The 55030-nt window shown below is 62.4% G+C and carries 57 protein-coding genes and 1 pseudogene (1 of these 58 cut by a window edge); 26 read left to right on the forward strand and 32 right to left on the reverse strand.

Features of this window, described 5'->3' with window-relative positions; all coding sequences use genetic code 11:
* The 3 genes from NDI72_RS17070 to NDI72_RS17080 form a co-directional block, all read left to right on the forward strand.
* Positions 1–206: tryptophan synthase subunit alpha (locus NDI72_RS17070; protein WP_283801113.1), on the forward strand; the 206-nt coding region annotated here is incomplete at its 5' end.
* Positions 207–248: 42 nt separating this feature from the next.
* Entirely contained in the window at positions 249–1199 is a 951-nt protein-coding gene (gene accD, locus NDI72_RS17075; RefSeq protein ID WP_206546516.1) for an acetyl-CoA carboxylase, carboxyltransferase subunit beta, read from the forward strand.
* Between the two features lie 53 nt (positions 1200–1252).
* Entirely contained in the window at positions 1253–2596 is a 1344-nt protein-coding gene (locus tag NDI72_RS17080) for a bifunctional folylpolyglutamate synthase/dihydrofolate synthase (RefSeq protein WP_206549103.1), read from the forward strand.
* Between the two features lie 819 nt (positions 2597–3415).
* On the opposite strand, the gene NDI72_RS17085 is transcribed toward NDI72_RS17080, so the two are convergent.
* Complete coding sequence (locus NDI72_RS17085; protein ID WP_113153697.1) at positions 3416–4183, reverse strand: sulfite exporter TauE/SafE family protein; 768 nt, start codon at positions 4181–4183, stop codon at positions 3416–3418.
* 84 nt (positions 4184–4267) lie between these two features.
* Complete coding sequence (locus tag NDI72_RS17090) at positions 4268–5242, reverse strand: complex I NDUFA9 subunit family protein (RefSeq protein ID WP_113153698.1); 975 nt, start codon at positions 5240–5242, stop codon at positions 4268–4270.
* Positions 5243–5486: 244 nt separating this feature from the next.
* Here NDI72_RS17090 and gyrB point away from each other — a divergent pair, with 244 nt between their 5' ends.
* The 3 genes from gyrB (at position 5487) to NDI72_RS17105 (ending at position 9165) form a co-directional block, all read left to right on the forward strand.
* A complete protein-coding gene (gene gyrB / locus NDI72_RS17095) occupies positions 5487–7934 on the forward strand; it encodes a DNA topoisomerase (ATP-hydrolyzing) subunit B (RefSeq protein WP_113153699.1) in 2448 nt (815 codons plus the stop codon).
* Between the two features lie 159 nt (positions 7935–8093).
* A complete protein-coding gene (locus NDI72_RS17100) occupies positions 8094–8588 on the forward strand; it encodes a hypothetical protein (RefSeq protein ID WP_283801116.1) in 495 nt (164 codons plus the stop codon).
* Positions 8589–8805: 217 nt separating this feature from the next.
* Positions 8806–9165 carry a hypothetical protein gene (locus NDI72_RS17105; RefSeq protein WP_206995728.1) on the forward strand — a complete coding sequence of 120 codons (360 nt, stop codon included), beginning with the start codon at positions 8806–8808 and terminating at the stop codon, positions 9163–9165.
* 188 nt (positions 9166–9353) lie between these two features.
* On the opposite strand, the gene lepA is transcribed toward NDI72_RS17105, so the two are convergent.
* A complete protein-coding gene (gene lepA / locus NDI72_RS17110) occupies positions 9354–11162 on the reverse strand; it encodes a translation elongation factor 4 (RefSeq protein ID WP_113153702.1) in 1809 nt (602 codons plus the stop codon).
* 140 nt (positions 11163–11302) lie between these two features.
* On the opposite strand from lepA, the gene NDI72_RS17115 reads away from it, so the two are divergent.
* Positions 11303–11767, forward strand: coding sequence for a MarR family winged helix-turn-helix transcriptional regulator (locus tag NDI72_RS17115; RefSeq protein ID WP_206546522.1), 465 nt, complete (start codon positions 11303–11305; stop codon positions 11765–11767).
* A gap of 9 nt (positions 11768–11776) precedes the next feature.
* On the opposite strand, the gene NDI72_RS17120 is transcribed toward NDI72_RS17115, so the two are convergent.
* The 3 genes from NDI72_RS17120 to NDI72_RS17130 all read right to left on the reverse strand — a co-directional run bounded on the left by NDI72_RS17120 (position 11777) and on the right by NDI72_RS17130 (position 14723).
* Positions 11777–12571, reverse strand: a complete 795-nt coding sequence (locus NDI72_RS17120; protein WP_206546523.1) for a DUF2189 domain-containing protein — start codon at positions 12569–12571, stop codon at positions 11777–11779.
* A gap of 131 nt (positions 12572–12702) precedes the next feature.
* Complete coding sequence (locus NDI72_RS17125; RefSeq protein ID WP_283801118.1) at positions 12703–13911, reverse strand: cation:proton antiporter; 1209 nt, start codon at positions 13909–13911, stop codon at positions 12703–12705.
* The gene (locus NDI72_RS17130; RefSeq protein ID WP_206546525.1) at positions 13911–14723 is read right to left on the reverse strand and encodes a YiiX/YebB-like N1pC/P60 family cysteine hydrolase; all 813 of its coding nucleotides are present in this window, start codon (positions 14721–14723) and stop codon (positions 13911–13913) included. Before NDI72_RS17130 ends, NDI72_RS17125 begins: the two co-directional genes overlap by 1 nt.
* 268 nt (positions 14724–14991) lie before the next feature.
* On the opposite strand from NDI72_RS17130, the gene NDI72_RS17135 reads away from it, so the two are divergent.
* From NDI72_RS17135 to mbfA, 5 genes are all read left to right on the forward strand, one after another.
* Positions 14992–15696 carry a CerR family C-terminal domain-containing protein gene (locus tag NDI72_RS17135; protein WP_283801120.1) on the forward strand — a complete coding sequence of 235 codons (705 nt, stop codon included), beginning with the start codon at positions 14992–14994 and terminating at the stop codon, positions 15694–15696.
* Positions 15693–16646: an HlyD family secretion protein gene (locus tag NDI72_RS17140; RefSeq protein ID WP_283801121.1), complete on the forward strand. Its 954-nt coding sequence runs from the start codon at positions 15693–15695 to the stop codon at positions 16644–16646. The genes NDI72_RS17135 and NDI72_RS17140 overlap by 4 nt, the downstream gene beginning before the upstream one ends.
* Positions 16643–17560: an ABC transporter ATP-binding protein gene (locus NDI72_RS17145; RefSeq protein ID WP_283801122.1), complete on the forward strand. Its 918-nt coding sequence runs from the start codon at positions 16643–16645 to the stop codon at positions 17558–17560. The genes NDI72_RS17140 and NDI72_RS17145 overlap by 4 nt, the downstream gene beginning before the upstream one ends.
* Positions 17557–18690 carry an ABC transporter permease gene (locus NDI72_RS17150; RefSeq protein ID WP_206546528.1) on the forward strand — a complete coding sequence of 378 codons (1134 nt, stop codon included), beginning with the start codon at positions 17557–17559 and terminating at the stop codon, positions 18688–18690. The genes NDI72_RS17145 and NDI72_RS17150 overlap by 4 nt, the downstream gene beginning before the upstream one ends.
* A gap of 575 nt (positions 18691–19265) precedes the next feature.
* Positions 19266–20249 carry an iron exporter MbfA gene (gene mbfA / locus NDI72_RS17155; protein WP_113153711.1) on the forward strand — a complete coding sequence of 328 codons (984 nt, stop codon included), beginning with the start codon at positions 19266–19268 and terminating at the stop codon, positions 20247–20249.
* Positions 20250–20254: 5 nt separating this feature from the next.
* Here mbfA and NDI72_RS17160 read toward each other — a convergent pair whose 3' ends face one another.
* The 3 genes from NDI72_RS17160 to NDI72_RS17170 form a co-directional block, all read right to left on the reverse strand.
* Positions 20255–20617, reverse strand: a complete 363-nt coding sequence (locus NDI72_RS17160; protein WP_206546529.1) for an antibiotic biosynthesis monooxygenase family protein — start codon at positions 20615–20617, stop codon at positions 20255–20257.
* On the reverse strand, positions 20614–20946 hold the full coding sequence (locus tag NDI72_RS17165; protein ID WP_113153712.1) for an NIPSNAP family protein: 333 nt from the start codon (positions 20944–20946) through the stop codon (positions 20614–20616). The genes NDI72_RS17160 and NDI72_RS17165 overlap by 4 nt, the downstream gene beginning before the upstream one ends.
* A gap of 63 nt (positions 20947–21009) precedes the next feature.
* Positions 21010–21216: a DUF1127 domain-containing protein gene (locus NDI72_RS17170; RefSeq protein ID WP_224924922.1), complete on the reverse strand. Its 207-nt coding sequence runs from the start codon at positions 21214–21216 to the stop codon at positions 21010–21012.
* A gap of 92 nt (positions 21217–21308) precedes the next feature.
* On the opposite strand from NDI72_RS17170, the gene NDI72_RS17175 reads away from it, so the two are divergent.
* The 3 genes from NDI72_RS17175 to NDI72_RS17185 all read left to right on the forward strand — a co-directional run bounded on the left by NDI72_RS17175 (position 21309) and on the right by NDI72_RS17185 (position 23482).
* Positions 21309–21992, forward strand: coding sequence for an ArsR/SmtB family transcription factor (locus tag NDI72_RS17175; RefSeq protein ID WP_283801123.1), 684 nt, complete (start codon positions 21309–21311; stop codon positions 21990–21992).
* A 99-nt stretch (positions 21993–22091) separates the two neighbouring features.
* The gene (locus tag NDI72_RS17180) at positions 22092–23138 is read left to right on the forward strand and encodes a M42 family metallopeptidase (RefSeq protein ID WP_283801125.1); all 1047 of its coding nucleotides are present in this window, start codon (positions 22092–22094) and stop codon (positions 23136–23138) included.
* A gap of 209 nt (positions 23139–23347) precedes the next feature.
* Positions 23348–23482, forward strand: a complete 135-nt coding sequence (locus NDI72_RS17185) for a hypothetical protein (protein ID WP_256370533.1) — start codon at positions 23348–23350, stop codon at positions 23480–23482.
* A 9-nt stretch (positions 23483–23491) separates the two neighbouring features.
* Here the strand turns inward: NDI72_RS17185 and NDI72_RS17190 are convergent, their stop codons facing one another.
* From NDI72_RS17190 to dut, 4 genes are all read right to left on the reverse strand, one after another.
* Positions 23492–23851 carry a DUF1850 domain-containing protein gene (locus NDI72_RS17190; protein WP_283801127.1) on the reverse strand — a complete coding sequence of 120 codons (360 nt, stop codon included), beginning with the start codon at positions 23849–23851 and terminating at the stop codon, positions 23492–23494.
* Complete coding sequence (locus tag NDI72_RS17195; protein WP_206549113.1) at positions 23848–25965, reverse strand: TRAP transporter permease; 2118 nt, start codon at positions 25963–25965, stop codon at positions 23848–23850. The genes NDI72_RS17190 and NDI72_RS17195 overlap by 4 nt, the downstream gene beginning before the upstream one ends.
* A gap of 194 nt (positions 25966–26159) precedes the next feature.
* Positions 26160–27116 (reverse strand): TAXI family TRAP transporter solute-binding subunit, encoded by a 957-nt coding sequence (locus NDI72_RS17200; protein WP_113156109.1) that lies wholly within the window; start codon positions 27114–27116, stop codon positions 26160–26162.
* Between the two features lie 235 nt (positions 27117–27351).
* On the reverse strand, positions 27352–27837 hold the full coding sequence (gene dut, locus NDI72_RS17205; protein WP_113153716.1) for a dUTP diphosphatase: 486 nt from the start codon (positions 27835–27837) through the stop codon (positions 27352–27354).
* A gap of 203 nt (positions 27838–28040) precedes the next feature.
* Here dut and NDI72_RS17210 point away from each other — a divergent pair, with 203 nt between their 5' ends.
* From NDI72_RS17210 to NDI72_RS22100, 7 genes are all read left to right on the forward strand, one after another.
* On the forward strand, positions 28041–29630 hold the full coding sequence (locus tag NDI72_RS17210; protein ID WP_283801129.1) for a peptide chain release factor 3: 1590 nt from the start codon (positions 28041–28043) through the stop codon (positions 29628–29630).
* A 187-nt stretch (positions 29631–29817) separates the two neighbouring features.
* Positions 29818–30477 (forward strand): peroxiredoxin, encoded by a 660-nt coding sequence (locus NDI72_RS17215; protein ID WP_283801131.1) that lies wholly within the window; start codon positions 29818–29820, stop codon positions 30475–30477.
* Between the two features lie 46 nt (positions 30478–30523).
* Positions 30524–31504 carry a hypothetical protein gene (locus tag NDI72_RS17220; RefSeq protein ID WP_283801132.1) on the forward strand — a complete coding sequence of 327 codons (981 nt, stop codon included), beginning with the start codon at positions 30524–30526 and terminating at the stop codon, positions 31502–31504.
* 163 nt (positions 31505–31667) lie between these two features.
* A complete protein-coding gene (locus NDI72_RS17225; protein ID WP_206546536.1) occupies positions 31668–32018 on the forward strand; it encodes an MliC family protein in 351 nt (116 codons plus the stop codon).
* A gap of 69 nt (positions 32019–32087) precedes the next feature.
* Positions 32088–32444 carry an ArsR/SmtB family transcription factor gene (locus tag NDI72_RS17230; protein WP_206553349.1) on the forward strand — a complete coding sequence of 119 codons (357 nt, stop codon included), beginning with the start codon at positions 32088–32090 and terminating at the stop codon, positions 32442–32444.
* A gap of 38 nt (positions 32445–32482) precedes the next feature.
* On the forward strand, positions 32483–33031 hold the full coding sequence (locus NDI72_RS17235; protein ID WP_206546537.1) for an SRPBCC family protein: 549 nt from the start codon (positions 32483–32485) through the stop codon (positions 33029–33031).
* Positions 33032–33070: 39 nt separating this feature from the next.
* Positions 33071–33916 carry an SRPBCC domain-containing protein gene (locus NDI72_RS22100; protein ID WP_502888424.1) on the forward strand — a complete coding sequence of 282 codons (846 nt, stop codon included), beginning with the start codon at positions 33071–33073 and terminating at the stop codon, positions 33914–33916.
* Between the two features lie 36 nt (positions 33917–33952).
* Here the strand turns inward: NDI72_RS22100 and NDI72_RS17250 are convergent, their stop codons facing one another.
* From NDI72_RS17250 to ubiE, 8 genes and pseudogenes are all read right to left on the reverse strand, one after another.
* Positions 33953–34870, reverse strand: coding sequence for a pirin family protein (locus NDI72_RS17250; protein ID WP_283801134.1), 918 nt, complete (start codon positions 34868–34870; stop codon positions 33953–33955).
* Positions 34871–35115: 245 nt separating this feature from the next.
* A complete protein-coding gene (locus NDI72_RS17255; protein ID WP_206553352.1) occupies positions 35116–35640 on the reverse strand; it encodes a GNAT family N-acetyltransferase in 525 nt (174 codons plus the stop codon).
* Positions 35637–36881, reverse strand: a complete 1245-nt coding sequence (gene coaBC / locus NDI72_RS17260; RefSeq protein ID WP_283801135.1) for a bifunctional phosphopantothenoylcysteine decarboxylase/phosphopantothenate--cysteine ligase CoaBC — start codon at positions 36879–36881, stop codon at positions 35637–35639. Before coaBC ends, NDI72_RS17255 begins: the two co-directional genes overlap by 4 nt.
* 14 nt (positions 36882–36895) lie before the next feature.
* On the reverse strand, positions 36896–37321 hold the full coding sequence (locus NDI72_RS17265) for a type II toxin-antitoxin system VapC family toxin (protein WP_113153728.1): 426 nt from the start codon (positions 37319–37321) through the stop codon (positions 36896–36898).
* Complete coding sequence (locus tag NDI72_RS17270) at positions 37305–37481, reverse strand: hypothetical protein (RefSeq protein ID WP_222474305.1); 177 nt, start codon at positions 37479–37481, stop codon at positions 37305–37307. Before NDI72_RS17270 ends, NDI72_RS17265 begins: the two co-directional genes overlap by 17 nt.
* A 15-nt stretch (positions 37482–37496) precedes the next feature.
* Positions 37497–37562: pseudogene (locus NDI72_RS22105) on the reverse strand (FitA-like ribbon-helix-helix domain-containing protein); the annotation flags it as partial.
* Positions 37563–37985: 423 nt separating this feature from the next.
* The gene (gene ubiB, locus NDI72_RS17275; RefSeq protein WP_283801136.1) at positions 37986–39560 is read right to left on the reverse strand and encodes a 2-polyprenylphenol 6-hydroxylase; all 1575 of its coding nucleotides are present in this window, start codon (positions 39558–39560) and stop codon (positions 37986–37988) included.
* A 10-nt stretch (positions 39561–39570) separates the two neighbouring features.
* Positions 39571–40347 (reverse strand): bifunctional demethylmenaquinone methyltransferase/2-methoxy-6-polyprenyl-1,4-benzoquinol methylase UbiE, encoded by a 777-nt coding sequence (ubiE, locus tag NDI72_RS17280; RefSeq protein WP_113156110.1) that lies wholly within the window; start codon positions 40345–40347, stop codon positions 39571–39573.
* 108 nt (positions 40348–40455) lie between these two features.
* On the opposite strand from ubiE, the gene NDI72_RS17285 reads away from it, so the two are divergent.
* From NDI72_RS17285 to NDI72_RS17295, 3 genes are all read left to right on the forward strand, one after another.
* Positions 40456–41436, forward strand: a complete 981-nt coding sequence (locus NDI72_RS17285) for an adenosine deaminase (RefSeq protein WP_283801137.1) — start codon at positions 40456–40458, stop codon at positions 41434–41436.
* A gap of 70 nt (positions 41437–41506) precedes the next feature.
* Positions 41507–42136, forward strand: coding sequence for a uracil phosphoribosyltransferase (gene upp / locus NDI72_RS17290; protein WP_113153732.1), 630 nt, complete (start codon positions 41507–41509; stop codon positions 42134–42136).
* Positions 42137–42233: 97 nt separating this feature from the next.
* Positions 42234–42800, forward strand: a complete 567-nt coding sequence (locus NDI72_RS17295) for a TIGR02281 family clan AA aspartic protease (RefSeq protein WP_206546542.1) — start codon at positions 42234–42236, stop codon at positions 42798–42800.
* A gap of 8 nt (positions 42801–42808) precedes the next feature.
* Here the strand turns inward: NDI72_RS17295 and deoA are convergent, their stop codons facing one another.
* Genes deoA through NDI72_RS17325 form a run of 6 tightly spaced genes read right to left on the reverse strand, consistent with a single transcriptional unit; the run spans position 42809 to position 48976 of the window.
* A complete protein-coding gene (deoA, locus tag NDI72_RS17300; RefSeq protein ID WP_283801139.1) occupies positions 42809–44128 on the reverse strand; it encodes a thymidine phosphorylase in 1320 nt (439 codons plus the stop codon).
* Positions 44129–44136: 8 nt separating this feature from the next.
* Positions 44137–44943: a purine-nucleoside phosphorylase gene (locus NDI72_RS17305; protein ID WP_206546544.1), complete on the reverse strand. Its 807-nt coding sequence runs from the start codon at positions 44941–44943 to the stop codon at positions 44137–44139.
* Positions 44940–45335 (reverse strand): cytidine deaminase, encoded by a 396-nt coding sequence (locus tag NDI72_RS17310; RefSeq protein WP_206546545.1) that lies wholly within the window; start codon positions 45333–45335, stop codon positions 44940–44942. The genes NDI72_RS17305 and NDI72_RS17310 overlap by 4 nt, the downstream gene beginning before the upstream one ends.
* A complete protein-coding gene (locus NDI72_RS17315) occupies positions 45335–46306 on the reverse strand; it encodes an ABC transporter permease (protein ID WP_113153737.1) in 972 nt (323 codons plus the stop codon). Before NDI72_RS17315 ends, NDI72_RS17310 begins: the two co-directional genes overlap by 1 nt.
* Before the next feature lies 1 nt (position 46307).
* Positions 46308–47447, reverse strand: coding sequence for an ABC transporter permease (locus NDI72_RS17320; RefSeq protein WP_206546546.1), 1140 nt, complete (start codon positions 47445–47447; stop codon positions 46308–46310).
* Positions 47444–48976, reverse strand: a complete 1533-nt coding sequence (locus NDI72_RS17325; protein ID WP_206546547.1) for an ABC transporter ATP-binding protein — start codon at positions 48974–48976, stop codon at positions 47444–47446. The genes NDI72_RS17320 and NDI72_RS17325 overlap by 4 nt, the downstream gene beginning before the upstream one ends.
* Positions 48977–49158: 182 nt before the next feature.
* Between NDI72_RS17325 and NDI72_RS17330 the strand changes: the two genes are divergently transcribed.
* Positions 49159–49362: a SlyX family protein gene (locus tag NDI72_RS17330; protein WP_113153740.1), complete on the forward strand. Its 204-nt coding sequence runs from the start codon at positions 49159–49161 to the stop codon at positions 49360–49362.
* 31 nt (positions 49363–49393) lie between these two features.
* Here the strand turns inward: NDI72_RS17330 and NDI72_RS17335 are convergent, their stop codons facing one another.
* The 5 genes from NDI72_RS17335 to NDI72_RS17355 form a co-directional block, all read right to left on the reverse strand.
* Entirely contained in the window at positions 49394–50005 is a 612-nt protein-coding gene (locus tag NDI72_RS17335) for a TetR/AcrR family transcriptional regulator (protein ID WP_283801143.1), read from the reverse strand.
* Positions 50006–50076: 71 nt separating this feature from the next.
* A complete protein-coding gene (locus NDI72_RS17340) occupies positions 50077–50625 on the reverse strand; it encodes a carboxymuconolactone decarboxylase family protein (RefSeq protein WP_162742217.1) in 549 nt (182 codons plus the stop codon).
* 1324 nt (positions 50626–51949) lie between these two features.
* A complete protein-coding gene (gene rpsA, locus NDI72_RS17345; RefSeq protein WP_283801144.1) occupies positions 51950–53653 on the reverse strand; it encodes a 30S ribosomal protein S1 in 1704 nt (567 codons plus the stop codon).
* A 148-nt stretch (positions 53654–53801) separates the two neighbouring features.
* On the reverse strand, positions 53802–54452 hold the full coding sequence (gene cmk / locus NDI72_RS17350) for a (d)CMP kinase (protein ID WP_283801146.1): 651 nt from the start codon (positions 54450–54452) through the stop codon (positions 53802–53804).
* Positions 54453–54457: 5 nt separating this feature from the next.
* A protein-coding gene (locus NDI72_RS17355) for an SDR family oxidoreductase (protein WP_206995759.1) crosses the window boundary here: on the reverse strand, positions 54458–55030 show its 3' portion. Its footprint extends 132 nt past the window's final position; the window shows 573 of its 705 coding nt (coding positions 133–705); its start codon lies off the right edge, out of view — the gene reads right to left on this strand; its stop codon occupies positions 54458–54460.

The following is a 55030-nucleotide window of genomic DNA, read 5'->3' on the forward strand; positions in this document are numbered from 1 at the left end:
GGTTCGGGGTGAAGACGGCGCGCCAGGCGCGGGCGATTGGCGAGGTCGCGGACGGTGTTGTCGTCGGCAGCGCCATCGTTGCGACCATCGCACAGTGTTACGACGCCGATGGCAACAGGATCGAAGACCCCGCCGAGGCCGTTGCGACCCTCGTCAAGGGGCTTGCGGACGGCGTGCGGGAAGCGCGCCTTGCTGTTGCCCGATAGACGGCGCATTCTCAGTATCCAGAAGAAAAGAAGGCAAATGGAATGAACTGGATCACCAGCTATGTGAGGCCGAAGATCAACTCGATGCTCGGTCGTCGGGAAATGCCGGAGAACCTCTGGATCAAGGATCCCGAGAGTGGCGAAATGGTCTTCCACAAGGATCTGGAAGACAATCTCTGGGTCATTCCCTCCTCCGGTCATCACATGAAGATTTCCGCTCGCGAGCGGTTGAAGTCCTTCTTTGACGATGGCGAATACGCGGTTCTGGAAAATCCGAAGGTCGTGATCGACCCGCTGAAATTCCGCGATGAGCGCCGCTACACCGACCGCCTGCGTGACGCCAAGGCCAAGACCAGCATGGAAGACGCCGTGCTGAGCGGTGTTGGCCGCGTGGAAGGTCTGGAGCTGGTGGCAACCGTTCAGGACTTCGCCTTCATGGGCGGCTCGCTCGGCATGGCTGCCGGTGAAGCGATCGTCCGCGCCTTCGAGACGGCTGTGGAGCGCAAGCTGCCGCTGGTGCTTTACGCTGCTTCGGGCGGCGCGCGCATGCAGGAAGGCATTCTCTCGCTGATGCAGCTTCCGCGCACCACGGTTGCGCTGGACCGGCTGAAGGAAGCGGGCCTGCCTTACATCGTCGTGCTGACCAACCCGACCACCGGCGGCGTGACGGCGTCCTACGCCATGCTGGGCGATGTCCATATCGCAGAGCCGGGTGCGCTGATCGGCTTCGCCGGCCCCCGCGTGATCGAGCAGACCATTCGCGAGAAGCTGCCGGAAGGCTTCCAGCGGGCTGAATATCTGCGCGACCACGGCATGGTCGACATGGTGGTTTCGCGTCTGGAAATGCGCGAGACCATTGCGCGGCTCCTTAAAATTCTCCTGAAGGAGAAGGTCGAGGCCAAGCCGGAAATCGTCGAAGAGGTTGTGGTTGAAGAGGCCGAGGCCGTTTCGGACGCTGCGCCCGAGGCAGAAGCCGAGCAGCCCAAGGCCTGAGCCAGACTGGCTGTCGCCGGCCGAGACCCCATCCTTCTTCGGACAGGACTGCAATGACCACTCTTTCTGCCGAGCGGGAAATCGAGCGTCTGCTTTCGCTCCATCCCAAGGGCTTCGACCTGTCGCTCGAGCGCGTCACGCGCCTGCTCGAGCGGCTGGGCAACCCGCACCTCAACATGCCGCCCGTCATTCATGTGGCGGGCACCAATGGCAAGGGCTCGGCAACGGCCTTTTCGCGCGCCGTGCTGGAGGCGTCGGGGCGGGTGGTTCACGTCCACACCTCGCCGCATCTGGTGAACTGGCACGAGCGTTACCGGATCGGGGCAGAGGGCGGCGGCAGGCTTGTCGAAGACGCGGTTCTGGCCGATGCCGTGGCGCGGGTCGCCGAGGCCAATGGCGGCGAGGCGATCACCGTCTTTGAAATCCTTACGGCGGTGATGTTCGTGCTCTTTTCCGAGCATCCGGCGGATGTGGCCATTGTCGAAGTCGGTCTGGGCGGGCGTTTCGACGCCACCAATGTCATTCCCCGCCCTGCGGCCAGCCTCATCATGCCGATCTCGCTCGATCACGAGGCTTATCTGGGCGACCGGGTGGAGTTGATCGCGGCCGAGAAGGCCGGGATCATCAAACGCGGCTGTCCTGTCGTGGTCGGACAGCAGCCCTTCGACGCCGCGCGCGAAGTGCTCGTCGATACGGCTGAGCGGCTTACCTGTCCGCTGACCGTCTATGGCGAGGACTTCCTCGCTTTCGAAGAGAATGGCCGCATGATCTATCAGGACAATGACGGTCTGTTTGACATGTCATTGCCCCGGCTCACCGGACGGCATCAGATCGCCAACGCCGCCGCCGCCATCGCGGCGGTCAAGGCAGCGGGTTTCCCCGTCGATCTGCGCGCGGCGGAAACGGCCATGGAACGCGTTGTGTGGCCTGGCCGTTTGCAGCGGCTCGAGGCCGGCCCGCTGGCAGATCTGGCCCCCGAGGGCTCAGAAATCTGGATTGATGGCGGTCACAATCCCGGCGCGGGTGAGGCGATTGCCGAAGCGCTCGCGTCTGAAGAGGATCGCTCGCCGCGCCCGCTTTTCCTGATTGCCGGCATGATCAACACCAAGGATCAGACGGCATATTTCCGCGCTTTCGAGGGCATGGCCCGCCATGTCTACACGGTTCCGGTGGCGGCAAGTGATGCCGGCGTGCCGAATGCCGAACTGGCTGCCCGGGCGATGGAGGCGGGGCTTTCCGCCGAGCCGGTGCACTCGGTGGCCAATGCGCTGAAGCTCCTGCATGACACGCTTGATGCCGGTCGCGACGGCACCGAGCCGCCGCCACGCATTCTCATCTGCGGCTCGCTCTACCTGATCGGTGAGGTTCTGGCCGAGAACGGCACGCCACCGCGTTAGTCCGGTTGGGGGAAGCCCGACATCCACGCCCGGCTCCCCCTCCCCTCCGCTGTTCCTTCCCTCCGCTCCTTCGTCATCCTCGGACTTGATCCGAGGATCCATGCCGGAACGTCTGGGACGAACCGCAGCCTCTGAAGATTGCGGATCGTTTTCCGCGCCGGTGCCGGGGGCGTCGCAACGGCATGGATCCTATGGTCAAGCCATAGGATGACGAAGTGGGGATGGGTATCTGCCCGATCTGCTTAAGGTGGCCCGAGTGGGGTTTGAGCATGTCCCCTATGACTGCCAGCAGGTGAAACCTGTAACGGCAAAGACGGATGCCCCCTTCCGCTCCTTCGTCATCCTCGGACTTGATCCGAGGATCCATGCCGGAACGTTTGGGGTGAACCGCAGCCTCTGAAGATTGCGCATCGTTTTCCGCGCCGGTGCCGGGGCGTCGCAATGGCATGGATCCTATGGTCAAGCCATAGGATGACGAGGTGGGGATGGGTATCTGCCCGATCTGCTTAAGGTGGCCCGAGTGGGGTTTGAGCATGTCCCCTATGACTGCCAGCAGGTGAAACCTGTAACGGCAAAGACGGATGCCCCCTTCCGCTCCTTCGTCATCCTCGGACTTGATCCGAGGATCCATGCCGGAACGTTTGGGGTGAACCGCAGCCTCTGAAGATTGCGCATCGTTTTCCGCGCCGGTGCCGGGGCGTCGCAATGGCATGGATCCTATGGTCAAGCCATAGGATGACGAGGTGGGGAGGTGTATGGCGCAAGCCTCACCGGAGAAAGGCACCGGGGCGCCACCCGGCCAGCCAAATGGAAAACCCCTTACACCATCCCCATCAGGCCGCGTCGGATGAGGTCCAGTGCGAGCAGGGTCAGGCCGATCCTGAACCAGCGCCGGAACGTCTCTTCCGGCATTTTCTCCAGAAGACGGCTGCCATAGAGGGTTCCAAGATAGCCCGAGGCGATCATCAGGGCGATGAAGGGCAGCCAGTGCCAGAAGGCGAACCCCGCAACGGCAAACACGACGACCTTCAGTGCGTGCTGCACGGTCATGCCGGCGGCGTGGGTGGCGACCAGCGCCTTGCGGTCATCGGGAATGATCTGCGCGAAGAAGGCGGACAGGAGTGGTCCCGTCGCGCCGACAAACATGGTTGCGAGCGCCAGAACGGCGCTGCCGAAGGCAAGGCCGGCATGGCCGAGGCGGGCCGCACCGGGGATCTTTGTCCAGGTAACCGCGATGACGAACACGCCCAGAACGAGCTTCAGCAGCGCGTCGGGCAGCTGCACGACGAAATACGCCCCGACGGCGGCGCCGATCAGGCTGCCGAGAATGAATGGTGCGGCGATGGAAAAGCGGATATGCGCGCGCTGGCGCCAGGCGCGCCCGGTGTTGGAGCCGAGCTGGACGGCTCCATGCACGGGGATGAGTGCTGCGACCGGAATGAAGAGGCCGAGCAGCGCCAGCATGGCCACCCCGCCGCCGACGCCGAAAGCGGCTGTCAGCGCCGAAGTGAAGAAGCTGGCGATGATAAGGAGAAGCGCCGGGAGCGCTCCCAGCGTGTCAGGCAGAAATGTCTCCCAGCCGCCCAACAACAGGTCCTAGATCACCGTGCGCCCATTCGGGCGCACAAAGGACAATCCATTTCCCTGATGTAGCATCGGAATGACCGAGCTCTAGAGGAACTGCTTGCGGGTGAACTGGCCTGCCGGGCGATAACGCCACAGATAGGTGGGCAGGATGGCTGCAAGCGAATGCTTCTGGATGCCGAGCCCGTCGAGCGTGCGGCCGGCGGCTTTCGCCTCCTCGGAAACGACATTGTCGGACTTCAGAAGCTTCACCTGATCGAGCGTCAGCATCGGCTTGGGCAGAAGGCCGAGAATGCGGGCCTGAATGCGCGCCACGAACCAGGGCAGGGAAACGAACCAGCGTTTGCGGTAGGTGGCTTCCAGCATCTCTTCGAGGCATTCGCGGAACGAAAGCACTTCCGGGCCGCCCAGCTCATAGATCTGGCCGCCTTCCAGATCGCCGTCCACGGAGCGGGCATAGGCTTCGGCCACATCGCCCACATAGACAGGCTGGAACTTCGTCTCGCCACCGCCGATGAGCGGCAGGAAGGGCGAGAAACGCGCCAGATTGGCGAAGCGGTTGAAGAAGTCGTCTTCCGGACCGAACACGATGGAGGGGCGAATGATCACCGCATCCTTCACGGTCTCCAGAACCGCCTGCTCGCCCAGCGCCTTGGTGCGGGCGTAGTCGGAGTCGGAATTCAGGTCGGCGCCGATGGCGGAGCCATGCGTCAGCTTCGCGCCGGCTGCACGGGCGGCCTCCGCGACGGCGCGCGCGCCGAAATTCTGCACGGCGTCGAAGGACTGACGGCCGGATTCATAGAGGATGCCGACCAGGTTGATCACATGGTCTGCCCCTTCAACGGCCCGGTCGATGGAGGCGCGGTTGCGCAGGTTTGCCTGCACGGCCTGCACCTGTCCCACATTGCCAAGCGGCTGCAGGTGGATCGCCGAATTGGGGTTGCGGCAGGCAACGCGCACACGATGCCCGCGCTTGGTGAGCGCCTGCACCAGATGACGGCCGACAAAGCCTGAGCCGCCAAAAATGGTGATGAGCTTAGGGTTCTGGCTGATCGTTGCCATTTGCCTCGGTCTCCGATTTCTCAGGGGCTACATAGTCGGTTTCGCGCCAAAGGCAAAGGGCGATGGGGCAACAAGATGAACATGTCGCGGCGCAAGCCGTCATCCCCAGCCCGAAATGGCCCGAAAACTTGGAAAAAAGCCATGAAACGCCTATATCTTTGTCAGTAAGCGCTGACTGATTCGCAGCGCGTTTTTCCCATGCCCTACAGGGGGGTCCCTCCGGGCTCCTGAGTGAAAGAATTTGATGAGCGACACGCCCGAAACTCTCCCAGGCGAACAGGCCGAATACGGCGCGGAATCCATCAAGGTATTGAAGGGGCTGGACGCTGTTCGCAAGCGCCCCGGCATGTATATTGGCGACACGGATGACGGCTCCGGCCTGCATCACATGGTCTATGAGGTGGTCGATAACGCCATCGATGAGGCGCTTGCCGGTCACGCCACGCTGGTGACCGTGACGCTCACCGCTGACGGCTTCGTCACCGTCACGGACAATGGCCGCGGCATTCCCACCGACATGCATGCGGAAGAGGGGGTCTCGGCGGCCGAGGTCATTATGACGCAGCTGCACGCGGGCGGTAAGTTCGACCAGAACTCCTACAAGGTGTCTGGCGGTCTGCACGGCGTGGGCGTGTCCGTGGTGAACGCGCTTTCCACCAAGCTGAAGCTCAAGATCCGCCGCAAGGGCCAGATCCACGAGATGAGCTTCTCGCATGGCGTTGCCGATGCGCCGCTGGCCGTTACGGGCGATGCGGGCAGTGAGACGGGCACGGAAGTGAGCTTCATGCCTTCGCCCGAGACTTTCACCATGACGGAGTTCAACTACGACACGCTGGAGCACCGCCTGCGCGAGCTCGCGTTCCTGAACTCCGGTGTGCGCATCCTGCTGACGGACAAGCGCCATGCCGACGAGAAGAGCCAGGAATTCCTGTTCGACGGCGGCATCGTGGAGTTCGTGAAATATCTCGACCGCGCCAAGAAGCCGTTGATCGAAGCCCCCATCGCCATTGGCGGTGAGAAGGACGGGATCACGGTGGAAGTGGCGATGTGGTGGAACGATTCCTACCACGAGAACGTGCTGTGCTTCACCAACAACATCCCGCAGCGCGATGGCGGCACGCATATGGCCGGCTTCCGTGGCGCGCTGACGCGCCAGGTGACCGGCTATGCGGACAGTTCCGGCCTGACCAAGAAGGAAAAGGTCTCGCTCACGGGCGATGACTGCCGTGAAGGCCTGACGGCCGTTCTCTCGGTCAAGGTGCCGGACCCGAAGTTCTCGTCACAGACCAAGGACAAGCTCGTGTCCTCGGAAGTGCGCCCCGTGGTGGAAAGCCTCGTCAACGAGGCGCTTGGCACATGGTTCGAAGAGCATCCGACGGAAGCCAAGACGCTGATCGGCAAGGTGGTGGAAGCGGCCTCTGCGCGTGAGGCAGCCCGCAAGGCGCGCGAGCTGACGCGCCGCAAGGGCGTGCTCGACATCACCTCGCTGCCGGGCAAACTGGCCGATTGCCAGGAACGCGATCCGGCGAAGTCCGAAATCTTCATCGTCGAGGGTGACTCCGCTGGCGGTTCGGCCAAATCCGGCCGGTCGCGCAAGAACCAGGCGATCCTGCCGCTGCGCGGCAAGATCCTCAATGTGGAGCGCGCCCGCTTCGACCGCATGCTGTCGTCCGACATGATCGGCACGCTGATCACGGCGCTCGGCACCGGCATCGGCAAGGACGAGTTCAACGCTGACAAGCTGCGCTATCACAAGATCATCATCATGACGGACGCCGACGTCGACGGCGCCCACATTCGCACGCTGCTCCTGACCTTCTTCTTCCGGCAGATGCCGGAGCTGATCGAGCGTGGAAACCTCTATATCGCCCAGCCGCCGCTCTACAAGGTGACGCGTGGCAAGTCCGTCCAGTACATCAAGGACGAAGCGGCGTTCGAGGAGTTCCTGATCAATTCCGGTCTTGAGGAAGCAACGCTCGAACTGTCCAATGGCGAAGTGCGTGGCGGGCAGGACCTCAAGCAGGTCATCGACGATGCACGCGGCGTGCGCCAGCTCATCAATGGCCTGCACACACGCTACAGCCGTTCCGTTGTCGAGCAGGCGGCCATTGCCGGTGCGCTCAATGCGGCGGTGCTGGCCGATCCGGGCAGGGCAGCCGAGGCCGCACAGAAGGTGGCCGAACGTCTGGACATGATCTCCGAAGACATCGAACGCGGCTGGGAAGGCCGGGTGAATCCCTCCAATGAGGGCGCTGGCGGATATCTTTTCGAGCGCACCGTGCGCGGCGTGCGCGAAGTGGTGGTGCTGGATTCAGCGCTTGTTGCGTCGGCTGATGCGCGCGCCATTGATCGCTACACCGAGCGCCTGCAGGAGATTTACACCAAGTCTCCGATGCTGCGCCGCAAGGACAAGTCCGAGGTCATCAGCGGGCCGATGGCGTTGCTCGACGCCGTGTTCGCCACGGGGCGCAAGGGCCTCACCATGCAGCGCTACAAAGGGCTGGGCGAGATGAATGCCGAGCAGCTCTGGGAGACGACGCTCGACCCGGATGCGCGTTCGCTGCTTCAGGTGAAGGTGACGGACGCCACCGACGCGGATTCGCTCTTCTCGCGCCTGATGGGCGACGAGGTGGAGCCCCGCCGCGAGTTCATTCAGGACAATGCGCTTTCGGTGGCCAATCTCGACATCTGACCGCATTGCGAGAAGAACGCTTTTGAAACGGCGCGGAGAGATCCGCGCCGTTTTTCTTTTGTGCTGCGAGGAAGCAGTCGCCGGCCCGGATCGCACTTGTCGACACGCGCGCTGTTTCGCGGGATGATCGGCCAGTCGGGGCCAGAACGGAGGCTGGCGATGCGAGCCTTTTCCTTCAGGAACATCATCATCGCGGCGCTGGCGCTGTGTGCGGTGCTGTTCGCGGTGGGCTGGTTCACGCGTGAGGACCCTGCCGACGCGCCCTACCTTAAAATCCTCGGCGGCGGGTTCATGTTCAACTATCGCGAGGCCGAAATCTTCTACGGTTTCACGGCACAGGTGGTGCGCCCGCTCGCCAGCGGGTCGATCATCGAAGCGACGTTCGAGGATCCGGCGGGTGGTGCGCCGCTGGTGGTTTCCGAGCGCGTAAGCACGATGACGGATCGCTACGCATTGCGGACCCCGCCCGTTCGCGGGGTTGAAGCGAAGAAGCCCTATCGCGTCGAGATCCGGGTCTATGATCGTACGAAGACCACCCTGCTCTGGCAGGAAGAGCACAGCTATGCGAGCCAGATTACCGATACGGTTGTTCCGGAAAAGCCGCTCACGATCGGTCCGGGCTATCACAGGAACCCGGAGCTTGAACGGCGATAGCGAAGTGGCCTTGGGTGCAGCCTGATTTTTTTTATGAACCTTTCTCCAGCGTGCAGCGACTGACGAATGCTGGAGCATCGCACCGAAAAGTGGAAACCGGTTTTCGGATAATTCCGATGCTCCATCAAGAGCTTAGGTCGTCCTTGTGCGTCCGTATGGACGCACGGCGATCCGGGGCGCGAATGCTCCTTCTGAAAAACGCTACTGGAGAAACAAAATGTCCTATTCGTTCAACGCACGTCGCTTCACCATGGTCGCCGCATCGCTTGCCATGATCACTGCAACCGGTCTGCCGACGGCAGGCGTCGCCGGCCAGTTTGCACTGGCCCCGCAGATGGCTGGTCCCGCCATGAACTGCTCCATTCCCAATCATGTGGTCTGTACGATCAGCAGCGCCAAGGGGCTGAAGCTGGTGAAGATCACCGCCAACACGCCGCAGGGCAGCGTGAACCTGGTCAACAAGTCCTACAATGGCTGCCCGAAACAGGTGCAGGTTTCCTGGGACTCGGCCTACCAGATGGCCGGCAAGCAGATCGTGGAATGCAATGGCGGGGGCTTCCGGCTCAAGGCGCGTTGAAGCGCCACCCTCTGATCACCAACACCCGGACGATGCCGCCGGGTACGGGTGGCGGGGCAGCCCGCACAGGTGGCATCAAGCGTGAGACCCGCAGGCTTTCGCCAGCGGGTCTCATCGCATTTCTGGTGTCAGGCGTTCCCGCCTGACCGTAGATCGTCCTTCGAGCGTCCTGATGGACGCACGGCGATCTAGTCGCTCATCTTCAGCGCCTGGATGAAGGCTTCCTGCGGAATCTCCACCTTGCCGAACTGGCGCATGCGCTTCTTGCCCTCTTTCTGCTTCTCGAGCAGCTTGCGCTTGCGGGTCACGTCGCCGCCGTAACACTTCGCCGTCACGTCCTTGCGCATGGCCGAAATGGTTTCGCGCGCGACCACCTTGCCGCCAATGGCAGCCTGGATCGGGATCTTGAACATGTGGCGGGGGATCAGCTCCTTGAGCTTCTCACACATGGCGCGGCCGCGCTTTTCGGCAGCCTGCCGGTGCACCAGCATGGAGAGCGCGTCGACCGGCTCTTCATTGACGAGAACCGACATCTTCACCAGATCGCCTTCGCGATATCCGATGATCTGGTAGTCGAAGCTGGCATAGCCCTTGGTGATGGATTTGAGCCGGTCATAGAAGTCGAACACGACTTCGTTGAGCGGCAGCTCGTAGGTCACCATGGCGCGCTTGCCGACATAGGAGAGGTCGGTCTGGATGCCGCGACGATCCTGGCAGAGTTTGAGGATCGGGCCGAGATAATCGTCCGGCGTCAGGATCGTCGCCTTGATCCACGGCTCCTCGATCGTGTCGATGCGCACAATGTCCGGCATGTCGGCGGGGTTGTGCAGCTCCACCTGGTCACCGGAGGTGAGGTTCATGCGGTAGACCACGGAAGGCGCGGTGGCGATCAGGTCGAGATTGAACTCGCGCTCAAGCCGCTCCTGAATGATCTCCAGATGCAGAAGGCCGAGGAAGCCGCAGCGGAAGCCGAAGCCGAGCGCCGCAGAGGTTTCCATCTCGAACGAGAACGAAGCGTCGTTGAGGCGCAGCTTGCCCATGGCGGCGCGCAGGTCTTCGAAGTCTGCGGCATCGACCGGGAACAGGCCACAGAACACCACCGGCTGCGCCGGCTTGAAGCCCGGCAGGGGCGATGTGGTCTGGCGCTTGTCTTCGGTGATCGTATCGCCGACGCGGGTGTCGGCCACTTCCTTGATCGAAGCCGTGATAAAGCCGATCTCGCCGGGGCCAAGTTCGTCCACCATCACCATCTTCGGGGTCATCACGCCAACCCGGTCCACCGGATATTTGGCGTCGGTGCCCATCATGCGGATGGTCTGGCCCTTCTTGAGCTTGCCGTCGATCACGCGCACCAGCACGATCACGCCGAGATAGGCGTCGTACCAGCTGTCGACCAGCAGCGCCTTGAGCGGGGCTTCCCGGTCGCCGCCTTCGGGTGCGGGGAGGCGGGTGACGATGGCTTCCAGAACATCGTCGATGCCCACGCCGGTCTTCGCCGAAATCGGGATCGCGTCGGAGGCGTCGAGGCCGATCACCTCTTCGATCTGCTCTTTCACGCGCTCGGTGTCGGCTGCGGGCAGATCCACCTTGTTGAGAACGGTGACGATCTCATGATCGTTGTCGATGGCCTGATAGACATTGGCCAGCGTCTGCGCTTCGACGCCCTGGCTGGCGTCGACCACGAGAAGCGAACCCTCGCACGCCGAAAGCGAACGCGAGACTTCATAGGCGAAGTCCACGTGGCCGGGCGTGTCGATCAGGTTCAGCACATAGTGCTCGCCGTTTCGCGCATCATATTCGAGGCGCACGGTCTGGGCCTTGATGGTGATGCCGCGTTCACGCTCGATGTCCATCGAGTCGAGGATCTGATCCTTCATCTCGCGATCGGCCAGCGAACCCGTCATCTGGATCAGCCGGTCGGCAAGGGTCGACTTGCCATGGTCGATATGCGCGACGATGGAAAAGTTGCGGATATGGGAAAGTGGCGTGTTCGTCATGTCGCAGGCTCTAGCAGGCGGCCTCATTTTCGACAAGCATATTGCGATGGCAGATTGCAGCGTATGCAGCGGCAGAGTGCGCTTTTCGGAAAATGAGGCCTCTTATTGTACCGACGGCGCGCCCACCATATATGCTCGGGATGAGCGATCCAGACAGACACAAACTCGGCCTCCTGATCCATGACGTCGCGCGATTGATGCGCCGGCGCTTTCAGGAGAAGGGCAACGAGTACGGACTTTCATCCGCTCAGTGGGGACTTCTGTTCCGGTTGATGAAAGAAGACGGCGTGCCGCAGGCGCGGCTGGCCGAGTTTCTGGAAGTGGAGCCGATCAGCGTTTCGCGCATGGTCGACCGCATGGCCGAGAATGGCTGGGTGGTGCGGCGAGCGGGCAGAATGGACCGGCGCGTGCGCATGATCCACATCACCCAGAAAGCGCGTGAAGCCTGCGACAGCATTCGGCAGATCAGCACGTCTGTCTATGACGAAGCGCTTCTTGATATGGCCGAGGACGAGCGCAGGGTTCTGGTTGGCGCGCTCAACAAGATGGCCGCCAATCTCTGCGCCACGGTGTCCGGCGGCAACGGGCAGACCGCCTGCCCGTAAGCGCGTCTCTCACTCCGCAACCAGTTTGCGATAGAGATGCCATGTCGCGTGGCCGAGGATCGGCATGACCACGGCGAGGCCCGCGAAGAGCGGCAGCGATCCCACAAGCAGTGCGCCTGCAACGAGCAGGCCCCAGAGTGCGATGGGCACCGGATTGGTGCTCGCCGCCCGCACGGATGTGATGATGGCGGCCACGGCGCCGCAATCGCGATCAAGCAGCATCGGAAACGCAATGGACGTGGTGATCAGCACCACAAGGGCGAAGATGAAGCCGATGGCATTGCCAAGCAGCAGAAGCATGAAGCCCGCATCTGTCGTGAACAGGGTTTCGAGGAAATGCGTCATCGATGTCGGCGGTTCGGGACCGAGCAGGCGCGTGTAAAGCCCCTGCGCGACGAGAAGCCACGCTATGAACATCGCAAAGAGCATCGCGCCGACCGCCACAATGGACGGGATGGCCGGTGATCTGCGCACGTCGAATGCATGCCGCCAGGATGTATCGAGCCCGGCTTCGCGCCGCCGGCTGATCTCATAGAGGCCGAGTGCCGCGAACGGGCCAAGCAGGGCAAAGCCCGAGACGAGCGGGAACAGGAGCGGCAGCGCATTTGCGCCCGACGCCCAGTAGATGAGAACCACACCGACCAGCGGATAGATGAGGCAGAGAAACGCATAGTGCGATGGCTTCTGCCAGAAGTCGTCGAGCCCGCGTCCAAGCGCGTCGATCACATCCGACGTGGTGATCTTTCGAACGGCCGGCAATGTGAGTGTCTTGTCGGTTCCGGCCATGACGTGAAAACCAGTCATTTTCTGACCTCCCGGATTGGCCGGGTTGCAGGCCGCAGCCCGGCGACAGCATGGCGGGGAGTATAGGCCCCGTGCTGCCTTACGGCGAGGCGCGGGCCGGTCACATCTTGCGGAGCGCGGGTTGAACGCGGTCAGTCGGTTTTCGGGAAGAACACCCGTTTGGCGAAGGGCGCGCTCGCGCCATGCAGCACGACCGACAGAAGGATGGCGAAAACCGCGATGTCGGTGATGGCGCTGGCGGCGTCGAAACCTGACTGGTCGACGACGAGGATGAGGTAGAGCACGGAGGCAAGCCCGCGCGGGCCGAACCATCCGACAAAGAGGCGCGCGCGCAGGGTCGTGTCGGTTCCCAGCATGGCGAGTAGCACGGGAACCATGCGGATAATTGTGAGGCTGAGGGCTGCGTAGATGAGACCGGGCAGAAGCGGTGTCTCGAAGGCCTGCGGCAACAGCGCCGCACCGAACAGGAGGAAGGTGAGATTGGTGAGGATCGATCCTTCCGTCATGGCGAAATTGCTCATGCCGGCGACCGTGTGCGCGGGCAGGCGCCAGCCAAAGGCAAGGCCGGCCGAGAAGGCGGCGAGGAAGCCATTGCCGCCGGTCAGCTCCGCTGCGAGATAGGCAAGGCCCGCGAGCGTGACCATGATCGGGGTGCGTCCTGCCGGGTTGGAAAGGCGTCGCAGCAGCGCAAACTCGCTGGCGACCGCACCCAGATAGCCGACCGCCAGACCGACCAGCGGCCCGAATACCACCTGCTTGACGAAGAAGGTTGCATGCCCCGCCATGCCCTGGCCGCTGCCTGTGTCGGCCACAAGAGCAAGTGCGATCAGAAGCAGGGGCAGGCACAGCCCGTCATTCAGCCCGCTCTCCACATCGAGCGCCTCGCGTTCCACTTCCGGCAATCCGTCATTGCCGAAAACGGGCTGCGCCAGCGCTGCATCGGTGGGGGTCAGAACGATGGCCAGAACCAGCGCGCCGAACAGGCCCAGCGTGGGGAACAGCGCCATGCCGGCCAGCGTGCCGGCAAGGATGGTGAGCGGAATGCCGATGAACAGAAGCCGCGCAGACAGAAGCGCGGTGGCGCGCTCCACCATGACGCCGGAAATTCGGATATTGGCCGCATCGCGAAACAGGATGATCGCCAGCGTTGCCGTGGCGAGGAACTCGACAATGGAATTGCCGAGCGCGGCGGTGAGGTTGCTGTCTGCCTCGAAGAAGCCGTAGCCCAGCGCGGTGAAAAGCATCGGGCCGGAAAGGACCGAGGCTTCGAGCCTGCGTGAGACCAGTGAATAGGCGGTGAAGCAGAGGAACAGAAGCGCCAGCGCTGCGTGAAGCTCCATCAGCTGTTTCCGTTCTCTTCAGCCGCCTGGTCGTCCTTGCGTTCGGCCCAGTTGAGCGTCTTGTAGTCGAAGCCGAAAGTGAGCGTCGGCTTGACGATGGCAAAGTAGGGCGAAAGGTCGAAATCGCGTGGCGTGAACAGGCTGTGATGGCGGATATGCAGGATCTCGCGCCGTGAATAGGCCGACTCCGCCGAGGCGTGCCCCTTGGCTTTCACCGTTTCCGGCAGGATCGGATAGCGCACGCCCTGAAAGGCCTGGGCAATGAGCGACGAGCAGATGGCGCGGGTGGGATCGCCCGAGCCGAGCGCGATCATGCGTCGCCGCCAGCGCACCGGAACGGGTGGCGTGGGCATGAAATAGCGCAGCAGATCGAAGATGTTACGCATGTCGTAGCGCAGCCCGAGCTTGCCGACCATGAAGTCAATGATGGCGTTCCGGTCATCCGGAGTGAGGCCGCTCGCCCGGCAGATGCGGGTGTTGTAGGTCTTGTACTTTGAAAGCGGCACGGCGATGCAGCCATCACCGAGAATGACCTCCACGAGGCGTGGCCGCTCGGAGCCGTCTTCCGGCTCGGGCAGCGCGTCGCCGACATAGAGCGCGGCATGGCTCCAGGTGGACTGGGTGAGATACTTGATCGCTGCCGAGATGCGCTGGTTGCCCTCGATCAGAAGAATGTCACCGGGCTGCAGGGTGCGGTGCAGGGTTTCCGGGTCGGACGGGGTGTAGGGCTGATAGCCTGAGGATTCGCTCTGCAGTCGCCGCGCCAGAAACCGGCCGAGCCGGTCGAGCAGGGTGCTGGATTGTTCGCTCATGCGCTCCCGTCCGCCAATCAAGCAGCATTATCCGGTTCGCTCATGGGGCGAACCATTCGACGTTGCAGACCCTAGAGCATCAAACCGAAAAGTGGAATCCGGTTCTCAGTTCTTCCCATGCTCCGTCAAATGTTTGGTCGTCCTTTCTCGCCGGAACAGATGCGTGGCGATCGGGTGGTGTTCTCGTGCAGGGCGGGCGTCGTGGTTTCCTCTTTCGACGGTGCAGCAACAATTTGACTTTATTCAATCGTTTGATTAAATTTGATGCATGAAACAGGGCAATCATGATTTGCCGGGCGCTGGTGCGCGTCTTTCTTCGGCAGAGCACACGCGGCTTTCGCTCATTCAGGCCGGGCTGAAGTTGTTTGGCGAGAAGGGCTATGACGGCACAACGACGCGGGAAATCGCGAGCGCGGCCGGGGCCAATATCGGTTCGATCTCCTACCATTTCGGCGGCAAGGAGGGGCTGCGCGCGGCCTGTGCGGATCACATCGTCGAGCTGGTCGGCGGCATCGCGGGCAGCGCTCTCGATGTGCCGTCCGAGGCGACGGGGCAGCTCGATCCGGCCGCAGCGCGCGCCATCCTGATGCGGGTTCTCGAAACCATGACGGGCTTCATCGCCGCGCGGCCCGAAGCGGGCCTGATCGTCAAATTCGTTCTTCGGGAACTGGCCCATCCCACCGTTGCGCTCGACCGCATCTATGACGGTGTTTTCGCGCCGGTGCACACACGCCTCTGCCAGGTGTGGGAAGCGGCCACCGGCCGGTCGGCGGAGAGTGACGAGACGAAGCTCACCGTTTTCACGCTGATCGGGCAGCTCGTCTATTTCCGCATCGCCAGCGAGGCGGTGCAGCGGCGCATGGGGTGGAGCGATATCGGCAGCCGCGAGGCTGCAGCCATCACAGCCATCGCCAGCAGCAATCTGGAAGCCATTCTGACCGCGCAGACGCGCGACAAGGAAACAAAGTCATGAGCATGCTTTGCGCAATTCCTATTCTGGCAGGTTTCCTGTCCGGCTGCAGTGGCGAGGCCCCGCTGGCCGTCGGCTATGTGGAAGGCGATTATGTGTTGCTTGCGCCCACCGAGGTCGGCCAGCTGAGCGCGGTGCCCGTGCGGCGCGGCGCAATCGTTGAGGCGGGCGCGACCGTCGCCATGATGGATGAGACGGATGCGCGGATCGCCGTGCGTCAGGCCGAGGCGGGGCTGGCCGAAGCGGAGGCGCATCTCGCCGACCTTCAGGAGGCGAAGCGCCCGGAAGAGATCGCCGTTCTGGAAGCTGCGCTTTCGTCCGCCAATGCCGAGGCGGCGGAAGCCGGGCGCGTGCTCTCGCGCACGCAGGACCTGTTTCGCCGGGGCATTGCCGCGCAGGCCGAGCTCGACAAGGCGAAGACGGCCAAGGAGCTGGCGGACACGCGCATAGGCCAGGCCGAGGCCAATCTGGCCGTTGCCCGCCTGCCGGCCCGCGCCGAGGCGATCAAGGCCGCAGCCAAGCGCCGCGATCAGATGGAAGCGGCGCTGGAACAGGCGCAATGGCGTCTTTCCGAACGCGCCATCAAGGCCCCAGCCGCTGGCCGCATCGATGACGTGATCCGCAATGCCGGAGATGTGGCCGGCCCCTCCGCGCCGGTGGTTTCGCTGTTGCCGGATGGCGAGGTGAAGCTCAAGGTCTATGTGCCGGAAGCCGCGTTCTCCAGCGTGCAGCCGGACGCGTTGCTGGCGGTCAATTGCGATGGCTGCGCACCGGGGCTGACCGCACGCATTTCCTATATCTCGCCCGAGCCGGAGTTCACGCCGCCGGTGATCTATTCGCTCGAGACGCGGCAGAAACTCGTCTACCTCATTGAGGCGCGACCGGAGGGGGATGCCCGCAGTCTTCAGCCGGGGCAGATCGTCGATGTGCGCCTCAAGGCAGACGCGCAATGAACGCCATCGACGTCCACGGTCTCGTCAAGCGGTTCGGCGACAAGACCGTCGTGAACCAGGTGACCATGCAGGTCGCCAGAGGGGAAATCGTTGGCTTTCTCGGACCCAACGGTTCGGGCAAGACAACGACGATCCGCATCATGTGCGGGCTTCTGACCCCGGATGAGGGCGAGGGCACGGTGCTCGGCTACGATCTGCGGAGCGAGGGGCTCAGGATCAAGCGCGAGGTCGGCTACATGACGCAGCGCTTCTCCTTCTATGAAGACCTCACCATTGCCGAGAACCTGGCCTTCGTCGCCCGGCTTTACGATCTGAAACCGGTCGGTGCGCATGTGGATCGCACGCTGGAGGATCTGGGCCTCACCTCGCGCCGCAACCAGCTTGCCGGAACGCTTTCCGGCGGCTGGAAACAGCGGCTGGCGCTGGCCGCCTGCATCATGCATCAGCCAAAGCTCCTGCTTCTCGATGAGCCGACAGCGGGTGTCGACCCCAAGGCGCGCCGCGAGTTCTGGGACGAGATCCACCGGCTTGCCGCCGACGGTCTGACCGTTCTCGTCTCGACCCACTACATGGACGAGGCCGAGCGCTGCCACCGCATCTCCTACATCTCCTACGGCACGCTTCTGGCCACCGGAACGGTGGCGGACGTGGTGCGGGATGCGGGGCTTGTCACCTATCTGGTGGACGGGCCGAAACTCGAACAGCTCGCCGCCGAACTGCGGCAGCGGCCGGGCGTCGAGCAGGTTGCGCCCTTCGGCGCGAGCCTGCACGTGGTGGGCTCGGACGAAGCCGCGCTCAAGGCTGCGCTGGCCGGCCTTGAAGGGCGCGACGGCGTGACCGTTTCGCGCGGCGAGACCAGTCTTGAGGATGTCTTCATCCAGTTCATGGCCAATTCGACGGACAACATGCAATGAACCGCATCTTCTCCCTTGGCCGTCTCATGGCGCTGCTCATCAAGGAGTTCATCCAGATGCGGCGCGACCGCATCACTTTCGGGATGATGCTCGGCGTTCCGCTCATGCAGCTCGTGCTTTTCGGCTATGCGATCAACAGCGATCCGAAGGCCCTGCCGGCGGCGCTCGTTTCGCTGAGCCAGGATCACTACAGCCGGGCCATGGTCTCTGCGCTGGAGAATACGGACTATTACCGCTTCGACCATGTGGTGGGCAGCGCGGAAGAGGCCGAGCATCTGATGGCGAGCGGTGAGGTGGTGTTTGTCGTCACCATCCCGTCGGACTTTGCGCGCCGGGTGGACCGGGGGCAGCGTCCGCAAATCCTCATTGAGGCCGATGCCACCGATCCATCGGTTGCCTCCGGGGCCATTTCCACGTTGGGCACGGTCGCCGCCGAGGCGCTTCTGCGCGAGCGTGGCGTGCCCGCCTCCGAGGCAAAGCCCGCCGACCGGCTCGAGGTCATCGTGCACCGCCGCTACAATCCCGAAGGGCTCTCGCAGTACAACATCGTGCCCGGTCTTCTGGGCGTCATCCTGCAGATGACCATGGTGATGATGACCTCCATCGCGCTGACGCGCGAGCGCGAACGCGGCACGATGGAAAACCTGCTCGCCATGCCCGCCAGCCCGCTGGAGATCATGCTGGGCAAGGTGCTGCCCTATCTCGTCGTGGGCGCCGTGCAGGTGGCCGTCATTCTGGGGGCGGCGAAGCTGCTGTTCGGCGTGCCCTTCGTGGGCAGCCTGTGGCTGCTTCTGGTGGCGGTGCTGATCTTCGTGCTGTCGCTGGTTCTGCTCGGTTACACGATCTCCACCGTGGCGCGCACGCAGATGCAGGCCATGCAGCTCACCTTCTTCTTCTTCCTGCCATCGCTCCTTCTCTCCGGTTTTATGTTCCCGTTTCGCGGCATGCCGGAGTGGGCGCAGTGGCTTGGCGAGATCTTCCCGCTCACCCATTTTCTGCGCGTGATCCGCGCAGTGATGCTGAAGGGAGCTGACCTGCCGGCCATCGCTTTCGAGACGGGCATTCTGGTGCTGTTCATCTTCATCTATGCCGGGTTTGCTCTGCTGCGTTTCCGCCGGACGCTCGATTGATCTGAGCTTTTGATCGAGCATCGGCTTCACCCGAAAACCGGCTTCCACTTTTCGGTCGGATGCTCTGGATCGCCGTGCGTCCGTTTGGACGCACAAGGGACGATCCACACTTATGATTGAGCATCGGATTCGTCCGAAAACCGGTTCCCGTTTTCGGTCGGATGCTCTGGATCGCCGTGCGTCCGTTTGGACGCACAAAGGACGATCCACACTTATGATTGAGCATCGGATTCGTCCGAAAACCGGTTCCCGTTTTCGGTCGGATGCTCTGGATCGCCGTGCGTCCGTTTGGACGCACAAGGGACGATCCACACTTATGATTGAGCATCGGATTCGTCCGAAAACCGGGTCCCGTTTTCGGTCGGATGCTCTGGATCGCCGTGCGTCCGTTTGGACGCACAAGGGACGATCCACACTTATGATTGAGCATCGGATTCATCCGAAAACCGGTTCCCGTTTTTCGGTCCGATGCTCTGTGCCAAGCGAATGGTTATGACTGAATAAGCCATGAGCGTTGACGCGGGCGCACTTGGTTCTTAAATTAGAATAATTCTAAACAATGGATTGCCCGGACAATGCTCTCTCGCTTCTTAGGTTCCTCCCGCCGCTCCTTCTCATCGCTGACTGAACAGGAAATTCTCGCTCTCGCCATCTCGTCGGAAGAAGATGATGCGCGCATCTACCGCGCCTATGCGGACGGTCTGCGCGAGGACTTTCCGCATTCTGCTGCCGTGTTCGAGGAAATGGCGAAGGAAGAGGACGGACATCGCGCCGCGCTGATCGAGGCGCACCGCGCACGGTTCGGCGAGCGCATTCCGCTGATCCGTCGTGAGCATGTGCGCGGCTATTACGAGCGCAAACCCGACTGGCTGGTGCGTCCGCTGGGACTGGAGAAGGTGCGTGCGCAGGCAGAGCAGATGGAAGACCAGGCGCACCGCTTCTATGTGGAAGCGGCCAAGCGCACGGAGGATGCAGGCATCCGCAAGCTGCTTGGCGACCTTGCCGCTGCAGAAAAGGCGCATGAATCGCTGGCGCACCGGCTTTCGGAAAAACATCTGGGCGCAGACGAGCGCGCCGAGGAAGACCAGACAGAGCACAAACAGTTCGTTCTGACCTATGTCCAGCCGGGCCTTGCCGGCCTGATGGACGGCTCGGTCTCCACGCTGGCGCCCATCTTCGCCGCCGCCTTCGCCACCGGCGACACCTGGCAGACCTTCCTGGTCGGTCTCGCCGCCTCCATCGGCGCAGGCATCTCCATGGGCTTCACCGAAGTTGCGTCGGACGATGGCGTGATCTCGGGTCGCGGCTCGCCGATCAAGCGCGGCATCACCACCGGCATCATGACCACGGTGGGCGGTCTCGGCCACGCGCTGCCCTATCTGATCCCGCATTTCTGGACCGCGACGATCATCGCCTTCATCATCGTGTTCGTCGAGCTTTGGGCAATCGCCTGGATCCAGAACCGCTACATGGAAACCCCGTGGAGCCGCGCCACCTTCCAGGTGGTGCTCGGTGGCGCGCTGGTGTTTGCCGCAGGCATGCTCATAGGCAACGCCTGACCGGGCTATCCCGACCGACGGGCCGCGTCATGCATGGCTCGGCTGTCGGCGGGTGCTTCGGCCCGCTCCGTCATTCCGTAATCGCGCAGGACATGGGCGATGCGTAACCGGTAGCCGGCGAATATGCCGTTCCGCCCGGCGCGCTGCGCCTGCCTGTGTTCCTCCGTGTTGCGCCAGGCTTTCACCGCTTCCTCATCGCGCCAGAACGAGAGCGAGAGCACCCGGTTCCCGTCATTGAGGCTCTGAAACCTCTCGATGGAAATGAAGCCATCCACGCCGTCGAGCATCGGTCGCAGGTCTGCCGCGATGCCAAGATAGGCATCACGCTTTCCTGCCGCCGGCTCCACTTCGAAGATCACCGCGATCATGGCTGCACCCATTTCGCATGGGGAGCGGAGGCAAGTTTCAGAAACATGCGGTCCTCCTTCAGGATGAAACGTTCGCGCTTTGCGAATTCATAATTCGCGCGGCCTTCGGGGCTTGCAGCAAGCCGCGCCCGGTACTCTTCGTAAGCTGCGAGACTGTCCAGATTGTAAACGCCATAGGCGGTGGTCGTGGAGCCCTCATGTGGTGCGAAATAGCCGATCAGGTCCACGCCTGCGCGCGGGATCGCCTGACCCCAGTTGCGGGAATATTCCTCGAAGGCGTCCCGCTTGAAGGGATCGATCTCGTAGCGGATGAAGCAAGTGATGGTCATGGGGGTGGTTGTCTCCTGCCGACATGCTTCGGTCGGTATCGAAGCATTTTCGGGTTTTCTGTGTCAGATGTCCCAGAAGGGTTTTGCGGATTCGCGCTGCACGTCGCGGCGGGTCAGGCCCACATCGCGCAACTGTTCGTCGGTTAGGTCTGTTAGCGTGCGCCTCTGCCGATAGCGTTCCGAGGCCAGCGCAAGGCGCGCTGCGAAACACTGCAGCATGACGGTGATCGACAGGGGGCGGCGTGCGTCCCGCATCGAAGATGGCGTCAATGGTTTTCCATAGGGGCGCATCGCTTTCTCCCTGGTTCGACAAGGAGAGAATAGAGCTTGCTGCACATTCACACTTTGATTAGCATCGAACTATGAAAGCAGGAGCGGACCTCGCCCAAATTGCCAGCCTCGTCGGAGATCCGGCGCGCGCCAACATGCTGGCTGCGCTGATGGGCGGCACGGCTTTGACGGCCAGCGAACTGGCGGTCGAGGCCGGCGTCACCCTGCCGACGGCGAGCGCCCATCTTGCCAGGTTGACCGAGGGCGGCCTTTTGCGCATGGCGCGGCAGGGCCGTCATCGCTATTACGCGCTGTCCGATCATCAGGTGGCGGGCATGCTGGAATCCATCATGGGGGTCGCGGCGGCGCTGGGGCAGCGAAAAGTGTTGCCCGGTCCGCGCGACACGGCCATGCGCGAAGCGCGCATCTGCTACGACCATCTGGCGGGAGAGGCGGGCGTCGCCATGTTCGATGCCTTTGCCGGGCGTGGTTTTCTGACCATCGATGGAGAGGATGTGAGCCTCACGGAAAAGGGCGCTGGCTTCTTCTGCGATTTCGGGCTCGACATTGAGGCGATGCGCAGGAAGCGGCGGCCGATGTGTCGCTCCTGTCTGGATTGGAGCGTGCGGCGTTCGCATCTGGCAGGCAGTCTCGGCGCGGGCATGCTCGACCGCTTCATCGCGCTGAACTGGGTGCGGCGGAAAAAGGAAAGCCGCATCATCCGCTTCACACCACCGGGGCGCACGGCCTTCGACAAGCTGCTGCGCGAGGCCTGAGCCAGCGCGAAACGCAGGCGTGGCCGTTTCCTTCCGCGCGGCTTTGCGCCATGGTCGCCCCTCACCAATGATTCCAACAAAGCTCTGCCGGGGACAATGATGAACACCGAACTGCTGCGCAGGCTCTGCGAAACGCCGGGCGCGCCGGGCCATGAAACGCGCGTCCGCGCCCTCATCGAAGAAGAGATCGAGGGACTGTTCGACGATGTGCGGACCGATCCGATGGGCTCGCTCCTGTGCGTGCGCAAGCCGCGCAAGAAGACCAAGGGCGATCCGCTCAAGATCATGCTTCTGTGCCACATGGACGAGATCGCCTTTCTCGTGACCCATGTGACCGAGAAGGGCTTCCTGCATCTCGATCCGGTGGGCGGCTTTGATCCGCGCAACCTGTTTTCCCGCCGTGTGCTGATCTGCACCGAGAGCGGCGACTACAAGGGCGTGATGAACCCCGCTGGCAAGCCGATCCACATTCAGAGTGCGGAAGAGCGCAAGAAGGTGCCGGAGCCGGGCGATTTCATCGTCGACATGGGGCTTGGCGAAAAGGCGCGCGATCTGGTGCAGGTCGGCGACTTCGTGGTGATGGACGAGCCTTTCCTCGAAATGGGCGACAAGTTCGTCTCCAAGGCGCTCGACAACCGCGTCGCCTGCTGGCTTGGCATCGAGGTGATCCGCGCGCTGGAGGAAGCCGGCACGAAGCATGATTGCGAGATCCATGTGGCCTTCACGGCGCAGGAAGAGGTTGGCCTGCGCGGCGCGCGCACGGCGGCCTATGCGGTCAAGCCGGATATCGGTCTCGGCATTGACACCACGCTTGCCTGCGACACGCCGGGCATTGGCGAGCATGAAGCGGTGACAAAGCAGGGGCAGGGCTTTGGCCTGCACGTGAAGGACTCGTCCTTCATTGCCGATCAGGCGCTGGTGCGTGAAGTCGAACAGCTCGCCAAGAAGAAGGCGATCCCCTACCAGCGCACCATTCTGGCCCGTGGCGGCCAGGATGGCGCGGCAGCCCAGCAGGCCGCCGCCGGTGCGCGCGCCGTGGGCATCGTGGTGGGCACACGCTACATCCACACCGTGACCGAGATGATCGACCGCAACGACCTTCAGGCCGCACTCGACATCATCGTTGCCTATCTGGGCGAAAACTGAGACTGAAGCGCCGCCGCGCCGCGCAGAACTGTGGCGCGGCGGCCACACCGTAAAACTCGCTGAACGCGCAGCCGTTTTCTGCCTACAAACGGGCACAAACCGGGGCGAAATCCGACCGGCATTCACAGAGCGTTCACCTTGTGAATGTAAAGCTTGAGACAGTTGTAACAGGCGGTTTTGGAGGAGCCGCCACCGGTTGGACGAGACCCATGGCACTTTTTGTACGTTGTATTGCCGCCCTTCGTGAATTCATCGCGCCGCGCTACCATCCGGAGCGCCACTATATGCGCGGACCCGGCCCTGCTTGCCAGAAGCGTGGCGGCGGTTCGGCCACGGCAGCCTGACGGCAGCGCTCACTCACAATATCTGACGATCACCGGCTTTCCGGCTGCCGCGCCCAGTTCGTGGCATTCTTCTGCTGCGCATAATTGCCAGCCGGAGCCTGTTGCGCCCGACGCCGCAAGGGCAAGTTCGCTCTGTGGCGGCAGGGTCGGGCGGTAGGTCCACCAGCCATTTTCAAAGCGCGCTTCGGGCGGCGGCTCCATGCCCGCGCCCGATCCCTGAACGCGCGCCTCGACAAGTTCGAGCCCGGCAGGGCCTGCCCGCCAGTCTTCTTCCCAGCGGATCTTCTCGACCGAATGCGTCCATGACAGGGTGAAAAGCGCCGCCCCGAGGGTCAGCGCCTTTCCGCCTGCCAGAACGCAAATGCTCATTCGCCGGCCCGCTTTTCCTGAGGCGCGTGCGCCATGCGGGTGCGATACCAGTGCTGCCCGAGGAACAGGGCCGCAAGCGCGAAGCCGAGTTCATCGGTAACAGGAAGAGCCGCGATCAGGGTGAAGGCCGCGACCGCTGCAAGGACGCGCTCCCAGATGGCGAGTTTCGAGCGCAGGAAGCCGATCACCGCAGCCCCCCACAGCGCGATCGCCAGCAATGCCTTGAAGACGATGTAGGCGACCGCCGGATAATAGCCCCAGGCCTCGGCCAGCGGTCCGCCATCCTGAAGCATCAGCGCCGGTGTGTAGACCGCCATGAAGGGTATCACGAAGCCGGCGGCGGCCACCTTGATCGCTTCCATGGAAATCTTGAGGCCGTTTTCCTTGGCGATGGGGCCGGCGGCGAAACAGGCAAGCGCAACAGGCGGCGTCAGGTCGGCCAGAATGCCGAAATAGAACACGAACATGTGGCTGACGATCAGCGGCACGCCGAGCGCCAGAAGCGCCGGGCCGGCAATCGACGAGGTGATGATGTAGTTGGGGATGGTCGGAATGCCCATGCCCAGAATGATGCAGGTGATCATGGTGAGCACGAGCGAGAGGAACAGGCTCTTCTCACCCACCGAGACGATGAACTGGCCGAACGTGTTGGCGACGCCGGTCAGGGTCATGGTTCCGATGATGATGCCGACCACGGCACAGGCCACGCCCACCGGCAGCGCTGTCTTCGCGCCCTCGGCAAGCGAGTCGCGGCAGACGGCCAGCGTCTTGCGCCCGCCATCGACGAACAGGTTCGCGACGATCAGCACAAGGGCGGCGATCAGGATCGCCGTGATGCCGTAGCTGAAGAAGCTTGCCGCAACGAGGCCGAGACCGACCCAGAAGATGACCCGCAGCACCTGGCCGGGAAGACCGAGCGCCACCGAGCCGCCGAGGATCAGCAGAACCGTCAGCGACAGCCCGATCGTGCCGGCGAAGAGCGGCGTATAGCCGGAGAAGAGGAGGTAGACGAGCACGGCCAGCGGCAGGATGAGATACCAGCCCTTGCGCAGCGCCTTGCGGGGAGAAGGCAGCTCCGAGCGCGGCAGGCCGTGCAGGCCATATTTGCCGGCTTCCAGGTGCACCATCCAGAAGGCGGAGGCGAAATAGAGCACGGCGGGAATGATCGCCGCCTTGACCACTTCGTAATATTCGATGCCCAGCGTCTCGGCCATGATGAAGGCCACGGCGCCCATCACCGGCGGCATGATCTGCCCGCCCATGGAGGCGGTGGATTCGACGCCGCCGGCAAAGGCCGCGCGGTAGCCGAAGCGCTTCATCAGCGGGATGGTGAACTGGCCGGTGGTCACCACATTGGCGACACCCGAGCCGGAAATCGTGCCCATCAGGCCGGATGAGATGACCGACACCTTGGCCGCGCCGCCGCGCGCATGGCCCACAAGGCCGAGCGACACATCGGTGAAGAGCTTGATCATGCCGGCGCGCTCGAGGAACGAGCCGAACAGGATGAACAGGAAGATGTAGGTGGCCGATACGTAGATCGGGATGCCGTAAATGCCTTCCGTGCCATAGGCCATGTGGTCGATGACCTGGCTGAAATCATAGCCGCGATGGTTCAGCGGTGAAGGCAGGTATTGCCCGAACAGGCAGTAGGCGAGAAACGCGCCGGAGATGATCGGCAGAGCCGGGCCCATCAGCACATAGGCGGCGGCAAACACGGTGACGAGCGCAATGACGCCGAACACGATGTCGATGGGTAACGGATCGCCGGCCCGTAGGAGCAGCGGCTTGTATTCGACATACTGATAGAGCGCCACGGCCACGCCGGCGAGCGCCAGTCCCCAGGCCAGCGCCTTGATGGCCGGCGCGCTGCCGCGGGCCTGCACCACCAGCGGAAAGACCAGCAGCGTCAGAAAGCCCACATGGAACGCACGCACCACCTGGCTCGGCAGGTTCAGCACATGGGCGGCGGTGGCGATCTGGTAGAGCGAGAAGATCACCGCGATCCAGAAAAGGAACCGCCCGATGCGGTCGGTGCCGAACTCGCCATGGGCGTGATCGTGCAGTTCTGCCTGGTCCGCGCCTGTCGTCTGGCCGGTTTCACTCTTGCTCATTGGGCGCTCCGCTTCCCCATGCTCTTGTTCGGGCCTTGCCGATTGTCCGCTCGTTGTCCGCTTGGGTGCCGCAGGGGGCACCACAGGGGGCACCGCAGCGGCGCGAGGGCTCGGCATTCGGGCCTTCCTGTCACTCCCCGCGCCGGAGCGTGACAGGAAGGCCCCGTCGCTGGACGGGGCCTCGCCTCACTAGCCTAGAGCAGGCCCTTTTCCTTGTAGTAGCGCTCTGCGCCGGGGTGCAGCGGCAGCGGCAGGCCCTTGGGGCCGTTCTCGGCGGAGATCGCCTTGGCAGCGGCATGAGCGGCCACCATGTCGTCGAGGTTCTCGAAGAGCTGCTTGGTCATCTCGTAAGCAACCTCGTCGGAGACATCCGAATGCGATACGAGAATGTTGGTGATGGCCAGCGTCGGCACATCCTCGCTCTGGCCCTCATAGGTGCCGGCGGGAATGGTTGCCGCGATGAACGGCGCGCCCAGCGTTTCGGCAACGCTGTTGGGCACCGATACGAGGGTCACCGGCAGCGACAGCGCCAGATCCTTGATGGAGGCAACGCCCAGACCGGCCGACTGCAGCGTGGCGTCGAGCTGGCGGTTCTTGATCAGCTCGACGGATTCGCCGAACGGCAGATACTCGGTCTTGCCGAGATCGTCATAGCTCATGTCCATCGCGCCGAAGATGCGCTGGGCGTTGAGCTCGGTGCCGGACTTCGGTGCGCCGACGGAAAGGCCCTTGCCCTTCAGGTCACCGAATTCCTTGATGCCGGATTCCTGCGAAGCAACGATCTGGATGTAGTTGGGGTAGATCGCGGCGATGGCGCGCAGCTTGTCGAGCTTCTGGTTGAAGCCGGCTTCCGCGTCGCCTTCCCAGGCCGACTTCACGGAATCGCCGAGCGCGAAGGCGATCTCGCCACGGCCCTGCTGCAGCAGGTTCAGGTTTTCGACCGAAGCCTTGGTCGACTGCACCTGGGTGCGCACGCCGTCGATCTTTTCGCCGTAGATCTTGGAAAGCTGGGAGCCGAGCGGATAGTAGACGCCCGAAGTGCCGCCGGTCAGCACGTTGATGAATTCCTGGGCCATGGCACCTGCGGGCGCGAGGCCCAGCGAAAGCGCAACCGCGCCGGCTGCGAGATACTTCCTGCTTGCTGATAACATCTTGTCTCCTCCGCTGTTTAACAGTTCGGCAGGCATGGCGGCCTGCGCCATGCGTGACTGTAGACAACCGCACGCCCTTGCCAACCGGAAAGCGGCAGACAAAGGGAAAAACGGCCTGTCAAAGCCGATAATCGGAGGGAAAAAGCGGCGCAAGCCCCAAGCCGCCGCAATAACGGCCTGAGGTCTTATACCAAAGTATAGTGTCGTTGCGGCAGCCCCAGCGGCTGCCCCATAGTCAGGCGACGCCGGTGGAGCCGAAACCGCCTGCGCCACGGGCGGTGCCGCCCACATGGGTGCGTTCTTCAAGCCGCGCCTGGCTGACCGGCGCAATCACCAGCTGGGCGATGCGCAGGCCGCGGGTGATGGCGAAATCATCCTCGCCATGGTTGATCAGCAGCACCTGAACCTCGCCGCGATAGTCGGCGTCGATGGTGCCGGGCGCGTTCAGGCAGGTGATGCCGTGCTTCAGCGCGAGGCCGGAGCGCGGGCGCACCTGTCCTTCGAAACCCTCGGGCAGTTCCAGCACGAAGCCGGTGGGTACCAGCGCGCGGCGGCCGGGCAGGAGAACGATGCGGCGGTCTTCGGGCACTGCGGCGCGCAGATCCATTCCCGCTGCGGCCTCGCTCTCATAGGCGGGCAGCGGCAGCCCCTCGCTGTGCGGCAGACGAACGATGCCGACGGTGGGGCCAATGACGGGCATGGAGGAAACGGTGTTGGACATGGTGCTTATCCTGTGCGCTGCAATCCGGGGGACGACGATCACGACTCATTCCGTCTGGCCCGTTTCGCCGGCGAATTCAACAGCTGGCCGTCAGCCAGAGCGATCTCTTCACCGCTATGTGGCTTTTGCGCGCGTCCACTTTCCGTTCGACAGGCGCAGCGCCGCTTGTTAAAAGCCCCGGGCTTCAGGAAAACCAGATACAGATGACCGACAAAATCGCCGATGCGGTGGCCCGCCGCCGCACCTTCGCAATCATTTCGCACCCGGACGCCGGTAAGACCACGCTGACCGAGAAGCTGCTTCTGTTCGGCGGCGCGATCCAGCTCGCCGGTGAGGTGAAAGCGAAGAAGAACCGCGTCCAGACCCGTTCGGACTGGATGAACATCGAGCGCGAGCGCGGCATTTCCGTCGTCACATCGGTGATGACGTTCGAGTATGGCGACCACGTTTTCAACCTGCTCGATACGCCGGGCCACGAAGACTTCGCCGACGACACCTATCGCACGCTGACAGCGGTCGACAGCGCCATCATGGTCATCGACGCGGCCAAGGGCATTGAGCCGCGCACGCTGAAGCTGTTCGAAGTGTGCCGCCTGCGCGACATCCCGATCGTCACCTTCGTCAACAAGCTCGACCGCGAAAGCCGCGACCCGTTCGAAATCCTTGACGAGATCGAGCAGAAGCTGGCGCTGGACACCGCACCCGTCACCTGGCCCATCGGCCGGGGCAAGAGCTTTGTCGGCACCTATAATCTCGCCAACGACACGATGCGCCGCTCGGATGACGATGTGGAACCGATCGCCGTCGATGGGCCAGATTCCGACGCCGTGGCCGGTCTCCTGCCAGAAAACGAGCGCGACATGCTGGTCGAGGAGATGATGCTGGGCAAGGAAGCCTGCCGTCCCTTCGACATGCAGGCGTTCCGCGAAGGGCACCTCACACCGGTCTATTTCGGCTCGGCGCTGCGCAATTTCGGCGTGCGCGACCTGATCGAGGCGCTTGGCGCATTCGGTCCCGAACCGCGCGCCCAGGAAGCGGATGCGCGCAAGGTCGAGGCGAATGAGGAGAAAATGACCTCCTTCGTCTTCAAGATCCAGGCCAACATGGACCCCAACCACCGCGACCGCATCGCGTTTGTGCGCGTGTGCTCGGGCAGGCTGCAGCGCGGCATGAAGGCCAAGCTGGTGCGCACCGGCAAGCCGATCAGCCTGTCAGCGCCGCAGTTCTTCTTCGCCAAGAGCCGCATCACCGCTGACGAGGCGTTCGCCGGCGACGTGGTGGGCATTCCCAACCACGGCACGCTGCGCATTGGCGACACGCTGACCGAGAGCGAGGAGCTTCTGTTCCGCGGCGTGCCCAATTTCGCGCCGGAAATCCTGCGCCGCGTGCGCCTTGGCGACGCCATGAAGGCCAAGAAGCTGAAGGAAGCCCTGCAGCAGATGGCCGAAGAGGGCGTCGTGCAGCTCTTCACGCCCGAAGATGGCTCGCCCGCCATTGTCGGCGTCGTCGGCGCGCTTCAGCTCGACGTTCTGAAAGAGCGTCTGAAGATCGAGTATTCGCTGCCGGTGGATTTCGAGATGGCGCGCTTCAGCGTTTGCCGCTGGATCACCTCCGACGAGGCGGGCGAAGTGGACCGTTTCATTGCCAGCCATCGCGGCGACATTGCGCGCGATCTGGACGACGATCCGGTTTTCCTCGCGCCGCATGAATTCGGTCTGAACTACGAGGCCGACCGCTGGAAGGCCGTGCGCTTCACCGCCGTGAAGGATTATCAGACCCGAAAGGCCGCCTGAGCGAAGGAATTCGCCGGGCAACACGAGTGGGGGATGTAAATTTCCCTCTCGTACTCATTTTGGGAATGAGATTCCAAGCAACTGCGTCAATTTACACCTAGATGAGGTTCATCAACCTGTGTTTGGGTTGCTATCCTGCTGCGGCAGGAACACCCAACGCTTTATCTCACCTCAGGAGGAGAGAACGATGAGCCTTCGCATCAATGACGCGGCGCCGGATTTCAGCGCCGAGACCACCCACGGCACAATCAATTTCCATGACTGGGTCGGCGACGGCTGGGCCGTGCTCTTCAGCCACCCCAAGGATTTCACGCCCGTCTGCACGACCGAACTCGGCACGATGGCTGGCCTCGAGGATGAGTTCAAGAAGCGCAACACCAAGATCATCGGCATCTCCGTCGATCCGGTCGAGGACCATGTGCGCTGGAAGGAAGACATCAAGAAGGCCACCGGCCAGGCTGTCGAGTATCCGATGATCGGCGACAGCGACCTGAAGGTCGCCAAGCTCTATGGCATGCTGCCGGCTGACGCGGGCGACAGCTCCGACGGTCGCACGGCTGCGGACAACCAGACCGTTCGCTCGGTCTACGTTGTCGGTCCCGACAAGAAGATCAAGCTGGTGCTGACCTACCCGATGACGACGGGCCGCAATTTTGCGGAGATCCTGCGCGCCATCGATTCCATCCAGCTCACCGCCAGGCATCAGGTGGCGACGCCCGCCAACTGGCAGAATGGCGAGGACGTGATCATCACGCCGGCCGTCTCCAACGAAGAGGCCGAAAAGCGTTTCGGTTCGTTCGAGACGATCCTGCCCTATCTGCGCAAGACCAAACAGCCGGCCGGCTGATCCCTTCGCAGGACAGGTGCCAAGAATATCGGCCCCGGAAGCACTGTTGCTTCCGGGGTTTTTCTTATGCTTTCATGAATTGTTTTTAGTTGGTGGTTGTGGCCAGGGTGGTGAGGTTATGCGCCAAAACATGGTTTTCGGAGCGGTTGCATTTGGGGTGGTGCTCTCAGTTCAGGTGGTAGCTCAAGAGAATCCGACACCCGAACAACCAATGGAACTACGTGTAATTCAGGAGGGGGCTGCCGAAAGATCTACTATGGAAGCGGAGCCGATCGCTCCCGCCATCTCGTCAGCTGAGCCCTCTGGTACTAAGTTTGATGACAGCGGTGCGCGCGGTGGCGGAAAGGAACCAACTGATCCAGAACAGTTTTCTTGGTATGGCGATACGCCAGCCCAATGGGCGATGACCATTATTGGCTTTTTCGCACTTACTGTTAGTGTGTGGGCTGTATGGCTTCTGAAGCGGACCCTTGATGCTACTCGCGAGACGCTGAAGGAGGCCGAGAGGACAGCCGAAGCCGCAAAGCTTGCACTGTTCAATGATCGTGCTTGGCTGTGCTTCGAGCGGCCGAGAATTACTCTCGCCAATCAGATAACTGTCGACGGCCAGTCATTTGCTGAGGGGATTGTAATCTATCTGTTGTTTCGAAATGGCGGAAGAACGCCGGCTACGCATGTCGGAGTTGAGCGTGAGGGGAGCATTGCAGATGTTAGTGATGAAGCATACCCGCTCGTCGACTTCGATTCAGAGGCTTTTAACGGTACTGCTATTGTTGCTGCGAGCTCTAATTTCGAAAGCGCTCCACTTTCTATTGTCGGAGAAGAATTGCAGCGGTTCAGGAGGCGCGAAGTTAAATTCTGCGCGCACGCCTTTGTGGGGTATCGCGACATCTTTGAGAAAGATAAAAAACGCTTAACAGAGGTCGTAGTTGAATTTATGTATATGGGGGAGGGCAAAGACGGCTTCGGGAATATCGTGCCTCAGCTAAGTTCAGGCATTGTTGGTCGACGGAATCGCGCAGAATAGGGTTTCTGTAGGATATCTCTTAGAGAAGAGATTTTTATTTGGTGGCGGGATTTTCGGTTTTCACCGCATAAGAGTTTTTCAAACCTAAGATAGAGATTGTCTTTAATTCGACACGCTGCCACGGTGTGATGATCTGGTTTTATAATGATTCAGGAGTTTCATCATGCGCCGTTCCATTCTTGCGCTCGTTTCCACTCTCGCACTGGGTTCGTCCGCCTTTGCCGCGACGCTGGAGATCGATCTGCCCGATGTGGAGAGCGTGGAAACCACCGCAGTGACCTATGCCTGCCCGGACGGTGACATCGACGCCACCTATTACAACGCCGACGGCAATTCGCTCGCCGTCGTCACCATCGATGGCAACCCCGTCGTGATGAGCAATGTGCTCGCGGCTTCCGGCGCGAAATATGCAGGCGGCCCCTACATCTGGTGGACCAAGGGCGACAATGCAGACCTCTATGACCTGATGAAGGGCGAGGACGCAGACCCGGTTTCCTGCACCGCCAAGGACTGATCCCGGTCTCTCTCCATAAAGTTAAACCATTTGGTTGACCATTGGGCTGGCGACGGATATCTAAACCATATGGTTGAATATCAGTCGCCCCATCTGGATGCCGTTTTCCATGCCCTGTCGGATCCGACCCGGCGGGCCATGCTGCACAGGCTTTCAGCCGGAAAGCACAGCGTGTCGCAACTGGCGGAGCCGTTCGACATGTCGCTTGCCGGCGCATCCAAACATGTGAAGGTGCTGGAGGCAGCCGGCCTTGTGAGCCGGCATGTCGAAGGGCGCACCCATTATTGCCGGCTGGAGGCTGCGCGCCTCGCCGAAGCACAGGCCTGGTTCCGCTACTATGAGCGCTTCTGGAGCGATCGGCTCGATGCGCTTCAGAACATTCTGGAAGCCGAGGATCGGCAGAAACCGCCAGCAGACAAGGGCTGAGCGCGCGCCGACGCTGTTTCCTCAATGGGAGAGAGACGATGAAACATGCCGATATGGATGCCTATGGCGTTGTCGAAGCGCCGAATGTGGTGCGTTTCGAGCGCCTTTTGCCCGGCCCGGCCGAGCGCATCTGGTCTTATCTGACCGAGGCCGACAAGCGCTGCCAGTGGCTTGCCGGCGGCGCGATGGAAGAGCGCGTTGGCGGGGCCGCGCAGCTCGTGTTCCGTCACGCCGACTTCACCGACGAAACGCCGCCTGACCAATATCGCGAGATGAACGAGAATGGCTTCGTGTCCGAAGGCCGGATACTCGAATGGGATCCGCCGCGCGTTCTCGCCATGACCTGGCCGGGTGAGGGTGAAGGAAGCGAAGTGCGTTTCGAGCTGTTCCCGGAAGGCGACAGGGTTCTTCTGGTGGTCACGCATAGCCGCCTTGCCGGTCGTGGCGAGATGGTCAACGTGTCGGGCGGCTGGCATGCGCATCTGGCGGTGCTCGACGCGGTCCTTTCGGGCCGGCCCGTGCCGCCTTTCTGGGCGCGCATCTCCGCGCTGGAAGCCGAATACGAACAGCGTTTCTCGCAGACATAAATCACTGTTCGTCCAACGACGAGAGAAGGAAGAAACGTCATGAACATTGCCGTCATGCCGGATGTTTCCGGCCGTCCCCATGAATGCGCATTGTCCCGGTCGATGAGTGCGGATCCCGACACGCTCTATCGCGCCTGGACCGAGCAGCTCGACCGCTGGTTTGCGTCCCGCGCCTCGGTGCATATGGAGCCGCGCGTCGGGTCTCCCTTCTTCTTTGAAACAGTGCATGGTTTTGATGAGGATAAGCCCGCCGAACGCAGGCCCTGTTACGGGCGCTTCCTCAGGCTTGAGCCGGGCAGGCTGATCGAGATGAGCTGGGTCACCGGATCAAGCGGCACCGAAGGGGCGGAGACCATCGTGACCATGGAGTTCTCGAAGCGCAGCCGAGGCAGCCGCCTGAAGCTCGTGCATAAAGGGTTTCCCAGTCAGGAGAGCGCGGCGAAACACGAAGCGCTCTGGCCGCTGATCCTCGATCACCTCGACCGGTGCATGGAAGGCGTTGGCCCCGGTGAGGCTGCGCCAAGGCCGCATCTGGCCGGCGGGCGCAACATCGCCATGAAGTTGCCAGTGCATCAATATGAAGAGACCGTCCGGTTCTACCGCGATGTGCTTGGCATGGAGCAGATCGAAGAGCTTCTCCCGGCCATCGGCTTCCGCTTCGGGGCCAACCAGCTTTGGCTCGACCAGACGCCCGGCATGAGCCAGGCCGAGCTCTGGCTGGAGATCGTCACGGACGACACGAAGGCGGCGGCGGAACTCATGGCGGCGGAGGGCATTGCCCGCTGCGACGCTATCGAACCACTGGGCGAAAACTTCGACGGTTTCTGGATATCGAGCCCGGCCCAGATCATCCATCTGGTCGATCACAAATCCGGCGCGTGGTGAGGCGGCGCGTATTGCGCCGCCTCATTGCGGGTTTCGTCAGGATTTCGCGCCTTCGCGGATGAAAGTGCCGGCATTCAGCTCGTTGAAGGCCTGCATGAGTTCCTGGCGCGTGTTCATCACGATGGGTCCGTGCCAGGCCACCGGCTCCTGGATCGGCTTGCCCGACACAAGAAGGAAGCGGATGCCGCGTTCGCCGGCCTGAACGACAACTTCATCGCCCGTGTCGAACACCACAAGCGTGCGGTCGCCGCTCATGTCGCGCAGATGCACTTCCTCGCCGGCGACTTCCTTCTCCACCAGAACACCGAACGGGCGCGACGCATCGCGGAACGTGCCGGAGCCCTCGAAGATATAGGCAAACGCGCTGCGATAGGTGTCGACCGGCAGCACCTTGCGCTTGCCCGGCGGCACCCAGACATCGAGATATTGCGGATCGGCGGCAATGCCGTCGACCGGTCCGCGCTTGCCCCAGAACTCGCCGACCACCACACGCACCCGCGTGCCGTCATCGTCGATCACTTCGGGAATTTCACCGGCTTTTACATCCTGATAGCGCGGCGTGGTCATCTTCTCGCTCGAAGGCAGGTTGGCCCAGAGCTGGAATCCATGCATGCGCCCGGTCTTGTCGCCATGCGGCATTTCCTGATGGAGAATGCCGCTGCCCGCCGTCATCCACTGCACGTCTCCCGCGCCGAGCGAACCGGAATTGCCCAGACTGTCGGCGTGATCCACGCTGCCGGCCAGCACATAGGTGATCGTCTCGATGCCGCGATGCGGATGCCAGGGGAAGCCGGCCTGATAGTCTTCCGGCCGCTCATTGCGGAAATCGTCAAGCAGCAGGAAGGGATCGGCCAGCTTCGGATCGGTGAAACCGAAAGCGCGGTCCAGCCGAACGCCTGCGCCCTCAATGGTGGGCTGCGCATGCGAAATCTGCCTTACGGGACGAATGGACATGATCGTCTCTCCATCTGTTGCCAGAGCTTTTGACCGAAAAACGGAATCCGGTTTTCGGGCCATTCCAATGCCCTGTCAGTAACCTGGATCGTCCTTTGTGCGTCCGGATGGACGCACGGCGATCTTGCGCCAAACATAGAGAGTGCAGCCCCGCATGGCACCGGCGCTCACGGAAACGGGCTGTCTACAGATTGTGAACAGTCTTTCGGGAATGATGCTTCCGGCGGGAATGAGGCTTCCGAATTTTACCCGCGCCAGTAGATGATTGCCGGCCGTTCGTTGAAGTCCGTGCGGGCGCGTTCCGCAAAGCCGAGGCGCGCTGCGAGCTTCTGCGAAGGCGTGTTTTCCTCATCGATGATGCAGGTGATCTCCATGTCCGGCTGCGCGCTGGCGCACCATTTGAACACGGCTTCCATCGCTTCGCGCGCATAGCCCTTGCCGTGCGCTTCCGGCAGGAAGACCCAGCCGGCCTCCATCGTTCCCTCGATCGAGGGCGAGAGTTCGCGCCGGCATTCCTGCACGCCCGCATCGCCGAGAAATGCGCCGGTGGACTTCTCGATGACGGCGAAATAGCCAAAGCCCATCAGGTCCCACATGCCCCGGTGCATGGCCATGCGCCGCCATGCTTCTTCGCGCGACAGGGCGCGACCCGTGGTAAAGCGCGTCGCCTCGGGCAGCGACCAGAGACGCGCGAAAGCGTCGAGATCGCTGAAGTTGTGCGCCCGCAGCGTGAGGCGTTCTGTTTCCAGAACCGGTGTCGTTGATGTCATTGAGTGGGTCCGAGACGGTCTGCGATGAGTTGCGCCAGTCGCTCCGCAACCTCTTCCTTGCTCATTTCAGGCCACTCGTCATGCCCTTCATGGCCGACGATGACGACGCTGTTGCTGTCGCCGCCCATCACGCCGCCGGGGCCGACGCCGCTGTCATGCGAGACATCATTGGCAACGATGAAGTCAGCGCCCTTCTTGTTGAGCTTGGTGCGGGCGTTCTTGAAGAGGTCCTGCGTTTCGGCGGCAAAGCCGATCACGAGCGCGGGGCGTTTCTTGTGATGTCCGATGCCGGCCAGAATGTCCGGGTTTTCGGTAAGCTCCAGCGTGGGCGCGCCCTCGCCGGGCTTCTTCTTGATCTTTTCCGAGATTTCGACGGCGGGCCGCCAGTCGGCAACAGCGGCAACGAACACGCCCGCATCCGCCGGCAGCGAAGCCTCCACGGCCTCGCGCATCTGGCGGGCCGTTTCCACATGGGTGGTCGTCACGCCGTGCGGGTCGGGAATGGAGACCGGTCCGGAAACGAGGTGCACCGATGCGCCCAGCCGGGCGAGCGCGGCGGCGATGGCGTGTCCCTGCTTGCCCGAAGAGCGGTTGGCGATGTAGCGCACCGGATCGATGATTTCGTGGGTCGGGCCGGAGGTGACGATCACCTTGCGCCCGGCGAGCGGCTTTTCGTGATTGCCGATCAGCGCTTCAACCGCAGCAACGATCTCCATCGGCTCGGCCATGCGGCCCTCGCCGGCTTCCCCGCTTTCAGCCATCTCGCCCCGGTTGGGGCCGACGAAGCTGACGCCGTCCTCTCGCAGTGTCGCAAGGTTGCGCTGCGTGGCCAGATGCTCCCACATGCGCGGGTTCATGGCGGGCGCCATGAGAACCGGCTTGTCGGTTGCGATGAGAACCGTGGACGCGAGGTCGTTGGCATGGCCATTGGCAAGCTTCGCCATCAGGTCGGCCGTGCCCGGCGCAACGACCAGAAGGTCAGCCTCACGCGACAGGCGGATATGCCCGACATCATGCTCGTCCTGCCGGTCGAACAGCTCGGTGAACACATGGTCTGCGGAAAGCGCGCCGACCGAGAGCGGCGTGATGAATTCCTGTGCGGCTTTCGTCATCACACAGCGCACGCTCGCCCCGCGTTCGCGCAGGCGGCGGATCAGGTCGAGGCATTTATAGGCTGCGATGCCGCCCCCGATGATAAGCAGGATACGGGCTTTGGTAAGCGTCTGCTGCGGGGCTGTCATGGATGAAGGCTCTCTCAGGACGGCTTTATTGCGGGCTCTATATCCGTATGGACGAAATCCGAACCTTTGAAAAGGAGCGGCAGGTTAGCGGTTCTGGCCAGCGCGTAAGCAAAGCAGTCGCCGATGTTCAGCGCTGCCGGGTGGCCGGTCGCCTGACCGTAAATCGCATAGGCCTTACGGGCGATGGTCAGCTGCCGCTCATCGAAATCGATGGTTTCGGGGGAAAGCGCGCCAAGAAGCGTGTTGAGCCGTTCGGTGCCGTCGATCAGCGAGATGTGCTTGGCGACATACTGCGCTTCAAACGTCGTGGTGCTGCTGATGAGGATCTGCTCTGCGTCCTGAAGCGCCTGGCGGAACGTATCCGCGTCGGGATCGTCGTTCAGGACGGCGATAAGGGCCGACGTATCGACCACGAATTTGGGCTCACAACGTACGGCCATTCCAGATCTCGTCGCTGATTGCCTTGAGGTCGAATTCTCCAATCGGGCGCATGGAGACCGTGTTGAGCGTTTCTGCGCGCCGCGCCTTGCTCTGATGCTGGGCCGGGTCGTCTGCCAGCTGCACGCTGCGGGCCAGAATGCGTCTGACCTCTTCTTCCATCGAGACGTCATTTTCGGCTGCGCGTCTGCGTAGCGCGCGCCGAACTTTCTCATCGACATTTCGTATCGTTAGTGTCGCCATCGATAAGTCCAAAAAATGAGCCGGCAAATCTGAATGCACAGATTTGAAAAACGCAGACTTGAAAGCAATGACTGCATTTTTGTCTTTGACTGCGTTTGCCGGGTTTTTGACAGCATTGCTGTCATTCTTGCCGGTTTGCGCCCCGCGCGGTCTCGATTGCCTGGAAGGTGCCCCCTTCGCTCGTGCAGCGTATTATGATTCTCTTACTCTATAGATTGTGGGGATGTCATTGCCGGCAATGCATTATTCACACTTCTTCGCACGCGGAAACGCAAGGCGAATCTGTGGCTTAGGTGATGTTTGCTAGCAATGCTGTCATTGCAGGCGCAATGCGTCGTCGCAGGATTAGCCGGCTATCCTGCGCTGCAATGTTCCGAATGTGAGGAAGGATGGCGCAAATGCGCCATCAGCATGGATCGGGGATCAGGAAATCTGCCAGGCGATGACCGCGAGGGCTGCGGCGATGACCCAGAGCGCAACGCGCCCACCACGGGAATGGCGCGCCTCGGCCTTGCCGATGGCTTCCGCCGTTTCCGGATCGAAGCGCAGGCCCTTCTGCGCCATCGTGTCGATTTCGCGTGAGAGCCGCTCCGTGCGTGCGGCGAGATCCGGCGCCTGACGAACGAGCGAGACGAGAGCGCCGACGCCTTCGCGGGCGTCGTTCAGCATGCCGCGCGGCCCGAGATTGCCGGCAATCCAGTCGGAAACGACCGGTTCGGCCGCTTTCCACATGTTGAAATGCGGATCGAGCGTGCGCGCAACGCCTTCCACAACGACCATGGTCTTCTGCAGGAGCAGCAGTTCGGGCCGCGTCTGCATGTCGAACAGCTCGGTCACTTCAAAGAGAAGCGTTAGAAGCCGCGCCATGGAGATGGTTTCGGCCGACTGGCCGTGGATCGGTTCGCCAATGGCGCGCAGCGCCTGTGCGAAGGCCGCCACATCGTGGTGCCCCGGCACATATCCTGCCTCGAAATGCACTTCCGCCACCCTGCGGAAATCGCGGGTGATGAAACCGTACAGGATCTCGGCGAGGAAGTGCCGTTCCTTGCGACCGATACGCCCCGTAATGCCGAAATCCACCGCGACGATGGTTCCATCGTCTTCAACGAAGAGGTTTCCGGGGTGCATGTCGGCGTGAAAGAAGCCGTCGCGCAGCGTGTGGCGCAGGAAGGACTGAATGAGCGTCTGCGCCAGCGCTTCGAGATCGTGACCCGCTTCGCGCAGGGCCTCGATGTTCGACATCTTGGTGCCGTCGACCCATTCCAGCGTCACCACATCGCGGCCGGTGCGCTGCCAGTCGACATTGGGCACCCGGAAGCCGGGATCGTTCAGCGTGTTCTCGTGGATCTCGGAAATGGCCGCCGCCTCGAGGCGCAGATCCATCTCAATCTTGGTCACCTGCGCCAGCGTTTCGGCCACTTTGACCGGCTTCAGGCGACGGGTGGACGGGATAAAGCGCTCCTGCAGATGTGCTGCGAGGAAATAACTTTCCAGGTCGTTCTGGAAGCGCCGGCGCACGCCGGGGCGGATCACCTTCACCGCAACGCGCTTGAGGCCCGTGTCGGTGGCGACGCGCGCCTCATGCACCTGCGCGATCGAGGCCGCTGCCACCGGGCCGTCGAACTCCGCGTAAAGCGCCTCGACCGGCTGGCCCAGCGAGCCTTCGATGGCCGCGCGCGCCTGCGCCTCGGGAAACGTGTTCATGCGATCCTGAAGGCTGGCGAGATCATGCGCCATCTCATGGCCCACAACATCCGGCCGCGTCGCCAGAAACTGCCCGAGTTTCACATAGGACGGCCCGAGCCGGTTCACGGCCTGGGCAAGGCGTTCGGGCCGGTCGCGCCGCTTGGAGCGACGCCGCGACAAGACTTTGGCCACCTTCCAGCCGAACAGCGGCATGCCTTCCAGCTGGTCGCCGGGCATGGCCGCCACAACGCCCTCACGAACAAGAATCCAGCCCGCGCGGGCCAGCCGAAGATATGCGCCGACAGTGCTCATTTTTACGCCGTCAAATCTTCCAGCCGGAGTGCAGGGTGGCGATGCCGCCGGAGTAATTGCGCCAGGTCACGCGGGAGAAGCCCGCATTGGTGATCATCGCGCCGAAATTCTGCTGGTTGGGGAATTTGCGGATGGATTCGATGAGATAGCGATAGGGCTCGCCATCGCCGGTCACAGCCTGGCCGATACGCGGAATGGCGTGGAACGACCAGTTCTCATAGACCTTGTCGAGGATCGGCATGTCCACCTCGGAAAATTCGAGGCAGAGAAAGCGCCCGCCGGGCCGGAGCACGCGGAAGGCTTCGGAAAGCGCGCGGTCGATATGCGGCACGTTGCGAATACCGAAGGCAATCGTGTAGGCGTCGAAACTGTTGTCCTCGAAGGGCAGCTCCTCGGCGTTCGCCTCAACGAAAGTCAGATTGTCGGCGATGCCCTTCTTCTCGGCGCGCTCACGGCCGACTTCGAGCATCGAGCCATTGATGTCCAGAACGGTGACGTCAGCCATCCGGCGCGAGGCCTCGACGATGCGGAACGCGATGTCGCCCGTGCCGCCGGCCACGTCCAGTGCGCGATAGCCCGGTCGCTTGGAAGGCGCGAGCCAGGAGATCATGGCGTCTTTCCAGACCCGGTGCAGACCCGCCGACATAAGGTCGTTCATCACGTCATACCGTTTGGCGACGCGGTGGAATACCGTGTTGACCAGGCCCTGCTTTTCGGTTTCGTCTACCGTGCGAAAACCATAGGCCGTCTCCATGCCGCCTTCGGCGGTGGTGCGCTGATCGGACATCTTCACCCTTTCGAAATCGCCGGGACCATAGCCCATTGCCGTTCGCGGCGCTATTGTCAAAACCGCGATGAACAGCCGCGCCAGCGGACTGGTTAAAATGGAGCCCACATGGTCGCAAAAGCCGAGCTTCACTGCCATATCGAGGGAGCCGCTTCCCCCGATCTCGTCCTTGCCCAGGCGCGCAAATACGGCGTCGACACATCGAATTTCCTGCGCGACGGGGCCTATCACTGGTATGATTTCACCGGCTTTCTCGCCGCTTATGACGAGGCCGCCAGCCTGTTTCGAACCGAAGAAGACTATGCGCTTCTCGCCGAGGATTATCTGACCAGCCTGGCGAAAGACGGCGCGATCTATTCGGAGATATTCATCTCGCCCGATCATGCAGAACGCGCCGGGCTTTCGCGCATGGCCTACACCAACGCGCTTGGCGAGGGCATAGAGCGCGCGCGCGCCGCAACCGGCATAGAGGGGCGCATCATCGTGACCGGCGTGCGCCATTTCGGGGCAGTGTCGGTGGAAGATGCAGCGCGCTTCGCGGTTGCCTGCGAGCATCCGCTTGTCACCGGTTTCGGCATGGCGGGCGAAGAGCGTTTCGGCAATGTGCGCGACTATGAGACCGCCTTCGACATTGCACGCGAGGCGGGGCTTGGCATCACGGTCCATGCAGGCGAGCTGGTCGGCTGGGAGAGCGTCGAGGCGGCGCTGAACCATCTGCGCCCCACACGCATCGGTCATGGCGTGCGCGCCATCGAGAACCCGGATCTGGTGCGCCGTCTGGTGGATGAGGGGGTGGTGCTGGAGGTCTGCCCGGTTTCAAACATCGTGCTGAAGGTCTTTCCCGACTACGCCAGCCATCCTCTGCCGCAATTGATGGCCGCCGGCTGTCGCGTGACGCTCAACTCCGATGACCCGCCGCATTTCCACACGTCGCTCGCGCATGAATATGCGGTGGCGAAGGCGCATTTCGGGCTCGATGACACGGCGCTTCGCGGCATCACGCAAACGGCCATCGAAGCCGCGTTTGTCGATGAGGCCACCCGCACGCGCCTGCTTGCAGCGCTGGGCCATAAAACTGTGGCTCAGTGAGCCTTATGGTATCCTGCGCGGCCACGTGCCGTTAATATCGACAGGATTTCAAGCATTCGGGGAACAGCACATGCAGGGCGTGACCGTCGTCGACCATCCGCTTGTCCAGCACAAGCTCACCATCATGCGCGACAAGGAGACTTCGACCGCCAGCTTCAGGCGTCTGCTGCGCGAAATTTCGCTGCTGCTCTGCTATGAGGTCACGCGCGATCTGGAGCTGACGACACGGCGCATCGAAACGCCGCTTCAGCCGATCGACTCGCCCACGCTCGAAGGCAAGAAGCTCGTCTTCGCCTCGGTTCTGCGCGCCGGCAACGGCCTGCTGGACGGCATGCTGGATCTCGTTCCCGCCGCACGCGTGGCGCATGTGGGCATGTATCGCGACCACGAAACGCTTGAGGCGGTCGAGTATTTCTTCAAGGCTCCGAGCAATCTGGGCGACCGTCTGGTGATTGTCGTTGACCCGATGCTGGCCACGGCCAACTCCGCCATTGCCGCCGTCGACAAGCTCAAGGAGCGCGGCGCGACCAATCTGCGCTTCCTCTGCCTTCTGGCGGCGCCCGAAGGCGTCGAGAACTTCCGCAAGTCGCACCCTGACGTGCCGGTCTTCACCGCGTCCATCGATGAATGCCTGAACGAGAAGGGCTACATCGTGCCGGGTCTGGGCGATGCCGGCGACCGGATGTACGGAACGAAATAACGCTCGTTTAACCAAGCGGCGCGGTTGTCCGCGCCGTTAAAAAAATGGTTGCCGTTGCGGCATAGGGTCTTCCCGATTGAAGGGGTGGAAGGCGCATATGGTTCGCAAGGTGGTCATGCTCGGTATCGTTATCGGAGCTGCGGGGGCAATCCCCGCGCTTTACCAGAGCAATCCGGATTTCTATCGGAGCCTTCTTGGCAGCGCGCTTGAAGAGACGCCTGTGGAGGAGGTTCAGCAGGTCGCGATGGTTCGCGCGCCCGCGCCGGAGCGCGGCAAGACCTCCGTGCTTCTCGGCAAGCGGGTCAGCATCGCGGCCGACAGGTCCGGCCATTTCGTCGGACGCTTCAAGCTCAATGGCCGTCACACGAAGGCCATGATCGATACGGGCGCGACCTATGTGGCGATCAACAGGAGCACCGCGCGCCGGATCGGCCTGAATCTCACCGCGAGCGATTTCAAATATGAAGTCAGCACGGCCAATGGCAAGGCCAGCGCTGCTGCCGCCGTTATCGAAAACCTTCAGATCGGCCGCATCTATATCGAGAATGTCGAAGCGCTGGTGCTTGAGGATCGTGCGCTCGACAGTGTGCTCATCGGGATGAGCTTTCTCGAGCGCCTCGCGCGCTACAGGGTGGAAGATCGCGCGCTGATTCTGGAGCAGTAGGGCAGTTCTCAGACTTCCGCTGTCACCCGGCGCAGGATGGTTTTCTTCGTGCGCGGTTTCGCATCCACGACCGAATAGGCTTTCATAACCGCCCTGCGCGCCCGTTCCGCGTCGTCGTCGGATGCGGCATGCACCATGCAGACCGGCTCCCCGCGTTTCAGCTCCGCGCCCACGGGCAGAAGCTCCGTCAGGCCGACCGAGTGGTCGATGGCGTCTTCGGGCGTGCGTCGTCCGCCGCCCAGTTCGATCACGCAGATGCCCACGGCGCGCGAGTCGATTGCGCCGACAAAACCGTCCTCTTCCGCGAGCACGGGCTTGATCACCTTCGCCTTCGGCAAGTGCCTGTCGGCAGCCTCGACAAAGTCCGCCGGCCCGCCGAGCGTGTGCACCATCCTGCCGAACAGTTCCGCTGCCCGTCCGCTTTCCAGCGCGTCATGCGCCCAGTCGAAGGCCTCGCGCGTGGTGGCTGCCACGCCGGAGGAAAGAAGCATCTCGCCGGCGAGCGCCAGCGTCACGTCGAGAAGCCGCCGGTCCTGCTTCCTGCCTGTCAAGAAATCAACGGCGTTGGTCACTTCCACGGCATTGCCGGCAGCAGAGGCAAGCGGCTGGTTCATGTCGGTCACAAGCGCGGTGGCCGGAAGCCCGGCCTCGCCCGCGACACGCACCAGGTTGTCGGCCAGTTTGCGCGCCGCACGGGCGTCATCCATGAACGCGCCATTGCCCGATTTCACATCCAGCACCAGCGAAGAAAGGCCGGCGGCCAGTTTCTTGGAAAGGATCGACGCTGTGATGAGCGGGATCGATTCCACCGTGCCGGTCACATCGCGCACGGCATAGAAGCGTTTGTCGGCGGGAGCGAGATCGGCGGTCTGGCCGATGATCGCGCAACCCACATCGCGCACGGTTCTGGCGAACAGCTTTTCGTCCGGCTGGCTCGTATAGCCGGGAATGGAATCCATCTTGTCGAGCGTGCCGCCCGTATGGCCAAGCCCGCGTCCGGAGATCATCGGCACAAAAGCACCGCAGGCTGCCACGATGGGGGCGAGCATCAGCGAGACATTGTCGCCCACCCCGCCGGTGGAGTGTTTGTCGGTCACCGGGCCGGGCAGGTCCGACCAGTCGAGAACACTGCCGGAATCGCGCATGGCGATGGTCAGCGCAGCGCCTTCCTCAGCCGTCATGCCGTTCAGGAAAATTGCCATGGCCAGCGCCGCGATCTGCCCTTCGCTCCACGTGCCATGGGTGAGCCCGTGAGCGAAATCTGCGATCTCTTCACCGGTGAGCGCCTGACGGTCGCGCTTCCTGCGGATGATCTCCTGCGGCAGCATGGGTAACCTCAGCCTGTTGGCAGGCCGTCGGCGCAGAGCTGGCCGAGAACCGTTGCGAGACGCTGGCCGCCAATGGGAGCCATGTCCTTGGTTTCCTGATGCGACAGCTCGCCCGCGCTCATGCCCGCACCCAGATTGGTGATGACCGAGCAGGCCGCGACCCGAAGGCCGAAATAGCGCGCGAGGATCACTTCCGGCACGGTCGACATGCCCACCGCGTCCGCACCCAGCGTGCGCGCCATGCGAATTTCCGCCGGCGTTTCGAAGGACGGGCCGGAGAACCACATGTAGACGCCCTTGTGCAGCGCGACGCCGCTCTTTTCAGCGGCGGCTGCGAGGCTGGCGCGCAGGCCCGCATCATAAGCCTCGCTCATGCCGACGAAGCGCCGGTCGCTGCCCTCGCCGATCAGCGGGTTCATGCCGGAGAAATTGATGTGGTCCTCGATCAGCATCACCGAGCCGGGCGGCATGTCCTGCCTCAGCGATCCCGCCGCATTGGTCAGGATCATCTGGGTGATGCCGATGCCCCACAGGGTTTCCAGCGCCGGGCGCATGGCCGCCGCATCGCCATGTTCATAATAGTGCGCGCGGCCGGCGAGCATCAGCACGGGCGTGCCCGAAAGCCGTCCGGCGACAATCTCGCCCGCATGGCCGGTCACGCCGCTTTGCGGAAAACCGGGTAACTCGGAATAGGAGATCCGCACCGGGTTCTCGACGTCGTTCACAAGACCGCCGAGCCCGGAGCCAAGCACCAGCGCAAGCTGGGGGGCGAGGCCGTTCAGCCGTTCGGTGAGAAGGTCCACCGCTTCTTTCATTTGCCATCCTCGAAGCTGAAGCCGCGCGGGAACACGGCCGAGAAGGGAACCGTTTCAAGCACCCCGTTGGTGTCGCAGAGATGCAGGCAGGCATCGTCGGTGACGAACTCCGCCAGCCGCTGGCGGCAACCGCCGCAGGGCATTATCTTCGGCATCTTCTCCGCCACCACGGCGATCTCCGTAACGCGCCCGCCGCCCGCCATGACGAGATGGCCAAGCGCGGTGGTCTCTGCGCACCAGCCTTCCGGGTAAGACGCGTTCTCGATGTTGCAGCCTGCGTGGATTGCGCCGGCCTCGGTCTTCACCGCAGCCCCCACGGGAAAGCGCGAATAGGGGGCGTAGGCGTTCTGCATCGCCGCGCTGGCGGCTGCAAACAGGTCTTCGGCGCTCATCACCGCTCCTTCACATAGGGCACGCCGCCGGCGCGCGGGGGAATGGCCTTGCCGATGAAGCCGGCCAGAAGCACCACGGTCAGAATGTAGGGCAGGGCCTGCATGAACTGCACCGGTACCTGACCGATGAGGGGCAGGGGCGTGCCCTGAATGCGGATCGCGAAGGCGTCGAGAAAGCCGAACAGAAGGCAGGCGAACATCACCGGCACAGGCTTCCACTTGGCGAAGATCAGCGCGGCGAGCGCGATAAAGCCGCGTCCTGCCGTCATGTCTTTCACGAAGCCGGCATTCTGCGCCATGGAGAGATAGGCGCCGGCCATGCCGGTGAGAATGCCGGTGCAGATCACGGCCCGGTAGCGCAGCCACGAAACGGAGATGCCCGCCGTGTCGACCGCAGCCGGGTTTTCGCCCACCGCGCGCAGCCGGAGGCCGAAGCGGGTGCGGAACAAAACCCACCAGGTGAAGGGCACCAGAAGAAAGGCCGCATAGGTCAGAAGCGAGTGGCCGGAAATCAGCTCGGAATAGACGTCGCCGAGGATCGGGACATCGCGTACGGCTTCGGCAAAGGGTAATTCGATCGCGCCGAAACGCGCCTCGCCCGGCAGCGATGGCGTGCGCCCGCCCTGCCGGAACCAGGCCTGCCCCAGAATGATTGTGGAGCCGGCGGCGATGAAGTTGATGGCGACGCCCGAAACGATCTGGTTGCCACGATGGGTGATGGAGGCAAAGCCATGCACCAGCGCGAGGAAGATGGAGATGAGCATCGCAGCGCCGAGACCGGCCCAGGCGGATCCGGTGACGGCGGCGGCCGCGCCGGCCGCGAATGCGCCTGCCAGCATCTTGCCTTCAAGGCCGATGTCGAAGACGCCCGAGCGCTCCGAATAAAGCCCGGCAAGTGCGGCCAGCAGAAGCGGTACCGAAAGCCGCACGGTGGAATCGAGAACGAGGATCAGGGCGTGAAAGAAGTCCATGTCAGCTACCCTCTCCCTGCTGCGCCTCAAGGCCCGTCGAACGCGAGCCAAGGCTTGCGAAAAGGGCCTGAATGGACGGTCTGAACATATGCTCCAGCGCACCGGCAAACAGGATCACGAGGCCCTGGATGATGACGATCATGTCGCGTGAGATGTTGGGCATCTCGAAGGCGAGTTCCGCACCGCCCTGATAGAGCATGCCGAACAGGATCGCCGCCGGCACGATGCCGGCCGGATGCGACCGGCCCATCAACGCCACTGCGATGCCGACGAAACCGGCCCCGGTCACGAAGTCGATCTGCAGCCGGTTCTGGTCACCCATCACCGGGTTGAGCGCCATCATGCCGGCAAGCGCGCCGGAGATGAGCATGGTGATGATGATGATTTTCGTTTCGCTCACACCGGCATAGCGGGCCGCCTTGGGGCTGTAGCCGCGCATGCGGATCTCGTAGCCGAGCCGCGTGCGCCAGATCAGCACCCAGACGAAGAACGCCGCAGCCAGCGCCAGCAGGAACGACAGGTTGAAGGGCGCGGAGCGGATGGTGAAGCCCATGGCCTCGAGCATCCAGTTGAGCTTGGGCAGCTGCCCGCCTTCAAGGAAGTTGCGGGTCTGCGGGGCCTGCGCGCCGGCCGGCTTCAGCACGTTCACCAGCAGATAGACCATCAGGCTGGCGGCGATGAAGTTGAACATGATCGTCGTGATGACGATGTGCGAGCCGCGCTTTGCCTGGAAATAGGCGGGAATGAAGGCCCACGCCGCGCCGAACAGCGCCGCGCCGACAATGGCCAGCGGAAAAACGAGCCACCAGGGCAGAATGCTGTCGAAGGCGAGGCAGACAACGGCCACGCCGAGCCCGCCCACATAGGCCTGTCCCTCGCCGCCGATGTTGAACAGGCTGCAGTGAAAGGCCACCGCCACCGCAAGGCCGGTGAAGATGAAGCTCGTCGCGTAATAGAGCGTGTAGGCGATGTTCTGGCCGCGTCCGAGCGCGCCATCCACCAGGATGACCGCAGCACGGATCGGGTTTTCGCCAACCAGCATCACCACCAGGCCGGCCACCAGAAAGGCCACGGCGAGGTTGATCAGCGGGATCAGCCCGTAATCGGCCCAGGCGGGCAGTTTCGCATAGGGCGCGCTCATTCCGCCGCCTCCTTTTCCTCGACGCCGGCCATGAGCAGGCCAAGTTCGCTTTCGCTTGCTTCGGGTCCGCGCTCGCCGACGACACGGCCAGCGAACATCACCAGAATGCGGTCGGACAGCGAGCGGATTTCATCCAGCTCCACAGAGACCAGAAGAACGGCCTTGCCCTGGTCGCGCATGTCGATCAGCCGTTTGTGGATGAACTCGATCGCGCCCACATCCACGCCGCGCGTCGGCTGGCCGACGATCAGCACTTTCGGGTCCTGTTCGATCTCGCGGGCCAGCACGATCTTCTGCTGGTTGCCGCCGGAGAAATTGGCTGTCTTCAGCCGGCAGTCCGGCGGGCGGATATCGTATTTCTCGATTTTCTCGCGCGCATCGGCGCGGATCGCCTCAATGTTGAGGAAAGGGCCGTTCAGATATTTTGCCTGCCGGTGATAGCCCAGCATGGCGTTTTCGTTTTCCTCGAAAGGCAGCACGAGACCGACATGATGGCGGTCTTCCGGCACATGGGCCATGCCGCGTTCGCGCAGGTCGGCGGGGTCGGCCGCACCCGTCAGGTCCACCGGTTCGCCATCCAGCGTCACCGTTCCCGAAACCGCCTTCTGCACGCCGGTGATGGCGTCGAGAAGCTGCGACTGGCCGTTGCCGGCCACGCCCGCAATGCCGACAATCTCGCCCGCGCGCACATCCAGCGACAGGTTGTCGACCATGGTGACGCCGCGCGAATCCTTGACCGTCAGTCCCTTGACCGAAAGAAGAACGTCACCCGGCGTCGCCTCGCCCTTTTCCACCTGCAGCAGAACGCGCCGGCCCACCATGAGCTCGGCCAGTTCTTCCACATTGGTCTCGGAGGTCTTGCGAGTGGCCACCATCGTGCCCTGGCGCATGACCGACACATTGTCGGTGATGGCCATGATCTCGCGCAGCTTGTGCGTGATGAGGATGATGGTCTTTCCCTCATCCTTAAGCTGCTCCAGAATGCGGAACAGATGGTCCGCCTCGGCAGGCGTCAGAACGCCGGTCGGCTCGTCGAGGATCAGAATGTCAGCGCCGCGATAAAGCGCCTTCAGGATCTCCACGCGCTGCTGCAGGCCCACCGGCAGATCTTCAATGATCGCATCGGGGTCCACTTCCAGCCCGTAGTCGCGCTCCAGCCGCTCAAGCTCCGAACGGGCCTTGGCGATGGAGGTGTTGAGCAGCGCTTCGCCCTCGGCCCCCAGAATGACGTTTTCCAGAACGGAGAAATTCTCCACAAGCATGAAGTGCTGATGCACCATGCCGATGCCCAGCGCGATGGCGTCGCTCGGCGTGTTGATGGTCGCCTTCCTGCCGGCGACATCAATGCGCCCCCTGTCGGCCTGGTAGAAGCCGTAGAGGATCGACATCAGTGTCGATTTGCCGGCCCCATTCTCGCCAATGATGCCATGGATCGTTCCGGCGGTGATCTTCAGATCGATGTTGCGGTTTGCGTGAACCGCCCCAAAGCTCTTGCTGATGCCCTTGAGCTCGATTGCCGTGTCAGCCATCGGCGACCCACTTCCCCGTTTTTATCAATTGGTCAAATGCAGTATCACGGCGTTCCGCCACCTGCCAACCGCGCGCTGCGCGGCAGCAACGAAACGTCCCTTGGGGCACTCTCGACAAATCGGGCCTTGCTTGTCAATTTCCCGGCGCGAGAATGCACCGAAACCGCAGAAAGAAGCGTGCCATGACGGAAGACCGGATCACCCAGCTCGAAATCCTGGCCGCCGAGCAGGAAAAGACCATCGAAGAGCTTTCGACGGAACTCACCCGCCAGTGGCGCGAGATGGAGGCGCTGAAGAAAAAACTCCAGCGCCTGTCCGAGCGTTTCATGGAACTGGAAGAGCAGACGGCGGGCGACGTGCCGGTGACGAAGCCGCCGCACTGGTGAGGGGTGTCACCCTTGCCATTTCCACGCGGGTTCACGCTTCCGGTGTCACCAGCGCCTCGAAAGCCCGGCGCATCTCTGTGCGGGCGGCGTGTTCGGATATCTGCCCGTCGAGCAGCGCGCGCGCCAGTTCTTCCACGGCCCCGAACAGCGCGATCATCCGGGCCTGCGCGGGCATGTCGCCTGCCGGAAAGCAGGGGGCGAGAAGCCGTGTCAGCATATCGCAGAAAGCGGTGCGGATTTCCGTGCCGATCGTGCCGTGCTCGGGGTAGGAGCGCAGGGCGGCGATGGTTGCTTCGTAAACCCGCCCGTGCCGTGTGATGCAGGCGATATAGCTGTCGGCGAACATGTTTGCAGCATTGCGGGGCGTGGGCGGGCGGTGGGCCATGCCAGCTTCGAGATCGGCAAAGAGCCGCTGATCATAGCGCCGATAGAGCGCGAGCAGCAGCCCCATGCGCGTGCCGAACTGGCTATAGGTGACAGGTTTCGTGACGCCTGCGGCCTCGGCCAGCGTCTGGAGCGTCAGCGCATCGGAACCCCTGGTGGCCAGAATGTCAGCCGCAAGGTCGAGAAGGAGGTTGCGGCGGTCTTCGCGTTTGAGGCGCTTGCGCGGGGTGGCGCTATCCTGACTTTGCTGGCCTGACATGGCTTGCCTTATAGACAATCGCGATCATGCGGGCCAGCGGGCGGCGCGGTGACCGCCCGCCGGTCTGCATGTCAGTCGCGGTTCTGGAGCGGCACTTTCGGGAAGTCGATTTTCGGCTGCACGATGTTGTTGACCCAGTTGCTGAAGCTGTTCATCGCTGTCCATGCGCAGATCTGGATCAGCTTTTTCTCCGAAATGCCGGCCTGCGCGGCGCGTTCGAAATCATGCGTTTCCAGATTGCCGCGCTGCGCAATCAGGCGGAGCGCCAGGTCGATGACCGCCTGTTCGCAGGCGTCATCCGCCTCGCCGCGCTGTGCGGCGACGCATTCCTCGGCGCTCATGCCGGCTTTCTTGCCCGAGAAAGTGTGTCCGCTGACGCAGTAATGGCAGCCATTGCTGTTGGCCACGGCGAGCGAGATCATCTCGCGCTCGCGGACGGACAGATGGCTGGCTGCCTCCACGGCTTCCTGAAAGGCCAGATAGCCATTGAGCGTCGCGCCATCGATGCCGAGCGCGCCGAAGAAGTTCGGCACCATGCCGTACTGGGCCTTGAAGCCTTCGAGGGTCGGGGTGGCGGCTTCATCGGCCGTTTCGATGGTGACCGGGGTCATTTTCAGCATGGGGTTCTCCATGGGGGATTCGGGAATGGGGGGGATTTGGGAATGGGGAGGAATTGGGTCGAAGTTCAACGCGCGGGCGCTTGAGCCTGCGTTGGGGTTCGTATGTGTAAGACCGGAAGAGAGACGGTGCGTGTAAGCCTGGCCGTCAACCCGCGATCTATCCCATCGCGGGAGGGCAATGGGTGCAGCGGGGGCGGGCGGGTGCTGTGGCCCGCGTGTGCCGGTCAGCGGCCTGGTTTACGAACTGCATGATCCTGTCCACGGTTTGCGGCATGCCGCGTGTTGTGCAATTGCTATATACTTATGGTAACTTAATTTGCAAGAGCCCTGAAGGGATGGTGAAGTCCGCATGGCGGCTGCCCTGAGAGACGGCAACGAGAGGCCCGTCGAAGAGCCTTCGGCGGGGCACGCCAGCCAGTGGCACGTGATGGAGGCACCTTAGATGGGCTCGAACGCTTTGGACGCCTCTGGGAAGAATGGATGAGAAAACAGCCGGCGACGCGCCCGTGACGCGCCGCCACAATGATGAGGGCTTTTCGCTTTTACGCGGTAGCCACAAAGGTGGCGGGCAGTCCGGGCGCCCTGTGCAGCCCGGATTCCAGGGAAGGGCGTTCGGCGGTGCTCAGGGCCGCGGCCATCCGCTCGCAAGCCTGTCGAGGACCTGCATGAATGGCGCAGGGAGGTTATCGGGCGTTTCCTGGTATTATGGCCGGTTCACGGCTTCTATTTATAAGTAAAGAATTTCATTTTCTTTTGAAGGTGGGATAAGTGCGTTATCACAAGGGCGTTTGACACGCCTAGAACTATGGGTAGGATGCATTTATCCTGGAGCGCTTCGTAGATTATAAAATTTGCAACGGCAATTGTAATCAATGCGAAGGCAAACTGAATCGCTTTTATCATAATTTTCTCTCTTAAATAATAACTATATTGCCATTCGTCGGCGATCCCGTTGATTTGCATAGAAGAAGGCGTCGCCAGATGGCGAAGGCTGTATCAAATGCAGCTCCGGCGGCGTCTGAGGCGCAGGAGTAGGTTGCGTTTGTGGTCGTGGGGTTATGAGGTTTCGGATGCCAAAGGTAAGAAGCTAAGCATATTTTTCATAATAGATTTGAAAAATTCTAATTTTTACTGGGTCGTTAGAGGCATTCGTTAAAATAATACGAATTTCCATATGGTCAACTTGGTATTTCTAAGAAATAGATTACGTTATGTGCTGTATTTGATTTTGAGGAAATCTGATTCATCTCAAAAGACAGGCATTAAAAAACCCCGCCGGATCGCTCCGGCGGGGTCTTTGTTTTCAGGCCTGATCGGCTGACGATTACTCGTCGCCGCCCTGCTTCTTCAGGGCTGCGCCCAGAATGTCGCCGAGCGAAGCGCCGGAGTCGGTGGAACCGAACTGTGCGACAGCTTCCTTCTCTTCGGCGATTTCCAGCGCCTTGATCGAGACGTTGATGCGACGGGTCTTCTTGTCGAAGACGGTGACGCGGGCGTCCACCTTCTGGCCGACGGAGAAGCGCTCGGGGCGCTGCTCTGCACGGTCACGCGACAGGTCGGAGCGCTTGATGAAGCTCTCGACGTCGTGATCGACCAGCAGAACCTCGAGGCCGCCGTCTTTCACGCCGGTCACTTCACAGGTCACAACCGCGCCCTTGCGCAGTTCGCCGGAAGCAGCGGCTTCGCCGATGGAGTCATGACCAAGCTGCTTGATGCCGAGAGAGATGCGCTCCTTGTCGACGTCCACGTCGAGAACCTGCGCCTTCACCACGTCGCCGCGGTTGTACTCTTCGATCACCTGCTCGCCCGGACGGTTCCAGTCGAGATCGGAAAGGTGGACCATGCCGTCCACGTCGCCGTCCAGGCCGATGAACAGACCGAACTCGGTCTTGTTCTTGACCTCGCCCTCGACAACGGAGCCGACGGTGTGGTTGCGGGCGAATGCCTCCCACGGGTTCTCGAGCGTCTGCTTGAGGCCCAGCGAGATGCGGCGCTTCACCGGATCCACTTCCAGCACGACAACTTCGACTTCCTGCGTGGTGGAAAGGATCTTGCCCGGATGAACGTTCTTTTTCGTCCAGGACATTTCCGAAACGTGGATCAGGCCTTCGATGCCCGGCTCCAGCTCCACAAACGCACCGTAGTCGGTGATGTTGGTGACGCGACCCAGAACCTTCTTGCCGAGCGGGTACTTGCCGCCGATGCCGTCCCACGGATCGGCTTCGAGCTGCTTCATGCCCAGCGAGATGCGGTGGGTTTCCTGGTTGATGCGGATGATCTGCACCTTGACCGTCTGACCGATGTTGAGGATCTCGGTCGGATGGTTGACACGACGCCATGCCATGTCGGTGACGTGCAGCAGGCCGTCGATACCGCCCAGGTCAACGAACGCACCGTAGTCGGTGATGTTCTTGACCACGCCTTCGACCACCTGACCCTCTTCGAGGTTCTGGACGATCTCGGAGCGCTGCTCGGCGCGGCTCTCTTCGAGAACCGTGCGGCGGGACACGACGATGTTGCCGCGGCGCTTGTCCATCTTGAGGATTTCGAAGGGCTGCGGGGTGTGCATCAGCGGGGTGACGTCGCGGATCGGACGAATGTCGACCTGCGAACGCGGCAGGAAGGCCACGGCGCCGTCCAGATCGACGGTGAAGCCGCCCTTGACCTGGTTGAAGATGAAGCCCTCGACGCGCTCGCCGGCGTTGAACTTCGCTTCCAGCTTGACCCAGCTTTCCTCGCGGCGTGCTTTCTCGCGGCTCAGCATTGCCTCGCCAAGCGCGTTCTCGATGCGCTCGACATAGACTTCAACTTCGTCGCCGACCTTGAGGTCCGTTTCCTTGCCCTTCGCGCCGAATTCCTTCAGCGGGACACGGCCCTCGACCTTGAGGCCGACATCGACGATCGCCATGTCTTTTTCGATGGCGGTGACGATGCCCTTTACGACGGAGCCTTCAGCGGCGTCGCGTTCGTTGAAGGATTCTTCGAGAAGGCTCGCGAAATCATCGCGAGACGGATTGAATTCTGACATTGATGCTCCTGAAACGCCCTGTTTTTCAAAACGGGGCAAAGCGCCGGTGGTTCGTGTTGCGTTTGTCCAGCCACGCATCCGAGCGGATCGCTCTATGGCCGCCTGAGCGGCAGATCCGGCGCAAAGAATGCGTGGCAGACGATTTTTCTCAGTCTTCTTTTCGAGCCGCCAGCCTAGCATCCACCAGTTTGCAGGCAGCCTGAAACGCCGTCTCTATATCCATTTCGCTCGTATCGAGCAAGTGCGCATCGTTCGCGGGCCTTAAAGGACTGTCCTCGCGACCCATGTCGCGGGCGTCCCGCCGCTCGATATCGGCCAGGATCCGGGCATAGTCGGCAGTGCCACCGCCGGCCTCGATTTCACGCCAGCGTCGGGTGGCGCGCACCTCGGGGCTCGCGATCACATAGAGCTTCACATCGGCTTCAGGGCATACCACCGTGCCGATGTCGCGGCCGTCGAGCACCGCGCCGGGCGGGGTTGCGGCGAAGGCGCGCTGCTTGTCCACCAGCGCCGTGCGCACCGGCGTCATCACAGCCACTTTCGAAGCGGCCTCGCCAATGCCGTGGGCGGAAAGCACCGCCCGGTCGAGCGCGCCCAGATCGAGCGCGCGCGCCGCGCGTTCGGCAATCGCCATATCGTCCAGCGGTTCGCCCGCGTCGATCAACGCCTTGGCCACACCGCGATAGGTGAGGCCGGTGTCGAGATGGTGCAGGCCATACTGGCTGGCCAGCCGGCGTGCGAGCGTGCCCTTGCCGGAAGCGGCGGGGCCGTCGATGGCGATGGTGAACTTGTCTGGCATTCCCGTCATACCGAGCGCGTTATGCCTCCGTCGATGCGTATGTTCTGGCCGGTGATGTATCCCGACTTCTCGCCGGCCAGGAAGGCGATGAGTTCGGCAACTTCTTCTGCGGAGCCGTAGCGGCCCATGGGGATGCGCGAGCGCCGTTCTTCCTTCTCGGGCAGCGAGTCGATGAAACCCGGCAGCACGTTGTTCATGCGCAGATTGTCTTCGGCATATTTGTCGCAAAAGAGCTTGGTGAAGGCCGCCAGCCCTGCCCGGAACACGCCCGATGTGGGGAATGCGGCTTCCGGCTCGAACGTGGCGTAGGTGGAGATGTTGACGATCGAGCCCGATTTCTGCGCCTGCATGATCGGGGTGACGAGCCGTGTCGCCCGCACCACGTTGAGCAGGTAGAAATCCATGCCCGTGTGCCAGTCCTCGTCCGAAAGCGCCAGCACGTCGCCCTTGGGGCCATGGCCAGCGCCATTCACCAGCGCATCGATGCGGCCGAAGCGCTCCATCGTCGCGTCGGTGAAGCGCTTGAGGTCATCCGTGGAAAGGTTGGAGCCGGTGAAGCCCAGCCCGCCCAGTTCCCT

The sequence above is a fragment of the Nitratireductor sp. GZWM139 genome, from assembly GCF_030068685.1.
Classification (GTDB): domain Bacteria; phylum Pseudomonadota; class Alphaproteobacteria; order Rhizobiales; family Rhizobiaceae; genus Nitratireductor; species Nitratireductor aquimarinus.

Coding starts and splice junctions, on each gene's coding strand:
- accD (WP_206546516.1), top strand. CDS start 249: ATGAACTGGATCACCAGCTATGTGAGGCCGAAGATCAACTCGATGCTC.
- NDI72_RS17080 (WP_206549103.1), top strand. CDS start 1,253: ATGACCACTCTTTCTGCCGAGCGGGAAATCGAGCGTCTGCTTTCGCTC.
- NDI72_RS17090 (WP_113153698.1), bottom strand. CDS start 5,242: ATGGCAACGATCAGCCAGAACCCTAAGCTCATCACCATTTTTGGCGGC.
- gyrB (WP_113153699.1), top strand. CDS start 5,487: ATGAGCGACACGCCCGAAACTCTCCCAGGCGAACAGGCCGAATACGGC.
- NDI72_RS17100 (WP_283801116.1), top strand. CDS start 8,094: ATGCGAGCCTTTTCCTTCAGGAACATCATCATCGCGGCGCTGGCGCTG.
- NDI72_RS17105 (WP_206995728.1), top strand. CDS start 8,806: ATGTCCTATTCGTTCAACGCACGTCGCTTCACCATGGTCGCCGCATCG.
- lepA (WP_113153702.1), bottom strand. CDS start 11,162: ATGACGAACACGCCACTTTCCCATATCCGCAACTTTTCCATCGTCGCG.
- NDI72_RS17115 (WP_206546522.1), top strand. CDS start 11,303: ATGAGCGATCCAGACAGACACAAACTCGGCCTCCTGATCCATGACGTC.
- NDI72_RS17120 (WP_206546523.1), bottom strand. CDS start 12,571: ATGACTGGTTTTCACGTCATGGCCGGAACCGACAAGACACTCACATTG.
- NDI72_RS17125 (WP_283801118.1), bottom strand. CDS start 13,911: ATGGAGCTTCACGCAGCGCTGGCGCTTCTGTTCCTCTGCTTCACCGCC.
- NDI72_RS17130 (WP_206546525.1), bottom strand. CDS start 14,723: ATGAGCGAACAATCCAGCACCCTGCTCGACCGGCTCGGCCGGTTTCTG.
- NDI72_RS17135 (WP_283801120.1), top strand. CDS start 14,992: ATGAAACAGGGCAATCATGATTTGCCGGGCGCTGGTGCGCGTCTTTCT.
- NDI72_RS17140 (WP_283801121.1), top strand. CDS start 15,693: ATGAGCATGCTTTGCGCAATTCCTATTCTGGCAGGTTTCCTGTCCGGC.
- NDI72_RS17145 (WP_283801122.1), top strand. CDS start 16,643: ATGAACGCCATCGACGTCCACGGTCTCGTCAAGCGGTTCGGCGACAAG.
- NDI72_RS17150 (WP_206546528.1), top strand. CDS start 17,557: ATGAACCGCATCTTCTCCCTTGGCCGTCTCATGGCGCTGCTCATCAAG.
- mbfA (WP_113153711.1), top strand. CDS start 19,266: ATGCTCTCTCGCTTCTTAGGTTCCTCCCGCCGCTCCTTCTCATCGCTG.
- NDI72_RS17160 (WP_206546529.1), bottom strand. CDS start 20,617: ATGATCGCGGTGATCTTCGAAGTGGAGCCGGCGGCAGGAAAGCGTGAT.
- NDI72_RS17165 (WP_113153712.1), bottom strand. CDS start 20,946: ATGACCATCACTTGCTTCATCCGCTACGAGATCGATCCCTTCAAGCGG.
- NDI72_RS17175 (WP_283801123.1), top strand. CDS start 21,309: ATGAAAGCAGGAGCGGACCTCGCCCAAATTGCCAGCCTCGTCGGAGAT.
- NDI72_RS17180 (WP_283801125.1), top strand. CDS start 22,092: ATGAACACCGAACTGCTGCGCAGGCTCTGCGAAACGCCGGGCGCGCCG.
- NDI72_RS17185 (WP_256370533.1), top strand. CDS start 23,348: ATGGCACTTTTTGTACGTTGTATTGCCGCCCTTCGTGAATTCATCGCG.
- NDI72_RS17190 (WP_283801127.1), bottom strand. CDS start 23,851: ATGAGCATTTGCGTTCTGGCAGGCGGAAAGGCGCTGACCCTCGGGGCG.
- NDI72_RS17195 (WP_206549113.1), bottom strand. CDS start 25,965: ATGAGCAAGAGTGAAACCGGCCAGACGACAGGCGCGGACCAGGCAGAA.
- NDI72_RS17200 (WP_113156109.1), bottom strand. CDS start 27,116: ATGTTATCAGCAAGCAGGAAGTATCTCGCAGCCGGCGCGGTTGCGCTT.
- dut (WP_113153716.1), bottom strand. CDS start 27,837: ATGTCCAACACCGTTTCCTCCATGCCCGTCATTGGCCCCACCGTCGGC.
- NDI72_RS17210 (WP_283801129.1), top strand. CDS start 28,041: ATGACCGACAAAATCGCCGATGCGGTGGCCCGCCGCCGCACCTTCGCA.
- NDI72_RS17215 (WP_283801131.1), top strand. CDS start 29,818: ATGAGCCTTCGCATCAATGACGCGGCGCCGGATTTCAGCGCCGAGACC.
- NDI72_RS17225 (WP_206546536.1), top strand. CDS start 31,668: ATGCGCCGTTCCATTCTTGCGCTCGTTTCCACTCTCGCACTGGGTTCG.
- NDI72_RS17230 (WP_206553349.1), top strand. CDS start 32,088: ATGGTTGAATATCAGTCGCCCCATCTGGATGCCGTTTTCCATGCCCTG.
- NDI72_RS17235 (WP_206546537.1), top strand. CDS start 32,483: ATGAAACATGCCGATATGGATGCCTATGGCGTTGTCGAAGCGCCGAAT.
- NDI72_RS22100 (WP_502888424.1), top strand. CDS start 33,071: ATGAACATTGCCGTCATGCCGGATGTTTCCGGCCGTCCCCATGAATGC.
- NDI72_RS17250 (WP_283801134.1), bottom strand. CDS start 34,870: ATGTCCATTCGTCCCGTAAGGCAGATTTCGCATGCGCAGCCCACCATT.
- NDI72_RS17255 (WP_206553352.1), bottom strand. CDS start 35,640: ATGACATCAACGACACCGGTTCTGGAAACAGAACGCCTCACGCTGCGG.
- coaBC (WP_283801135.1), bottom strand. CDS start 36,881: ATGACAGCCCCGCAGCAGACGCTTACCAAAGCCCGTATCCTGCTTATC.
- NDI72_RS17265 (WP_113153728.1), bottom strand. CDS start 37,321: ATGGCCGTACGTTGTGAGCCCAAATTCGTGGTCGATACGTCGGCCCTT.
- NDI72_RS17270 (WP_222474305.1), bottom strand. CDS start 37,481: ATGGAAGAAGAGGTCAGACGCATTCTGGCCCGCAGCGTGCAGCTGGCA.
- ubiB (WP_283801136.1), bottom strand. CDS start 39,560: ATGAGCACTGTCGGCGCATATCTTCGGCTGGCCCGCGCGGGCTGGATT.
- ubiE (WP_113156110.1), bottom strand. CDS start 40,347: ATGTCCGATCAGCGCACCACCGCCGAAGGCGGCATGGAGACGGCCTAT.
- NDI72_RS17285 (WP_283801137.1), top strand. CDS start 40,456: ATGGTCGCAAAAGCCGAGCTTCACTGCCATATCGAGGGAGCCGCTTCC.
- upp (WP_113153732.1), top strand. CDS start 41,507: ATGCAGGGCGTGACCGTCGTCGACCATCCGCTTGTCCAGCACAAGCTC.
- NDI72_RS17295 (WP_206546542.1), top strand. CDS start 42,234: ATGGTTCGCAAGGTGGTCATGCTCGGTATCGTTATCGGAGCTGCGGGG.
- deoA (WP_283801139.1), bottom strand. CDS start 44,128: ATGCTGCCGCAGGAGATCATCCGCAGGAAGCGCGACCGTCAGGCGCTC.
- NDI72_RS17305 (WP_206546544.1), bottom strand. CDS start 44,943: ATGAAAGAAGCGGTGGACCTTCTCACCGAACGGCTGAACGGCCTCGCC.
- NDI72_RS17310 (WP_206546545.1), bottom strand. CDS start 45,335: ATGAGCGCCGAAGACCTGTTTGCAGCCGCCAGCGCGGCGATGCAGAAC.
- NDI72_RS17315 (WP_113153737.1), bottom strand. CDS start 46,306: ATGGACTTCTTTCACGCCCTGATCCTCGTTCTCGATTCCACCGTGCGG.
- NDI72_RS17320 (WP_206546546.1), bottom strand. CDS start 47,447: ATGAGCGCGCCCTATGCGAAACTGCCCGCCTGGGCCGATTACGGGCTG.
- NDI72_RS17325 (WP_206546547.1), bottom strand. CDS start 48,976: ATGGCTGACACGGCAATCGAGCTCAAGGGCATCAGCAAGAGCTTTGGG.
- NDI72_RS17330 (WP_113153740.1), top strand. CDS start 49,159: ATGACGGAAGACCGGATCACCCAGCTCGAAATCCTGGCCGCCGAGCAG.
- NDI72_RS17335 (WP_283801143.1), bottom strand. CDS start 50,005: ATGTCAGGCCAGCAAAGTCAGGATAGCGCCACCCCGCGCAAGCGCCTC.
- NDI72_RS17340 (WP_162742217.1), bottom strand. CDS start 50,625: ATGCTGAAAATGACCCCGGTCACCATCGAAACGGCCGATGAAGCCGCC.
- rpsA (WP_283801144.1), bottom strand. CDS start 53,653: ATGTCAGAATTCAATCCGTCTCGCGATGATTTCGCGAGCCTTCTCGAA.
- cmk (WP_283801146.1), bottom strand. CDS start 54,452: ATGCCAGACAAGTTCACCATCGCCATCGACGGCCCCGCCGCTTCCGGC.